General features: G+C 72.2%; 48 protein-coding genes and 4 tRNA genes (1 of these 52 only partly in view). 27 read left to right on the forward strand and 25 right to left on the reverse strand.

The window, feature by feature from the left end; all coding sequences use genetic code 11:
* Window positions 1-124: 124 nt before the first annotated feature.
* The 9 genes from ACZ51D_RS08000 to rpmH form a co-directional block, all read right to left on the reverse strand.
* Window positions 125-742, reverse strand: coding sequence for a GNAT family N-acetyltransferase (locus tag ACZ51D_RS08000; protein ID WP_360502510.1), 618 nt, complete (start codon window positions 740-742; stop codon window positions 125-127).
* Window positions 743-875: 133 nt separating this feature from the next.
* Complete coding sequence (locus ACZ51D_RS08005) at window positions 876-1,955, reverse strand: ParB/RepB/Spo0J family partition protein (RefSeq protein WP_465615437.1); 1,080 nt, start codon at window positions 1,953-1,955, stop codon at window positions 876-878.
* Window positions 1,952-3,001: a ParA family protein gene (locus ACZ51D_RS08010; RefSeq protein ID WP_396289032.1), complete on the reverse strand. Its 1,050-nt coding sequence runs from the start codon at window positions 2,999-3,001 to the stop codon at window positions 1,952-1,954. The genes ACZ51D_RS08005 and ACZ51D_RS08010 overlap by 4 nt, the downstream gene beginning before the upstream one ends.
* Window positions 3,002-3,221: 220 nt before the next feature.
* Window positions 3,222-4,061, reverse strand: a complete 840-nt coding sequence (gene rsmG, locus ACZ51D_RS08015; RefSeq protein ID WP_360502518.1) for a 16S rRNA (guanine(527)-N(7))-methyltransferase RsmG — start codon at window positions 4,059-4,061, stop codon at window positions 3,222-3,224.
* Between the two features lie 176 nt (window positions 4,062-4,237).
* Window positions 4,238-4,768 carry a Jag family protein gene (locus ACZ51D_RS08020; RefSeq protein ID WP_465661592.1) on the reverse strand — a complete coding sequence of 177 codons (531 nt, stop codon included), beginning with the start codon at window positions 4,766-4,768 and terminating at the stop codon, window positions 4,238-4,240.
* 82 nt (window positions 4,769-4,850) lie between these two features.
* A complete protein-coding gene (gene yidC, locus ACZ51D_RS08025; RefSeq protein ID WP_360502524.1) occupies window positions 4,851-6,002 on the reverse strand; it encodes a membrane protein insertase YidC in 1,152 nt (383 codons plus the stop codon).
* The gene (yidD, locus tag ACZ51D_RS08030; RefSeq protein WP_465615442.1) at window positions 5,999-6,370 is read right to left on the reverse strand and encodes a membrane protein insertion efficiency factor YidD; all 372 of its coding nucleotides are present in this window, start codon (window positions 6,368-6,370) and stop codon (window positions 5,999-6,001) included. Before yidD ends, yidC begins: the two co-directional genes overlap by 4 nt.
* Entirely contained in the window at window positions 6,367-6,795 is a 429-nt protein-coding gene (gene rnpA / locus ACZ51D_RS08035) for a ribonuclease P protein component (protein WP_465661594.1), read from the reverse strand. The genes yidD and rnpA overlap by 4 nt, the downstream gene beginning before the upstream one ends.
* Window positions 6,796-6,813: 18 nt before the next feature.
* The gene (gene rpmH / locus ACZ51D_RS08040; RefSeq protein ID WP_030392420.1) at window positions 6,814-6,951 is read right to left on the reverse strand and encodes a 50S ribosomal protein L34; all 138 of its coding nucleotides are present in this window, start codon (window positions 6,949-6,951) and stop codon (window positions 6,814-6,816) included.
* A 354-nt stretch (window positions 6,952-7,305) separates the two neighbouring features.
* Here rpmH and dnaA point away from each other — a divergent pair, with 354 nt between their 5' ends.
* From dnaA to ACZ51D_RS08105, 13 genes are all read left to right on the forward strand, one after another.
* Entirely contained in the window at window positions 7,306-9,153 is a 1,848-nt protein-coding gene (gene dnaA, locus ACZ51D_RS08045) for a chromosomal replication initiator protein DnaA (RefSeq protein WP_465615445.1), read from the forward strand.
* A gap of 967 nt (window positions 9,154-10,120) precedes the next feature.
* A complete protein-coding gene (dnaN, locus tag ACZ51D_RS08050; protein ID WP_360502531.1) occupies window positions 10,121-11,251 on the forward strand; it encodes a DNA polymerase III subunit beta in 1,131 nt (376 codons plus the stop codon).
* Between the two features lie 188 nt (window positions 11,252-11,439).
* On the forward strand, window positions 11,440-12,315 hold the full coding sequence (gene gnd / locus ACZ51D_RS08055; protein ID WP_465661596.1) for a phosphogluconate dehydrogenase (NAD(+)-dependent, decarboxylating): 876 nt from the start codon (window positions 11,440-11,442) through the stop codon (window positions 12,313-12,315).
* 76 nt (window positions 12,316-12,391) lie between these two features.
* Complete coding sequence (gene recF / locus ACZ51D_RS08060) at window positions 12,392-13,525, forward strand: DNA replication/repair protein RecF (protein WP_360502537.1); 1,134 nt, start codon at window positions 12,392-12,394, stop codon at window positions 13,523-13,525.
* Between the two features lie 121 nt (window positions 13,526-13,646).
* Window positions 13,647-14,195, forward strand: a complete 549-nt coding sequence (locus ACZ51D_RS08065) for a DciA family protein (RefSeq protein WP_360502540.1) — start codon at window positions 13,647-13,649, stop codon at window positions 14,193-14,195.
* Window positions 14,196-14,463: 268 nt separating this feature from the next.
* Window positions 14,464-16,479: a DNA topoisomerase (ATP-hydrolyzing) subunit B gene (gene gyrB / locus ACZ51D_RS08070; protein WP_465615449.1), complete on the forward strand. Its 2,016-nt coding sequence runs from the start codon at window positions 14,464-14,466 to the stop codon at window positions 16,477-16,479.
* Between the two features lie 113 nt (window positions 16,480-16,592).
* The gene (gene gyrA / locus ACZ51D_RS08075) at window positions 16,593-19,157 is read left to right on the forward strand and encodes a DNA gyrase subunit A (protein ID WP_465615858.1); all 2,565 of its coding nucleotides are present in this window, start codon (window positions 16,593-16,595) and stop codon (window positions 19,155-19,157) included.
* 151 nt (window positions 19,158-19,308) lie between these two features.
* On the forward strand, window positions 19,309-20,031 hold the full coding sequence (locus ACZ51D_RS08080; RefSeq protein ID WP_465661598.1) for a DUF3566 domain-containing protein: 723 nt from the start codon (window positions 19,309-19,311) through the stop codon (window positions 20,029-20,031).
* Between the two features lie 259 nt (window positions 20,032-20,290).
* A complete protein-coding gene (locus tag ACZ51D_RS08085) occupies window positions 20,291-21,685 on the forward strand; it encodes a class I SAM-dependent methyltransferase (RefSeq protein ID WP_465615451.1) in 1,395 nt (464 codons plus the stop codon).
* A 16-nt stretch (window positions 21,686-21,701) separates the two neighbouring features.
* Window positions 21,702-21,778: transfer RNA gene (locus ACZ51D_RS08090), tRNA-Ile, on the forward strand.
* Between the two features lie 85 nt (window positions 21,779-21,863).
* Window positions 21,864-21,937 (forward strand) — tRNA-Ile (locus ACZ51D_RS08095).
* Window positions 21,938-22,285: 348 nt separating this feature from the next.
* Window positions 22,286-22,414 carry a DLW-39 family protein gene (locus ACZ51D_RS08100; protein WP_014137031.1) on the forward strand — a complete coding sequence of 43 codons (129 nt, stop codon included), beginning with the start codon at window positions 22,286-22,288 and terminating at the stop codon, window positions 22,412-22,414.
* A 169-nt stretch (window positions 22,415-22,583) separates the two neighbouring features.
* Window positions 22,584-22,656, forward strand: a tRNA-Ala gene (locus ACZ51D_RS08105).
* A 90-nt stretch (window positions 22,657-22,746) separates the two neighbouring features.
* On the opposite strand, the gene ACZ51D_RS08110 is transcribed toward ACZ51D_RS08105, so the two are convergent.
* Complete coding sequence (locus tag ACZ51D_RS08110; protein ID WP_465615453.1) at window positions 22,747-23,460, reverse strand: DUF5324 family protein; 714 nt, start codon at window positions 23,458-23,460, stop codon at window positions 22,747-22,749.
* Window positions 23,461-23,687: 227 nt separating this feature from the next.
* On the opposite strand from ACZ51D_RS08110, the gene ACZ51D_RS08115 reads away from it, so the two are divergent.
* Window positions 23,688-24,581 carry a rhomboid family intramembrane serine protease gene (locus tag ACZ51D_RS08115; RefSeq protein ID WP_360498165.1) on the forward strand — a complete coding sequence of 298 codons (894 nt, stop codon included), beginning with the start codon at window positions 23,688-23,690 and terminating at the stop codon, window positions 24,579-24,581.
* A 335-nt stretch (window positions 24,582-24,916) separates the two neighbouring features.
* On the opposite strand, the gene crgA is transcribed toward ACZ51D_RS08115, so the two are convergent.
* Entirely contained in the window at window positions 24,917-25,165 is a 249-nt protein-coding gene (gene crgA, locus ACZ51D_RS08120) for a cell division protein CrgA (RefSeq protein WP_360498163.1), read from the reverse strand.
* Between the two features lie 173 nt (window positions 25,166-25,338).
* On the opposite strand from crgA, the gene ACZ51D_RS08125 reads away from it, so the two are divergent.
* From ACZ51D_RS08125 to ACZ51D_RS08145, 5 genes are all read left to right on the forward strand, one after another.
* Complete coding sequence (locus ACZ51D_RS08125; protein WP_465615860.1) at window positions 25,339-26,094, forward strand: DUF881 domain-containing protein; 756 nt, start codon at window positions 25,339-25,341, stop codon at window positions 26,092-26,094.
* 68 nt (window positions 26,095-26,162) lie between these two features.
* Window positions 26,163-26,342, forward strand: a complete 180-nt coding sequence (locus ACZ51D_RS08130; RefSeq protein ID WP_360498161.1) for a hypothetical protein — start codon at window positions 26,163-26,165, stop codon at window positions 26,340-26,342.
* Between the two features lie 68 nt (window positions 26,343-26,410).
* Window positions 26,411-27,073: an aminodeoxychorismate/anthranilate synthase component II gene (locus ACZ51D_RS08135; RefSeq protein ID WP_360498159.1), complete on the forward strand. Its 663-nt coding sequence runs from the start codon at window positions 26,411-26,413 to the stop codon at window positions 27,071-27,073.
* 5 nt (window positions 27,074-27,078) lie between these two features.
* Window positions 27,079-28,185 (forward strand): class E sortase, encoded by a 1,107-nt coding sequence (locus ACZ51D_RS08140; protein WP_396289017.1) that lies wholly within the window; start codon window positions 27,079-27,081, stop codon window positions 28,183-28,185.
* A 37-nt stretch (window positions 28,186-28,222) separates the two neighbouring features.
* Window positions 28,223-29,047, forward strand: a complete 825-nt coding sequence (locus ACZ51D_RS08145) for a class E sortase (RefSeq protein WP_465661600.1) — start codon at window positions 28,223-28,225, stop codon at window positions 29,045-29,047.
* A 157-nt stretch (window positions 29,048-29,204) separates the two neighbouring features.
* On the opposite strand, the gene pknB is transcribed toward ACZ51D_RS08145, so the two are convergent.
* From pknB to ACZ51D_RS08175, 6 genes are all read right to left on the reverse strand, one after another.
* Complete coding sequence (pknB, locus tag ACZ51D_RS08150) at window positions 29,205-31,307, reverse strand: Stk1 family PASTA domain-containing Ser/Thr kinase (RefSeq protein WP_465615459.1); 2,103 nt, start codon at window positions 31,305-31,307, stop codon at window positions 29,205-29,207.
* Between the two features lie 260 nt (window positions 31,308-31,567).
* Window positions 31,568-33,025: a peptidoglycan D,D-transpeptidase FtsI family protein gene (locus tag ACZ51D_RS08155; RefSeq protein WP_360498153.1), complete on the reverse strand. Its 1,458-nt coding sequence runs from the start codon at window positions 33,023-33,025 to the stop codon at window positions 31,568-31,570.
* Window positions 33,022-34,398, reverse strand: a complete 1,377-nt coding sequence (locus ACZ51D_RS08160; protein ID WP_360498185.1) for an FtsW/RodA/SpoVE family cell cycle protein — start codon at window positions 34,396-34,398, stop codon at window positions 33,022-33,024. The genes ACZ51D_RS08155 and ACZ51D_RS08160 overlap by 4 nt, the downstream gene beginning before the upstream one ends.
* A 160-nt stretch (window positions 34,399-34,558) precedes the next feature.
* A complete protein-coding gene (locus ACZ51D_RS08165) occupies window positions 34,559-36,205 on the reverse strand; it encodes a PP2C family protein-serine/threonine phosphatase (protein ID WP_360498151.1) in 1,647 nt (548 codons plus the stop codon).
* A 53-nt stretch (window positions 36,206-36,258) separates the two neighbouring features.
* Window positions 36,259-36,816: an FHA domain-containing protein FhaB/FipA gene (locus ACZ51D_RS08170; protein WP_360498149.1), complete on the reverse strand. Its 558-nt coding sequence runs from the start codon at window positions 36,814-36,816 to the stop codon at window positions 36,259-36,261.
* Between the two features lie 46 nt (window positions 36,817-36,862).
* A complete protein-coding gene (locus ACZ51D_RS08175; RefSeq protein WP_360498147.1) occupies window positions 36,863-37,723 on the reverse strand; it encodes a DUF3662 and FHA domain-containing protein in 861 nt (286 codons plus the stop codon).
* Window positions 37,724-38,142: 419 nt separating this feature from the next.
* Between ACZ51D_RS08175 and ACZ51D_RS08180 the strand changes: the two genes are divergently transcribed.
* Window positions 38,143-38,226, forward strand: a tRNA-Leu gene (locus tag ACZ51D_RS08180).
* An 80-nt stretch (window positions 38,227-38,306) separates the two neighbouring features.
* Here the strand turns inward: ACZ51D_RS08180 and ACZ51D_RS08185 are convergent.
* Together ACZ51D_RS08185 and ACZ51D_RS08190 are read right to left on the reverse strand one after the other, a co-directional pair.
* Window positions 38,307-39,452 (reverse strand): sensor histidine kinase, encoded by a 1,146-nt coding sequence (locus ACZ51D_RS08185; RefSeq protein ID WP_465661603.1) that lies wholly within the window; start codon window positions 39,450-39,452, stop codon window positions 38,307-38,309.
* Window positions 39,449-40,102: a response regulator gene (locus ACZ51D_RS08190; RefSeq protein WP_465661761.1), complete on the reverse strand. Its 654-nt coding sequence runs from the start codon at window positions 40,100-40,102 to the stop codon at window positions 39,449-39,451. The genes ACZ51D_RS08185 and ACZ51D_RS08190 overlap by 4 nt, the downstream gene beginning before the upstream one ends.
* A gap of 400 nt (window positions 40,103-40,502) precedes the next feature.
* Here ACZ51D_RS08190 and ACZ51D_RS08195 point away from each other — a divergent pair, with 400 nt between their 5' ends.
* Both ACZ51D_RS08195 and ACZ51D_RS08200 read left to right on the forward strand, forming a co-directional pair.
* Window positions 40,503-42,272 carry a phosphatidylglycerol lysyltransferase domain-containing protein gene (locus ACZ51D_RS08195; protein WP_360498181.1) on the forward strand — a complete coding sequence of 590 codons (1,770 nt, stop codon included), beginning with the start codon at window positions 40,503-40,505 and terminating at the stop codon, window positions 42,270-42,272.
* Window positions 42,273-42,528: 256 nt separating this feature from the next.
* Window positions 42,529-43,242, forward strand: coding sequence for a hypothetical protein (locus tag ACZ51D_RS08200; protein WP_360498143.1), 714 nt, complete (start codon window positions 42,529-42,531; stop codon window positions 43,240-43,242).
* 32 nt (window positions 43,243-43,274) lie between these two features.
* On the opposite strand, the gene ACZ51D_RS08205 is transcribed toward ACZ51D_RS08200, so the two are convergent.
* Entirely contained in the window at window positions 43,275-46,082 is a 2,808-nt protein-coding gene (locus tag ACZ51D_RS08205) for an ATP-binding SpoIIE family protein phosphatase (RefSeq protein ID WP_465661605.1), read from the reverse strand.
* A 248-nt stretch (window positions 46,083-46,330) separates the two neighbouring features.
* Here ACZ51D_RS08205 and ACZ51D_RS08210 point away from each other — a divergent pair, with 248 nt between their 5' ends.
* The 5 genes from ACZ51D_RS08210 to ACZ51D_RS08230 all read left to right on the forward strand — a co-directional run bounded on the left by ACZ51D_RS08210 (window position 46,331) and on the right by ACZ51D_RS08230 (window position 52,602).
* Window positions 46,331-47,593, forward strand: a complete 1,263-nt coding sequence (locus tag ACZ51D_RS08210) for a rhodanese-like domain-containing protein (RefSeq protein WP_465661607.1) — start codon at window positions 46,331-46,333, stop codon at window positions 47,591-47,593.
* 130 nt (window positions 47,594-47,723) lie between these two features.
* Window positions 47,724-48,386 (forward strand): DUF5819 family protein, encoded by a 663-nt coding sequence (locus tag ACZ51D_RS08215; protein WP_465661609.1) that lies wholly within the window; start codon window positions 47,724-47,726, stop codon window positions 48,384-48,386.
* Entirely contained in the window at window positions 48,383-49,690 is a 1,308-nt protein-coding gene (locus ACZ51D_RS08220) for an HTTM domain-containing protein (protein ID WP_465661611.1), read from the forward strand. The genes ACZ51D_RS08215 and ACZ51D_RS08220 overlap by 4 nt, the downstream gene beginning before the upstream one ends.
* Before the next feature lie 9 nt (window positions 49,691-49,699).
* A complete protein-coding gene (locus tag ACZ51D_RS08225) occupies window positions 49,700-51,814 on the forward strand; it encodes an FUSC family protein (RefSeq protein WP_465615475.1) in 2,115 nt (704 codons plus the stop codon).
* Between the two features lie 35 nt (window positions 51,815-51,849).
* Window positions 51,850-52,602 carry a TrmH family RNA methyltransferase gene (locus ACZ51D_RS08230; RefSeq protein WP_360498131.1) on the forward strand — a complete coding sequence of 251 codons (753 nt, stop codon included), beginning with the start codon at window positions 51,850-51,852 and terminating at the stop codon, window positions 52,600-52,602.
* 97 nt (window positions 52,603-52,699) lie between these two features.
* Here ACZ51D_RS08230 and ACZ51D_RS08235 read toward each other — a convergent pair whose 3' ends face one another.
* From ACZ51D_RS08235 to ACZ51D_RS08255, 5 genes are all read right to left on the reverse strand, one after another.
* Window positions 52,700-54,052: a peptidoglycan-binding protein gene (locus ACZ51D_RS08235; RefSeq protein ID WP_465615478.1), complete on the reverse strand. Its 1,353-nt coding sequence runs from the start codon at window positions 54,050-54,052 to the stop codon at window positions 52,700-52,702.
* A gap of 223 nt (window positions 54,053-54,275) precedes the next feature.
* On the reverse strand, window positions 54,276-55,187 hold the full coding sequence (locus ACZ51D_RS08240; protein WP_465615480.1) for a pyridoxamine 5'-phosphate oxidase family protein: 912 nt from the start codon (window positions 55,185-55,187) through the stop codon (window positions 54,276-54,278).
* Between the two features lie 48 nt (window positions 55,188-55,235).
* Window positions 55,236-55,706 carry a VOC family protein gene (locus tag ACZ51D_RS08245; protein ID WP_360498126.1) on the reverse strand — a complete coding sequence of 157 codons (471 nt, stop codon included), beginning with the start codon at window positions 55,704-55,706 and terminating at the stop codon, window positions 55,236-55,238.
* Between the two features lie 253 nt (window positions 55,707-55,959).
* Complete coding sequence (locus ACZ51D_RS08250; RefSeq protein WP_360498124.1) at window positions 55,960-57,012, reverse strand: XRE family transcriptional regulator; 1,053 nt, start codon at window positions 57,010-57,012, stop codon at window positions 55,960-55,962.
* A 338-nt stretch (window positions 57,013-57,350) separates the two neighbouring features.
* Window positions 57,351-57,671: the 3' end of a S53 family peptidase gene (locus ACZ51D_RS08255; protein WP_465615482.1), read on the reverse strand. It continues 1,839 nt past the right edge of the window; 321 of the gene's 2,160 nt are visible here — the last part of the coding sequence; its start codon lies beyond the right edge, outside the window — the gene reads right to left on this strand; it ends in the stop codon at window positions 57,351-57,353.

Here is a 57,671-nt window from a genome sequence, read left to right on the forward strand (position 1 = left end):
GCGGGGCGGCGCTAGCGGGCCGTGTTCATCTGGGGGGTGGCACGGCCGCCCCCCGGGGGGGGGGGCCCCCCCCCGGGCCCCCCCGCCGCCGTTCTCGTTCCTCCGCCTCCCGCACCGCCCGCGCTCAGAACGGTCGCAGCGCCGGCTCCTTGCGCCCGCCGCCGAGCAGCCGCTCCAGCGCCCCCTCCACGTCCCCCCGCCAGGAGAGCGTGGTCCGCGCCTCCAGCCGCAGCCGCGGGTAGCGGACGTGCGGCCGGACGGTCTTGAAGCCGACCGCGAGCAGGTGGTCGGCCGGCAGCACACAGCTGGTCGGCAGCCGTCCGGCCGAGCCGAAGGCCTCGATCGCCCGCACCCCGCGCCCGATCAGGTCCTTGGCCACCGTCTGCACCAGCACCCGGCCGAGCCCCTGGCGCTGGTAGCCCGGCAGCACCCGGCTGACCATCAGCTGAACGGCGTCCGGCGAGACCGGGCTGGTCGGGAAGGACTGCGAGCGGGGGACGTAAGCGGGCGGCGCGTAGAGCACGAACCCCGCGGGCTGGTCGTCCACATAGACGATCCGACCGCAGGAGCCCCACTCCAGCAGCACCGTGGAGATCCACCCCTCCTTCTCCAGCTCCGGCTTCCCGGACTCCACCGCCTCCTTCGCACTGACCGGGTCCAGCTCCCAGAACACACAGGAACGGCAGCCGTTCGGCAGGTCCCCGAGGTTGTCCAGCGTCAGCGGAGCCATCCGGCGTCCCATTGCCCGTACCTCCTCCTCCACCTCACCGTCGAGCATTCCCCCACGAACACCGATGGGTGCATGTTTCACGTGAAACAGCGCTCACGTGAAGCATGCACCCATCGGGTCGGTGCCCTCGGCCCCGAAGTCCGGCTCAACCCTGCGACAGCCGCAGACCGTCCTCGCCGGGGGCCATGCTGTCCAGGATCCGGTTGAGGTCCTCCACCGAACCGAACTCCAGCACCACCTTGCCCTTGCCCAGCTTGCCGCCACGCTGCGAGACCTCGACCTTGACCCGGGTGTCGAAACGGTCCGACAGCCGGCTCGCGAGGTCGTTGAAGGCCGGGGAGAGCAGCTTGCCCGCCTTGGGGGCCTGGCGCCTCGGCTTGTCCGCCTCGGTCTCCGCCGCCGAATTGATCATCATGACGATCTCCTCGACGTTGCGCACGCTCAGGCCCTCGGCGTTGATCCGGGCCGCCACCTGCTCCTGGCGCTCCGGGGCGGACAGGCCCAGCAGCGCCCTCGCGTGCCCGGCCATCACGGTGCCGGCCGCCACCCTGGTCTGGACGGTCGGCGGCAGCTTCAGCAGCCGCAGCGTGTTGGAGACGTGCGAGCGCGAGCGACCGACCCGGTCGGCCAGCTGGTCGTGGGTGCAGGAGAAGTCCCGCAGCAGCTGGTCGTAGGCGGCGGCCTCCTCCAGCGGGTTCAGCTCGGCGCGCTGCAGGTTCTCCAGGAGGGCGTCCAGCAGCAGCTTGTCGTCCTCGGTGGCCCGGACGATCGCCGGGATCCGCTCCAGCCCGGCCTCCCGGGAGGCACGCCAGCGGCGCTCGCCCATGATCAGCTCGAAGCTGTCGACACCGACCTGGCGCACCACGATCGGCTGGAGCAGACCGACCTCCTTGATGGAGGTCGCCAGCTCGGCCAGCTTGTCCTCGTCGAAGACCTCACGCGGCTGGCGCGGGTTGGGGGTGATCGCGTCCAGCGGCAGCTCGGCGAAGTAGGCACCCGCCGGCTGGGCCTGCTCGGCCTGCTTCTCCGCGGCCGCCCGGGCCGCCACCGTGCCGCGGCCACTCGGCAGCGGCGGCACCGAGGCCGGCGCCGTCCCGCCGTTCGCCCCCACCGGGGCCGGTGCGGGCGCGGCTGTCGCAGACTTCGCCGCCGCCTCGCCGTCCACCGGCGCGGCGGGGCGGATCAGCGCCTCCAGCCCTCGACCCAGACCCCTGCGACCACTCACTGATGACCCTCCGTCGTGCCGTGCTGTGCCACCGGGGCGCCGTGCCCCTGCTGGCCGTCCCGCCGCTGACTCACCAGCGAGCCGCCCTCGCCCACCGCACGCAGCGCGAGCTCGCGGGCGGCCTCCAGGTAGGAGAGCGCCCCGGTCGAGCCCGGGTCGTAGGTGAGCACCGTCTGCCCGTAACTGGGCGCCTCCGAGATGCGCACCGAGCGCGGGATCGCCGTGCTCAGCACCTCTTGCGGGAAGTGGGTCCGGACCTCCTCGGCGACCTGGGCCGCCAGCCTGGTCCGGGCGTCGTACATGGTGAGCAGGATCGTCGACACGTGCAGCGCGGGGTTGAGGTGCGCGCGCACCAGCTCGACGTTGCGCAGCAGCTGGCCGAGGCCCTCCAGCGCGTAGTACTCGCACTGGATCGGGATCAGCACCTCCTGGCCGGCGACCAGGGCGTTGACCGTCAGCAGGCCCAGTGAGGGCGGGCAGTCGATCAGGATGTAGTCGAGCGGCTGCTCGTAGGCCGCGATGGCACGCTGGAGCCGGCTCTCCCGGGCCACCAGGGAGACCAGCTCGATCTCTGCGCCGGCCAGGTCGATGGTGGCGGGGACGCAGAACAGTCCCTCGACGTCGTGCACCGGCTGCACCACGTCGGCCAGCGGCTTGCCCTCCACCAGGACGTCGTAGATGGACGGCACCTCGGCGTGGTGGTCGATGCCCAGCGCCGTGGAGGCGTTGCCCTGCGGGTCGAGGTCGACGACCAGGACGCGCAGCCCGTGCATGGCCAGCGAGGCGGCCATGTTCACGGTGGTGGTGGTCTTGCCCACCCCGCCCTTCTGGTTGGCGACCACGATCACCCGGGTCGCGGCGGGCCGGGGCAGCCCCTCACCCGCTCGGCCGATCGCCTGAACCGCAGCCTGGGCAGCCCGTGCGATGGGCGTGTCATCGATCTGGTCGATGGTCTCCGAGTCCTGCATGGGGGTCAGTGTTTCACGTGAAACCGGAGCGGCAACAGTCGCCGCCCGGAAGAGGCCGAGCCCGCGGCGGAGCCGCAGATCAAGACTGTCCGAGAGCAAGGAGCGACGTTTCACGTGAAACACCATGCCCGCTATGCCGGAAATCTGACGTTGCGACACTCCGGTCTCCCCGGGGCGCCTCCCGGCCGGAGGCCTGGGGAGACCGGGTCCGTCGGTCACCCGAACGACGACGGGCGGACGCTCCTCCCGTTCAGGAGGCCCGTCCGCCCGTCTCCGTTCGTGTCCGGTGTCGCCCGGATCAGCGGGTGCGGCGCCGCCCGCCCCGGGCGCCCCGCTCGCCGTTGCGGGCGGTCGCGTTGCGGCCCGCCCGGGCCGCCTTGGCCCGCCGGGTCGCGGCCTTCACACCGCCGGGGCTCTCCCCCGCCTTGACCTGGACCACCCGGGTCGAAGTCTCCAGAGTGCCTTCGCCGACCGAGATCACGCTCCACTCGACCGCGCCCAGCTTGGCCAGCCCGGCGCGCGAGTCGGCCAGCTCCTGCTCCGCGCTGTCCCCCTTGAGCGCCAGCATCTGACCGTGCGGGCGCAGCAGCGGCATGCCCCAGCCGGCCAGCCGCTCCAGCGGCGCCACCGCCCGGGCGGTCACCACGTCCACCGCGAGCTTGCCGACCATCTCCTCGGCGCGACCACGCAGCACCGTGACGTTGTCCAGCCCGAGCTCCCGGACGACCTCCTCCAGGAAGGTGGTCCGGCGCAGCAGCGGCTCCAGCAGCGTCACCGAGACGTCCGGACGGGCCAGCGCCACCGGGATGCCGGGCAGCCCGGCGCCGGAGCCGACGTCGCACAGGGTGATGCCGCCGGGAAGCAGCTCGGCCAGCACCGCGCAGTTGAGCACGTGGCGGTCCCAGAGCCGGGGCACCTCGCGCGGCCCGATCAGCCCGCGCTGGACACCCGCGGTGGCCAGCAGCTCCGTGTAGCGGACCGCGGCGTCGAAGCGATCGCCGAAGACCTCCTGGGCGGCGGCCGGCGCCTCACCCGGCCCGGCCACCTCGCTCGGCTCAGCCACCTCGGCGGCCCGCCCCTCGGCGGCCGGGTCCACGTCCGCCCCCGGCCGGCCGGCAGCCGCGTTCTCCGTGTCCATCTCGACCTCTCCGATCCCCGGATCCACCGACCCGCTCAACGCACTGTTTCACGTGAAACGTCTCCCGCGGGTCGCTCCCCGCGGAAGGGACGACGACCCCGCCCGCACGAGGCGGACGGGGTCGCGTCCGGTGAAGCTCTCCGGCCGCCTCGGCGGCCGGTCATCGACAGCCGGCCTCAGGCCGGCAGCACGACCACGCACCGCTGGGGCTCTTCGCCCTCGGACTCGCTGCGCAGACCGGCCGCGGCGACCGCGTCGTGGACGACCTTGCGCTCGAACGGCGTCATCGGACGCAGCTTGACCTGTTCGCCGCTGCTCTTCGCCTGCTCGGCGGCCTCGGCGCCGAGCGTGGCCAGCTCGGTGCGCTTGCGGGCCCGGAAGCCGGCAATGTCCAGCATGAGGCGGCTGCGCTCGCCGGTCTCCCGGTGGACAGCCAACCGGGTCAGCTCCTGCAGCGCCTCCAGCACCTCGCCGTCCTGGCCGACCAGGCGCTGCAGCGCGCGGTCGTTGCCGTCGCCGACGATGGAGACCAGGGCGCGGTCGCCCTCGACGTCCATGTCGATGTCACCGTCGAGGTCGGCGATGTCGAGCAGACCCTCCAGGTAGTCCGCCGCGATGTCCCCCTCCTGCTCCAGGCGGGTGATGACGCTCTCGTCGGCGCTGGCGACGGCCTCGGCCTCGACGGCGGAGGTGGTGCCTTCCGTCACTGATGGACTCCTTCGGAGATGGGCCCGTCTGGCGGGCCGGGAACGAAGCTCTTCGCGGCTGTCCTGACCGGCCCGGGGCCGGTCAGGACTTCCTCTTCGGCCGCTGGCCGCCGCCACGCTTCGGCTGCTGCCGGGTGCCCTGCTTGGTACCGGTCGGCTTGGCCGCGCCCTGCTTGGCGGCCTCGGGCTTGGCCTCCGGCTCGACCGGGACGGCGTCGACGGGCTCCTCGGCCTCGGTGTCCTTGCTCAGCTCGGCCGTCGGGTGTCCGCCCTGCTGGCGCTGCGACTTGGACTGCCGGCGGGGCTGCTGGCGACGTGCCTGCACCGACTCCTCGACCACCGCGGAGGCGGTCGCCGCGGCGGTGATGGCCTCCTTGGACGGGGGCAGCATGCCCCAGAGCGCGCCCTTGATCTCCGTGCCGTCCGGACGCAGTCGGCCCGCCTTCTTCAGCCGCGCCTGGCGCTCCTGGAAGGCCTTGCTGCCCGGGGTCGGGTTGTTGTGGATGACGATCAGCTGCTGGCCCATCGACCACACGTTGGTGGTCAGCCAGTAGACCAGGACACCCACCGGGAAGTTGATGCCCATCACGGCGAACATGACCGGGAAGACGTACATCAGCATCTTCTGCTGCTGCATGAACGGCGTCTTCACCGTGAGGTCGACGTTCTTGGTCATCAGCTGGCGCTGGGTGACGAACTGCGACAGCGACATCATGATGATCATCACCGCGGTGACGATCTTGACACTGGTCTCGCTGCTGCTGACGAAGGTCGCGGAGAGCGGGGCACCGAAGATGTGTGCCTTGCCGGCGCTCACCAGCAGGTCGCCGTGGATGACGCCGATGTCGTGGCCCTTGGCGACCTTGGCGAGCACGCCGTAGAGGGCGGTGAAGAACGGCGCCTGCACGAGGATGGGAAGGCAGCTGGAGAACGGGTTGGTACCCGCCTCCTTGTACAGCTTCATCATCTCTTCGGACTGGCGCTGCCGGTCGTTCTTGTAGCGCTCCTGGATGGCCTTCATCTTCGGCTGGATCGCCTGCATGGCCCGGGTCGCCTTGATCTGCTTCACGAAGAGCGGGATCAGGCAGATCCGGATGACGACCACCATCGAGGCGATGGCCAGACCCCAGGCCCAGCCACCGTCCGGGTCAAAGACGTTGCTGTACAGCGAGTGGAACTGGACGATGATCCAGGACACCGCTGTGTACAGGGGATTCAGGAAGGAGAAGGTCACCGGTCAGGCTCCTTGGACAGGTGGATTGGCCGCACGGGACCAATGGTCGCCGGGCCCTCGGGGTCCGGACCGGCGGGGGTGGCGGTCACCGGATCTCCGGTGGCGGACCGGCTCTTCAGCCAGTCTCGCAACCGCCGGTGCCACACCGGATGCTTACGCGGCGGGACGTGATCGACCCCGCCGGGCGTCCACGGATTGCAGCGCAGGATGCGCCAGGCGGTCAGTCCGCCGCCCTTGACCGCCCCGTGCACCTTCACGGCCTCGAAGCCGTAGTGCGAGCAGGAGGGGTAGTAGCGGCACACCGGACCGAGCAGTGGGCTGATCGTCCACTGGTAGACCCTGATCAGACCCATCAGCAGGTACTTCATCGCCCTGCTCCCGTCGGCACCGTGGCAGCGGGCTCGGCCTTCAGCAACCGCTTCAGCGCCGCGTCCAGGTCACGCTCGAGATCCTGGTACGAGGCGGACGCGGCCTGGGGCAGCGCACGCACCACTATCAGGCTACCGGCGGGCAGCCTGGACAGACGATCACGAACGAGATGGCGCAACCTGCGCTTCACCAGGTTGCGGACGACCGCCGGGCCAACGGCCTTGCTCACGACGAAACCCGCACGCGCCGAAGGAGTCCCCTCGGCGACGTGCGGGCGGGAGTCGCTGGTCCGGTCGGTCTGCCCCTGGGGGTCACCATCTCTGCTGAGATGGACGACCAGAAGGGGCCGACCTGCCCGGCGACCGCGTTTCACCGCGGTCGCGAAGTCCTGGCGCCGCCGCAGCCGATTCTCGGAGGGCAGCACAACAGACTCTGGCGCGGATCAGGCGGACAGGCTGGTGCGGCCCTTGCCACGGCGGGCGGCCAGGATGGCACGGCCGGCGCGGGTACGCATACGCAGCCGGAAGCCGTGGGTCTTCGCGCGGCGACGGTTGTTCGGCTGGAAGGTGCGCTTGCTCACTCGGGGGCTCCTGAGGTGAATCGTAGGATGACGGGAAGTCGCTTGGCCGTCACCGTGCGTCCGCGTGATCTCCCCTGATATCGGAAATCCGGCCCATCGCCCCAGTTCGGCTGGGGTTTGAGGCAATCCACGGCGCCCGTGCTGCGCGCCTTATGGAGCGGGTGGACCCGCGGACATGCGGCAGCGGCCATCGACAACTCGACCTGGTTACGGTACGCGGGACGAGGGCCGAGGGTCAAACCAGCCGTCTGCGACCCGCTTTACCCACAGCCTGTGGACAACGACTTGATCCGGCCCTGTTCGCTGACTACCGTTGCAGAACTTGTCTGGTTTGTTCTTGGAAAGCGTGCACCAGTGGCTGATGTCAACAGCGACCTCGTCCCGGTCTGGGCCAGGGTCGTCGAGCGGCTGGTCAACGACCCCGATGTCGGGGAGATGGACAAGCAGTGGGTGCAGCGCACCCAGCCGATGTGGATGATGCACGACACCGCCCTGCTGGCGACCCCGAACGAGCGGGCCAAGCAGGTGCTCGAGGGCCGGCTGCTGCCGCAGCTGACCGAGGCCCTCAGCCGCGAGCTCAGCCGACCGGTCCGGATCGCCGTGATGGTCGACGCCAACGCCGTACCGACCACCCCCGCCCCCCAGGCCCCTGAGCCGTACCCGGGCCCGGCCGAGGACACCGGCGGCTACGGCGGCCAGGACTACCAGCAGCAGTACGAGCAGGACCAGCCCTACGAGCAGCGCCAGCCGTACGAGCAGGACCAGCCCTACGGGCAGGACTACGAGCGGCCCCGCTACGACACCGGCGGCTACGAGCAGCGCCCGGCACCGTACGGCGGCCCGTCCGGCGGCCCGCAGGGATGGCCTGGCTACCAGGAGCAGGGGCCCGGCCACTACGAGTCCGACGAGCCCGCGGCCCGTCCGGCGCCGCGCCCCCTCCCGGGCCCGCCCGCGACCACCCAGGGCGACCTCTTCGGCGGCGCCTACGGCCCCGGCCCGAACGAGCAGCCCCGCGGCGGCGCCGGCCGCCGGTCCGCGGGCTCCCGGCCCTCCGGCGGCCGCCCGGCGGAGAAGGCCGGCCCGGAGCGGTCCGGCGACCGTCCCGGCGTCCCCGGCGTGCCCGCCCCGCCCGGCGCTCCCCCGGCCGGCGGCTCCCGCAAGGACGAGCCGGCCGCCCGGCTGAACCCCAAGTACCTGTTCGACACCTTCGTCATCGGCGCCAGCAACCGCTTCGCGCACGCGGCGGCGGTGGCGGTCGCCGAGGCTCCGGCCAAGGCCTACAACCCGCTCTTCATCTACGGCGAGTCCGGGCTGGGCAAGACCCACCTGCTGCACGCCATCGGGCACTACTCGCGCAGCCTCTTCCCGGGCACCCGGGTGCGCTACGTGTCCTCGGAGGAGTTCACCAACGAGTTCATCAACTCGATCCGGGACGGCAAGGCGGACACCTTCCGCCGCCGCTACCGGGACATGGACATCCTGCTCGTGGACGACGTTCAGTTCCTCGCGAGCAAGGAGTCCACGCAGGAGGAGTTCTTCCACACCTTCAACACCCTCCACAACGCGAACAAGCAGATCGTCCTCTCGTCGGACCGGCCGCCCAAGCTGCTGACCACGCTGGAGGACCGGCTGCGCAACCGCTTCGAGTGGGGTCTGATCACCGACGTCACCCCGCCGGAGCTGGAGACCCGGATCGCGATCCTGCGCAAGAAGGCGATCCAGGAGCAACTCAACGCTCCCGCCGACGTGTTGGAGTTCATCGCGTCCCGGATCACCCGCAACATCCGGGAGCTGGAGGGCGCCCTGATCCGGGTCACCGCCTTCGCCAACCTCAACCGGGCCCCGGTGGACCTGGAGTTGGCCGGGATCGTCCTCAAGGACCTGATCCCGGGCGGGGACGAGGACGCCGGCCCGGAGATCACCGCGCAGGTCATCATGCAGCAGACCGCCGCGTACTTCGGCCTGGGCGTGGACGACCTCTGCGGATCCTCGCGCAGCCGCGTGCTGGTGACGGCCCGCCAGATCGCCATGTACCTGTGCCGGGAGCTCACCGACCTGTCGCTGCCGAAGATCGGCGCGCAGTTCGGCGGCCGCGACCACACCACGGTGATGCACGCGGACCGCAAGATCCGCTCGCTGATGGCCGAGCGCCGCTCGATCTACAACCAGGTCACCGAACTCACCAACCGCATCAAGAGCTAGCCGCCGCGGCACACCGTCGCGACACCCGCCGCGACACCTCCGCACAGCGCTGCCCGGAGGGCGTCAGGAGCGATCCTGACGCCCTTTCGGCATATCCACGGGTGTGTATCCGGCGCCGGCTGGGCAGGGATGTGGTCGACGGATGATGTGCCAGTCCACAGCCCGCGCCGAACAACTGACCGGTGATTCGAAAACCCGGGGCGCGCAAGGCCGTTGTCCACAGGACGGACGCCTTCCCCGTAGTCCACAGGCCGGGGCGTCCGGAGTTATCCAGAATTCGTCCACAGGCCGGTCGCCGCTACGCTCTTCCGCGCAGGTCAGGTGCCTGTGGACTTGTGCACAACGGTTATCCACAGGGTGTGGACAATTGACGGCCTGCCAGTGGGCCATCCGGGTTGTCCACCGGTTGTCCCCAGGCTGGAGGCGGTTATCCCCAGGTTGTCCACAGCATCGTCCACAGTTCGACAACCGTGTGCCGGTGTTCATACCCTGGTGTGAAAGGCGTCACGAAAAGTTGACCGGCGCCCGTGGATAACCGGGCCCGGATCTGGGGATAGCCCTGGGGATAACCTGTGGATACCCAGCGTGCCCTGTGGGTAACGCTCGGCTGTCCACAGCGCGGCCTGCCCGTCCACAGCCGCCGTCCACACCCACTGTGGACAAAATTCGGGCCCTGACCTGCGGAAACGAGGTTATCCACGGTTTCCACAGGCCCTACTACTACCACTACACAGTTAGACCATGAACCTGCTTTCAAAGTGGGTGGGCCCCAAATCTGTGGACAACCGCTCCCCGACATCTGTTCGGGTTGCTTCCGCCCGTCTGCCCCGTCTGTCGGCGGAGTACGTCAGACTGTCCTTGCGACTGGAAGCGGAGTGAGCAGAGCTCGGCGGACAGCCCAACCGACGATCAAGATCAGACGAACCAGAGTGCGAGCGGGAGCGCTCGATCCAGGAGGCGGTTACCGGTGAAGTTCCGGGTGGAGCGTGACGTCCTCGCGGAGGCGGTGGCCTGGGCTGCCCGCAGCCTCCCGGCACGGCCGCCGGTGCCGGTGCTGGCCGGCCTGCTGCTGACGGCACAGGAGGGCAGCCTGGCCCTGTCCGGCTTCGACTACGAGGTCTCGGCCCGGGTCGAGCTCGAGGCGGACGTCGAGGAGGCCGGCACCGTCCTGGTCTCCGGTCGACTGCTGAACGACATCTCCCGCAACCTTCCCAACAGGCCTGTGGAGATCTCCACCGACGGCCAGCGGGTCAGCGTGGTCTGCGGCAGCTCCCGCTTCACCCTCCCCACCCTCCCGGTGGACGAGTACCCGGCCCTGCCCCAGATGCCGACCGCCACCGGCACCGTCTCCGGGGACGTCTTCGCCTCCGCGGTCAGCCAGGCCGCCGTCGCCGCCGGCCGGGACGACACCCTGCCGGTGCTCACCGGCGTCCGGGTCGAGATCGAGGGCGACCGGATCACCCTGGCCGCCACCGACCGCTACCGCTTCGCCGTCCGCGACCTGCTGTGGAAGCCCGAGCAGTCGGACATCTCCGCGGTCGCCCTGGTCCCCGCCAAGACCCTGCAGGACATCGCCAAGTCCCTGGGCAGCGGCGACACCGTCTCCATCGCGCTCTCCTCGGGCGGCGCGGGCGAGGGCCTGATCGGCTTCGAGGGCGCCGGCCGCCGGACCACCACCCGGCTGCTGGAGGGTGAGTTCCCCAAGTTCCGCAGCCTCTTCCCGACCGAGTTCAACGCGATCGCCGCGATCCAGACCCAGCCCTTCCTGGAGGCGCTCAAGCGCGTCTCGCTGGTCGCCGAGCGCAACACCCCGGTCCGCCTCAACTTCGAGGAGGGCGTGCTGACCCTGGAGGCCGGTTCGGGCGACGACGCCCAGGCCACCGAGCGCATCGAGGCCTCCCTGGAGGGCGACGCCATCTCGATCGCCTTCAACCCGGGCTACCTGGAGGAGGGCCTCAAGGCCATCGACTCCGCCTACGCCCAGCTCAGCTTCACCACCCCGACCAAGCCCGCACTGCTCAGCGGCAAGGTCTCGGTGGACGCCGAGGAGGACAAGGCCTACCAGTACCTGATCATGCCGGTCCGCCTCTCCGGCTGATGCCGAGGATCGGCTGATCCCGTTCCGCGTGACCGTCCACAGGCTGTGCACACCCGCTGTGCACAGCCTGTGGACGTCTCCCCCGGTCGGCCCGACCGCAGGCGGGCCACGGCGGTTCAGCGCGTAGGCTCAAGGAGCGCGGCAACGGCGCCGCCGGCAGGCACGTCACCACAGGTAAGGACTTGGTCATGGAGCTCGGCCTCATCGGTCTCGGCAAGATGGGCGGCAACATGCGCGAGCGGATCCGCCGCGCCGGCCACACCGTCATCGGCTACGACCGCAACCCGGACATCTCCGACGTCGAGAGCCTGCAGGAGCTCGTCAGCAAGCTGCAGGGCCCGCGCGTGGTCTGGGTGATGGTCCCGGCCGGCGCCGCCACCCAGGCGACCGTCGACGAGCTCGCCGAGCTGCTCTCCCCCGGCGACGTGGTGGTCGACGGCGGCAACTCCCGCTGGACGGAAGACATCAAGCACGCCGAGTCGCTGGCCGCCAAGGGCATCGGCTTCGTCGACTGCGGCGTCTCCGGCGGCGTCTGGGGCCTGGAGAACGGCTACGCGCTGATGTACGGCGGCGACGCCGAGCACGTCGCCAAGGCCAAGCCGGTCTTCGACGCGCTCAAGCCCGAGGGCGACTTCGGCTCGGTGCACGCGGGCGCGGTGGGCGCCGGCCACTTCGCCAAGATGGTCCACAACGGCATCGAGTACGCGATGATGCAGGCCTTCGCCGAGGGCTGGGAGCTGCTGGAGGCCGCCCCCGAGGTCACCGACGTGCGCGAGGTCTTCCGCAGCTGGCAGGAGGGCACCGTCATCCGCTCCTGGCTGCTGGACCTGGCCGTCCGCGCCCTGGACGACGACGAGCACCTGGCCAAGCTCAAGGGCTGGGCCGCCGACTCCGGCGAGGGCCGCTGGACCGTCGAGGCCGCGATCGACCACGCCGTGCCGCTGCCGGCGATCACCGCCTCGCTGTTCGCCCGCTTCGCCTCCCGCCAGGACGACTCGCCGCAGATGAAGATGATCGCCGCGCTGCGCAACCAGTTCGGCGGCCACGCGGTCGAGTCGAAGTAGTCCCTATCGGGGCGCAGGCCCCACCCGGGGCGCAGGCCCCGGCTCCATCCACAGAAGGCGGGCGCAGTCCACAGCCATGCACGTCGCGCATCTGTCGCTCGCCGACTTCCGGTCGTACGCCCGGGTCGAGGTGCCCCTCGACCCGGGCGTGACGGCGTTCGTGGGGCCCAACGGCCAGGGCAAGACCAACCTGGTCGAGGCGATCGGCTACGTCGCCACCCTGGGCAGCCACCGGGTCGCCACCGACGCCCCGCTGATCCGGCTGGGCGCCGAGCGGGCGGTGATCCGCACCTCGGTGGTGGACCGCGGCCGATCCACCCTGGTCGAGCTGGAGCTGACTCCGGGCAAGGCCAACCGGGCCCGGATCAACCGCTCCGACAACGTCCGCCCGCGCGACGTGCTGGGCCTGCTGCGCACCGTGCTGTTCGCCCCCGAGGACCTCAGCCTGGTCAAGGGCGACCCGGGCGAGCGCCGGCGCTTCCTGGACGAGCTGCTGACCGCCCGCGCGCCCCGGCTGGCCGGCGTGCGGCAGGACTACGAGCGGGTGCTCAAGCAGCGCAACGCCCTGCTGAAGACCGCCGCGATGGCCCGCCGGGCCGGTGGCGGCAAGGGCGCGGACCTGTCCACCCTGGAGGTCTGGGACGGTCACCTGGCGCGCGCCGGCGCCGAGTTGACGGCCTTCCGGATCCAGCTGGTGGCCGCCCTGCAGCCGCTGGTGACGGCCGCGTACGGGCAGCTGGCCCCCGGCGGCGGCGAGACCACCCTGGAGTACCGCAGCTCCTTCGAGGGCGAGCTGCCGACCAGCCGCGAGCAGGCCGAGGAGCAGCTGCTGGGGGCGCTGCAGGCGGCCCGCAAGCAGGAGGTCGATCGCGGCCTCACGCTGGTCGGCCCGCACCGGGACGAGCTGGTGCTCAAGCTCGGCCCGCTGCCCGCCAAGGGCTACGCCAGCCACGGCGAGTCCTGGTCGTACGCGCTCGCGCTGCGGCTGGCCTCGTACGAGCTGTTGCGCGCCGACGGCGGTGAGCCGGTGCTGATCCTGGACGACGTGTTCGCCGAGCTGGACGCGGCCCGCCGGGACCGGCTGGCCGAACTGGTGGCCGACGGCGAGCAGGTGCTGGTGACCGCGGCGGTCGCCGAGGACGTGCCGAAGGCGCTGGCCGGTGCCCGGTTCACGGTCTCCGACGGCGCCGTGCGCCGCATCGACGCCTGACCGCGCACCCGTTCCACGACCCCCGCCGCGATCCGCGGCCGCCGAGCGCTCCCGTAGGCTGGAGGGCTCGGCGGGCGTGCGACCGCGACCGTTGTCCACAGGCTGGGGAAAGGAGATCGCCGTGAGCGAGCCGGCGGAGAACTCCCCCCAGCCCGGCACCCCCGGTACCCCCGAGCCGACCGGTGCCGATCTCGCCCGCTCCGCGCTGCGGGCGGCCCGCGCCCAGGCCCGCCAGCGCGGCGAGCAGGTCCGGGAGAAGCGCGAGGCCAAGCGGCACGGCCTGCGCAGCGGGGCCCGTTCGGACGGACGCGACCCGGTCCCACTGGGCGCGGCGCTGAACCGGTTGCTGACCGAGCGCGGCTGGGAGTCCTCGGCCGCCGTCGGCGGGGTGATGGGCCGCTGGCCGCAGATCGTCGGCCCGGACATCGCCGCGCACTGCCACCCCTCCTCCTACGACGAGGCCGCCGCGGTGCTCACCGTGCAGTGCGACTCCACCGCGTGGGCCACTCAACTGCGGTGGCTGGCGCGGCAGTTGGTGGCCCGTCTGAATCACGAGCTGGGCCACGGCACGGTCAAGACCATCAAGGTGCTGGGCCCGGCGGCGCCCGCCCGCGGCTACGGCCGGCTGCGTGCGCCGGGGAGCAAGGGGCCGGGCGACACCTGGGGGTGACCGGAACGCCGGTCCGTCGGCGGCGGCGCGGATCGGACGGCGATCTTCCGGAACCCCTGACAGCCCTCCCAGGAGCTCTGGGGCCCCCGGGCGAGTATCGGGACATGTGCAGAGGGGATTCAGGGCGGCGTATCTGCCTTCAAGGGCTGCCAAACGCCCATCTCTGTCAGTCGTACCGGTAGACTGAAAGCCAAACACTGTTGCTAGTGGCAACCGAGTCGAAACGCCGTGGTCGCACGCTCGCCCGCACGGGGCGGGGATGCGGCCCGTGCTGTGCCAGAGAGGGCGCTTCGTGGCCGATTCCGGCAACCCCAGCCAGACCCCAGACCAGTCCGACCAGGCTTCCTACACCGGTAGCAACATCCAGGTGCTGGAAGGCCTCGACGCCGTCCGCAAGCGCCCCGGCATGTACATCGGTTCCACCGGCGAGCGCGGCCTGCACCACCTGGTGCAGGAGGTCGTGGACAACTCCGTCGACGAGGCGATGGCGGGGTACGCCGACACCATCGACGTCACGATCATGGCCGACGGCGCGGTCCGGGTGGTCGACAACGGCCGAGGCATTCCGGTCGACATCGTCCCCGGGCAGGAGAAGCCGGCCGTCGAGGTCGTGCTCACCGTGCTGCACGCGGGCGGCAAGTTCGGCGGCGGCGGCTACGCGGTCTCCGGCGGTCTGCACGGCGTCGGCGTCTCCGTGGTGAACGCGCTCTCCACCCGCCTCGCGGTCGAGATCCTCCGGGACGGCCACCGCTGGACCCAGGACTACAAGATGGGCGCGCCGGTCGCCCCCCTGGTCAAGGGCGAGGCCACCGAGCGCACCGGGACCATCGTCACGTTCTGGGCCGACCCGGACATCTTCGAGACCACGGTCTACTCCTTCGAGACGCTCTCCCGGCGCTTCCAGGAGATGGCGTTCCTCAACAAGGGCCTGACCATCTCGCTGACCGACGAGCGCCCGGAGCACGCGGACGAGGACGGCAACCCGCTCTCCGTCACCTACAAGTACGACGGCGGCATCGCGGACTTCGTCACCCACCTCAACTCCCGCAAGGGCGAGGTGATCCACCCCTCGGTGATCGACTTCGAGGCGGAGGACAAGGACAAGACGATCTCCGTCGAGGTCGCCATGCAGTGGAACTCCTCGTACACCGAGGGGGTCTACAGCTTCGCCAACACCATCCACACGCACGGCGGCGGTACCCACGAGGAGGGCTTCCGCGCCGCGCTGACCGGCCTGGTGAACCGCTACGCGCGGGACAAGAAGCTGCTCCGCGACAAGGACGACAACCTCTCCGGCGAGGACATCCGCGAGGGTCTGACCGCGATCATCTCGGTCAAGCTCGGCGAGCCGCAGTTCGAGGGCCAGACCAAGGACAAGCTCGGCAACACCGAGGCGAAGACCTTCGTCCAGCGGGTCGTCCACGAGCAGCTGAACGACTGGCTGGACCGCAACCCCAACGAGGCCGCGGACATCATCCGCAAGTCCATCCAGGCCGCCACCGCGCGCGTCGCCGCCCGCAAGGCGCGCGACCTGACCCGGCGCAAGGGCCTGCTGGAGAGCGCCTCGCTGCCGGGCAAGCTGAGCGACTGCCAGTCCAAGGACCCGTCCGAGTGCGAGATCTTCATCGTCGAGGGTGACTCCGCAGGCGGCTCGGCCAAGCAGGGCCGCGACCCGCGCATCCAGGCGATCCTCCCGATCCGCGGCAAGATCCTGAACGTCGAGAAGGCCCGGATCGACAAGGTGCTGCAGAACACCGAGGTCCAGGCGCTGATCTCGGCCTTCGGCTGCGGCATCCAGGAGGACTACGACGAGTCCAAGCTCCGCTATCACAAGATCGTCCTGATGGCGGACGCCGACGTCGACGGGCAGCACATCCGCACCCTGCTGCTGACCCTGCTGTTCCGCTTCATGCGGCCGCTGGTCGAGTCCGGGTACGTGTACCTGGCGATGCCGCCGCTGTACAAGATCAAGTGGGGCAAGGACGACTTCGACTACGTCTACTCCGACCGCGAGCGCGACGCCACCATCGCGGCAGGCGTCGCGGCCGGGCGCCGGCTGCCCAAGGACGACGCGATCCAGCGCTTCAAGGGTCTCGGCGAGATGAACGCCGAGGAGCTCCGGATCACCACCATGGACCAGGCCCACCGCCTGCTGCAGCAGATCACCCTGGAGGACGCGGCCCGTGCCGACGACCTCTTCTCCGTCCTGATGGGCGAGGACGTCGAGGCCCGCCGCTCCTTCATCCAGCGCAACGCCAAGGACGTCCGCTTCCTGGACGTGTGACGGGGCCCGCCCCTGCCAGCACGGTCCAGTCACGCGTGAAAGGAAACTGACCACCAGTGGTCGACGACAACCGTCCCGACGGCGAGCAGCCGGACGCCAGCACCGCCACCACCCTGTCTGACAGCGAGGCGGGCTTCGTGTCCCGGGTCGAGCCGATCGAGCTCGAGACCGAGATGCAGCGCTCGTACCTCGACTACGCGATGAGCGTCATCGTGAGCCGCGCGCTGCCCGAGGTCCGCGACGGCCTCAAGCCGGTGCACCGGCGCGTGCTCTACGCGATGTACGACGGCGGGTACCGCCCCGAGAAGGGCTACTACAAGTGCGCCCGCGTCGTCGGCGACGTGATGGGCAACTACCACCCGCACGGCGACACCTCGATCTACGACACCGTGGTCCGCCTGGCCCAGCCGTGGTCGCTGCGGATGCCGCTGGTGGACGGCAACGGCAACTTCGGCTCCCCGGGCAACGACCCGGCCGCGGCCATGCGCTACACCGAGTGCAAGCTGATGCCGCTGGCCATGGAGATGATGCGCGACATCGACGAGGAGACCGTCGACTTCGCCGCCAACTACGACGGCCGCTCGCAGGAGCCCACCGTCCTGCCCGCGCGCATCCCCAACCTGCTGGTCAACGGTGCCACCGGCATTGCGGTCGGCATGGCCACCAACATCCCGCCGCACAACCTGCGCGAGGTCGCCTCCGGTGCCCTCTGGGCGCTGGAGCACCCGGACTCCTCCAACGAGGAGCTGCTGGACGCCCTGATCGAGCGGATCAAGGGCCCGGACTTCCCGACCGGCGCCCTGATCGTCGGCCGCCGCGGCATCGAGGAGGCGTACCGCACCGGGCGCGGCTCGATCACCATGCGCGCGGTGGTCGAGGTCGAGGAGATCCAGGGCCGCCAGTGCCTGGTGATCACCGAGCTGCCGTACCAGGTCAACCCGGACAACCTCGCGTTGAAGATCGCCGACCTGGTCAAGGACGGCAAGGTCGCCGGCATCGCCGACGTCCGCGACGAGTCCTCCTCGCGCACCGGCCAGCGCCTGGTGATCGTGCTCAAGCGCGACGCCGTCGCCAAGGTCGTGCTGAACAACCTCTACAAGCACACCGACCTGCAGACCAACTTCGGCGCCAACATGCTGGCCCTGGTCGACGGCGTGCCGCGCACGCTCTCGCTCGACGCCTTCATCCGGCACTGGGTCAACCACCAGGTCGACGTCATCGTCCGACGCACCACCTTCCGCCTGCGCAAGGCCGAGGAGCGCGCCCACATCCTGCGCGCGCTGCTGCGCGCCCTGGACATGATCGACGAGGTCATCGCGCTGATCCGGGCCTCGGCGAGCGCCGACGCCGCCCGCACCGGCCTGATGGGCCTGCTCGACATCGACGAGCTCCAGGCCAACGCCATCCTGGAGATGCAGCTGCGCCGCCTGGCCGCCCTCGAGCGCCAGCGGATCATGGACGAGCACGACGAGCTGCAGCGCAAGATCGACGAGTACAACGCGATCCTGGCCTCGCCGACCCGCCAGCGGGAGATCATCTCCGAGGAGCTCACCGCGATCGTCGAGAAGTACGGCGACGAGCGGCGCTCCACCCTCATCCCCTCCGACGGCGACCTCTCCATCGAGGACCTCATCGCCGAGGAGGACATCGTCGTCACGATCACCCGTGGCGGCTACGTCAAGCGGACCCGCTCCGACCTCTACCGCTCGCAGAAGCGCGGCGGCAAGGGCGTGCGCGGTGCCCAGCTGAAGCAGGACGACATCGTCGACCACTTCTTCGTGACGACGACCCACAACTGGATCCTGTTCTTCACCAACAAGGGCCGGGTCTACCGCGCCAAGGGCTACGAGCTGCCGGACGCCGGGCGCGACGCCCGCGGCCAGCACGTGGCCAACCTGCTGGCCTTCCAGCCGGAGGAGCACATCGCCCAGGTGATGGCCGTCCGGACCTACGAGGACAAGCCGTACCTGGTCCTCGCGACCCGGGCCGGTCTGGTGAAGAAGTCCGCGCTGAAGGACTACGACTCCCCGCGCTCCGGCGGCCTGATCGCGATCAACCTGCGCCAGGACGAGGAGGGCCGGGACGACGAGCTGATCGGCGCCGAGCTGGTCTCCGCCGAGGACGACCTGCTGCTGGTCTCCAAGAAGGCCCAGTCGATCCGCTTCACCGCGACCGACGACGCCCTGCGCTCCACCGGCCGCGCCACCTCCGGCGTCAAGGGCATGGCCTTCCGCGAGGACGACGAGCTGCTCTCGATGAACGTCGTCCGCCCGGGAACCTACGTCTTCACCGCCACCGACGGCGGGTACGCCAAGCGCACCGGTGTGGACGAGTACCGTGTCCAGGGACGCGGCGGCTACGGCACCAAGGCGGCGAAGATCGTCGAGGGCCGGGGCTCGCTCGTCGGCGCGCTCGTGGTCGACGAAACCGACGAGATCATGGCGATCACCCTCTCGGGTGGGGTGATCCGCACGAGGGTTTCCGAGGTTCGTGAAACCGGACGTGACACGATGGGCGTCCAACTGATCAACCTCGGAAAGCGCGACGCTGTCGTGGGCATGGCCCGCAACGCCGAAGCCGAGGACGAGGAGCCGGCGGAGGACGAGATCGCCGGCACCGAGTCCACCGAGCCGGCCGAGGGTGCGGAGACGGCGGTCGACGGAGACGTCGAGGCCTGAACCGAACCGCAGACCGGTGTCGCCGCGTCCCCCACAGTGGGCGTGGCGACACCGGACGCCGACCAGTTCCGGGCAATCCCGCCGGGCGCTGGATGACGAGTGACGAAGCAGGGCGGCGCCGCCGCCCTGGTGGGAAGTGCGGGAGGACCAGGTGAGTGGAGCCACGGGTGCTGCGGGAGGGACCTCCGGCGGCCGTCCGGGCGCGCAGGGCGGGGGTTCGTACGGCGTCCCGCAGCCGCCGACCGAGCACTCGACCGCGTCCACCTCGCTGATGCCGCAGGCCGGCGGCGCGGGTCAGGGCGGCGCGGCCTACGGTGGCCAGACGCCCCCGCCGCCGGGGGGCTCCCCGGCGGCCGGCTCGGGGGGCTTCTCCCAGCCGACCACGTACGCCAAGGGGCAGCCGACCCCGCCCCGGGGCACCCCCGTTCCCGGAGCGGCGCGCCGCCCCGCCGGAGCGCCCGCGGCCCCGCCCGCGGCGGCGGCCGCCGCCGCGGGCCTCGGCCGGACCCGCAAGGCCCGGCTGCGGGTGACCAAGGTCGACCCGTGGTCGGTGATGAAGGTCAGCTTCCTGCTGTCGCTGGCCGTCGGCATCATCATCATCGTGGCCTCGGCGGTGCTGTGGATGACGCTGGACTCGCTCGGCGTCTTCGACTCGCTGACCAAGACCCTCAAGGACGTCACGGGCTCGGACAGCAACGGCGGCCTCAACCTGATGGACTACGTCGGCTTCGGCAAGGTGATGACCTTCACCACGCTGATCGCCGTGGTCGACGTCGTCCTGCTGACCGCCCTGTCCACCCTCTCCGCGTTCATCTACAACGCGGCGGCCGGCTTCACCGGCGGCATCGAGCTGACCCTGGCCGAGGAGGACTGATCCCGGCCGGATCCTGACTCACACTCAGTTTCCCGTCCACGGACGGAATGTACGGGCCCCACCGACTGTTGCAGCCGGTGGGGCCCGTCGGCATTCGGGTGACAGCCGGCACCCCGCGGCGTGCCGCCCGGAATCCGGTCGGCCGCGGTGGGATTTGCTGGGTGGCGCCCGTTCCGCGCCTGGGAGTGCCGCAGGCCGCCCCCGGTCCGTACGGCCGGGTCAGGAGAGGTTCAGCAGGACGACTGGACGGAGGCGCGCGGTGGCGAAGCTCGCAGGTCAACTGGTCGAGGCCCTGGACGGGCTGTTGGGGGTCCCGGCACCGCTGCGGGTGCAGGCCTGGGACGGCAGCGTCGCCGGGCCGCCGGGGGCCCCCACCGTGGTCCTGCGCAACCGCCGGGCACTGCGCCGGCTGCTCTGGCAGCCGGGCGAGCTGGGCCTGGCCCGGGCCTACGTCTCGGGGGACCTGGAGATCGCCCCCGGCACCGACCTCTACGAGGTGCTCTCGGTGGTCGGTCGGTTCGCCGAGCGGCCGGAGATCCGCACGCTCCACCTCGGGCCGCGCGACGTCGTCGGCGCCAAGGGCCGACAGGTCCTCGCGGCCCTCCTGCGGGCCGGGGCGCTCGGCCCCGAGCCGGCCCCGCCCCAGGAGGAGGTCAGGAAGGCCGAGGGGCGGCTGCACAGCCGCCACCGGGACCGTGCGGCCATCAGCCACCACTACGACGTCGGGAACGACTTCTACGGCCTCGTGCTGGGCCCCTCGATGGTCTACTCGTGCGCCTACTGGACGCCGGAGGCGAAGAGCCTGGAGGCCGCCCAGGAGGCCAAGCTCGACCTGATCTGCCGCAAGCTCGGCCTGCGGCCCGGGATGCGGCTGCTCGACGTCGGCTGCGGCTGGGGATCGCTGCTGCTGCACGCGGCGGAGCACTACGGCGTCACCGCGGTCGGCGTCTCCATCTCCAGGGAACAGGTCGCGCTGGCCCGTGCGCGGGTCGAGGAGGCCGGCCTGGCCGACCGGGTCGAGGTCCGCCTCCAGGACTACCGGGAGATCACCGACGGGCCGTTCGACGCGATCTCCAGTGTCGGGATGGCCGAGCACGTCGGCGCCGAGCAGTACCGGGTCTACGCCGAGGGCCTGTACCGGCTGCTGGCGCCCGGCGGCCGGCTGCTCAACCACCAGATCGCCCGCCGCCCCGACCACCCCGGTGAGCCGTACCGCGCCAGCCCCTTCATCGACCGCTACGTCTTCCCCGACGGTGAGCTCTCCCCCGTCGGTTCCACCGTGGCCCGGCTCGAGGAGGCCGGCTTCGAGGTCCGGGACGTCGAGTCGCTGCGCGAGCACTACGGGCTGACCCTGCGCGAATGGGTGGCCAACCTCGAGGCGCACTGGACGGAGGCGGTCCGGCTGGTCGGCCGCGGCCGGGCCCGGGTCTGGCGGCTGTACATGACGGCCTGCGCGCTCGCCTTCGAGCAGAACCGGATCGGGATCAACCAGGTCCTCGCCGTCCGCAGCACCGAGGAGGGCGCGGCGGGCCTCCCGTCGACCCGCGAGCAGTGGCTGCTGCGACCCGCCGCCCTCCCGCCGCGGCCGACCGCCGGGATCCACGCCGCAGGCCGGGCCGACCCGGATTTGGGGGATCGGCCGTCGGTCCGCTAATCTTTCAGTGCGGCAAGGGCCTATAGCTCAGACGGTTAGAGCGCTTCCCTGATAAGGAAGAGGCCACAGGTTCAAGTCCTGTTAGGCCCACCACCGCGAAGGCCCCGGAGTGATCCACTCCGGGGCCTTCGACGTTTTCGCGGATCGGGCGGATTCCGGTACGCTCTCTGTTCGGCGAGGGCCTATAGCTCAGACGGTTAGAGCGCTTCCCTGATAAGGAAGAGGCCACAGGTTCAAGTCCTGTTAGGCCCACCTCCCCGAAGGGCCCGGAGTGATCCACTCCGGGCCCTTCGGCGTTCCCGCCCGCTCGTGCCCCTCGGGAGGCCCGGCGGACCGGGCCTGACCGGGGATTCCCGGGCCGGCCGCACGCCGGCGCGGCGCCCGGCAGAAGGTGCTGCGTCAATCCTCGGACCGGACCGCCGGGTTGGCCGCACCGGTGGCTGGTCACGATTGGGATACCGGTGTGTATCATCGGCCGCAAGGGCAGTCTGGCACCCGGCCGCCCGTTTGCGCTCGAAACACATCTGGACTCGTCGGACCGGTCAATCCGGCCGGATCCGGCTCTTGAGTCCGTCAACGCAAGAAGGACGAGGTCCCGCGGTGAAGAAGCTTCTCCTGGTCGCCCTGGTCGCCCTCGGCGGCTTCTTTGTCTACCGTCAGGTCCAGGCGGACCGCGCCGAGCAGGACCTGTGGACCGAGGCCACCGACCCGGTCCCGGCCGGTCGCTGAGCCCCGGGCGATCTGACGATCGACGGTCTTCGGAGGCGCCGACCCGCGCCTCCCGGGCCGGCCGGCCCGGTCTACCGACCGGACCGGCCGGTCCCCTTCAGGGGACGGCGCTGGGAAACGCGCCGGAACCCGGTACGCTAGTGCCCGTTGGCACCGGCGGTGCCGTCGAGGGGCATTAGCTCAGTTGGTAGAGCGCTGCCTTTGCAAGGCAGATGTCAGGAGTTCGAGTCTCCTATGCTCCACAGTTCACAGCAGTCGCCGATCGGCCGCTGACCAGGATCCTGGTCAGCGGCCGATCGGCGTTTCCGGGCCTCGCCGCGTCTTCCGCACGGTCAGTCCGTCGTGGGGCCCTCGTCGTCGACGGGTTTGCCGGGCTCGACGGCTTCGGCCTCGGGACCGGAGCCGTTCACCGGGGCGGTGGCGGCGTGCGCGCCGGCCGGCCGGGACTCCTGCGCCGCCGGGGGCTCGACCAGCCACTCCGGGTTGCTGTGCCGGCGCCACCACTGCCAGGCCACCAGGCCGCTGCCGATCGCCACAAGGCCGGCCACGGCGAGGCCGGTGGCCCAGCCGTTGCACCGTTCCTTCCGGGCGTTCCGGGCGGCCAGCTCGCTGATCTCGGCCGAGCTGACGTGGCCGTGCAGGGCGGTCAGCGCGGCGGCTCCCCGGGTCTGGGCCTCCTGGGCGACCGGGACGACCGCGGCGCGGGCGTCGTCGACCGCCTGGGCCACCCTGGGGACGACCGTGGTGCGCGCCTGGTCCGCGGCCCGGGCGGCGGAGATGCGGGCCGCCAGGGCGGCCTCCTGGGCCCGGTGGAGGGCCTTCAGGGCTTGCTGCTGGGCCTCCGGCGGCAGGCTGGCGAAGGCATGGCCGAACTGTGGGGCGAGGTGCTTGTCGTACTGGACGCGGAGATTGTGGCCGGCCTGGGTGGCCATCGGTCCGAGGGCGTCCAGGGCGGGGCCGAGGCGTTGCTTGGCGCCCTCCGCGACCTGTGCGGCGGTGTCCCGGGTCCTGGTGGCCGTCTCACGGGCTGAGTCCGAAAAGCTCACGAGTCTCTCCTCCTGGGTGGCGTCCTTTATGCACATATCCACCTGAATGCTGATCATGCATCCTGATTTGTCCGATGGCACGTCGGGTGGGCCGTACGCGGTCCCCCGGGAGCTGTGGCTCGGTGGGGCGTTCGGGTGGGGCGGGATGCGGCGGAGCGGGCCGTGGGGCGGGGGTGCGGCAGTAGGCTGACTTTTTTGGAGGTCGTGAACCGGAAGGGGACCCGCTGATGCGCCCGGACGAGCCGCGGTCGTCGGCCGATCGGTCCCCGGAGGCCGGGTTGCCCGGCTGCCACCGACACCCCCAGGTGCCCACCGGGGTCTCCTGCACCCGCTGCGAGCGGCCGATCTGCCCGCAGTGCATGGTGACCGCCGCGGTGGGCTTCCAGTGCCCCGAGTGCGTCGGCACGGGGCACGCGGGGACCCGGCGGGCGACCACCCGGTTCGGCGGGGCGCCGACCGTCGACGGCGGGCTGGTCACCAGGCTGCTGATCGGGACCAACGTGGTGGTCTGGCTGCTGGCCGCCTACGTGCTCACGCCACGGCTGGGCCAGACCTGGTCGCTGTTCAGCGCCGGACGGGACGTCCTCGGCGGTCCGGCCGGCCTCGCCGACGGCCCGGACCAGTGGTACCGGCTGCTGACCGCCACCTTCCTGCACCTGGAGTGGTGGCACATCGGGCTGAACATGCTGGTGCTGCTCCGGCTCGGTCCGCCGCTCGAGGAGGCGCTCGGCCGGCTCCGCTTCCTGGCCCTCTACCTGCTCTCCGGTCTGGGCGGCAGCACCTTCGGCTTCCTGGTGGCCGGCGACTTGATGAACTCGGTGGGGGCGTCCGGGGCGATCTTCGGGCTGATCGGCGCCACGATCGTGATGCAGCTGCGGAACAAGGGCCCGCTGGCCATGGTGATGGCGTTCCTGGTCTTCAACCTGGTCGTCACCTTCTCGCGTCCCGGCATCGACTGGCGGGCGCACCTGGGCGGCCTGGCGGTGGGCGCGCTGACCGCGGCCGGCCTGATGTACGCCCCGCGCGAGCGCCGCGGCCTGGTCCAGGGGCTGACGGTGGCCGGGGCGCTGGCCCTGGAGGCGGGGATGCTGCTGATCGGGATGTCGCTCTACGGCGCCTGAGGACTCGGGCGTTTGTCCACAGCGGGTGCGGGGTTGTGCACAGGCTGTGCGTCGCCCCCGGTGCGGACGGCTGTTCTACGCGTGTCCTGCTGTGCGATTTCCCCGGTTCCCGGGATGGTGCGCACGGCTGTGGGCGGTTCCCCCGGGAAAGTTATCCACAGGCTGGGGAGACTTTTCCCCAGTGTGGATAACCATGTGGATAAGCCTGACAGTCCGATGGTGGGGATAACCGACCGGATGCCCGCCCGCGTCCGGGCACGCCTGACCGCCGCCCCGGGACGAGCGATCCGGAGCGGCGGGAATCGGCCCTTCCGGGCCTCAGGACGAGCGGGTCGTCACTTCCACTGGGTGGAGACGCCGAACCCCGCGGCGATGAAGCCGAAGCCGACCAGGATGTTCCAGTTCCGCCAGCTCTCGACCGGGTAGGTGCCGCTGGTCACGTAATAGGTGACGATCCACACCAGGCCGATCAGGAACAGTGCCAGCATCAGCGGCGCGACCCAACCGCGGCCCGAGCTGATCTTCACCGCGGCCGCGGTCGGCGGGGTGTAGTCGGACTTCTTGCGGAGTCGAGACTTCGGCACGAGGGGTTCTCCTGTCGATGCGCTGGAAGACCGCGCAGGGGTGCAGCGGGTGAGTCGGTCGGCGGTCGGCCGTGGGAACGCACTGAGGGACGCTCCGCACGTGCCACCGGCGTCCGTTAGCGTAGTGGCTCGGCGGGTCCTGAGGAGATAAGGGTACGGTGACTAATTTGTCGATTCCCCCTGAGCCGGTCCGTACCCGCCGCTCCGATATCCGAATTGTCGGACGTGCCCTGACCTGCGCGGTCTTCGCGCTCGCCGGACTGCTCTTCTACATCAGCGCGCAGACCGCCCGCGGCACCGACCTGCGGACCGACAACTCGCTGCTGAGCCTCGGCGACGTGATCCGCCAGCGCAGCGCGCAGAACCAGCAGGCGCAGTCCCAGCTCGCCGACCTCCAGGCCCGTGCCCAGGACCTCACCGAGCAGCAGGGCCACAGCCCCGCCGACGCGGCGCAGCTGGACGGCCTGCGGCTCGGCGCCGCCCTGGAGCCGCTGCAGGGCGGCGGACTGAGCGTCACCCTCAACGACGCCCCGCCGAACGCCACCGCGCGCATCCCCGGCGTTCCCGAGCCCGGCGTCAACGACCTGGTCATCCACCAGCAGGACATCCAGGCCGTGGTCAACGCGCTGTGGCGGGGCGGCGCGGAGGGCGTGCAGGTGATGGACCAGCGGCTGATCTCCACCAGCGCCGTCCGCTGCGTCGGCAACACCCTGCTGCTGCAGGGCCGGGTCTACTCCCCGCCGTACGTGGTCAAGGCGGTGGGGAAGACCGAGGCGCTGCGCTCGGCCGTCGACGCGGACCCGACGATCCGCAACTACCTGAAGTACGTCCAGGCGTACGGGCTGGGCTGGAAGGTCCAGGAGAGCGGCGACCTGACGCTGCCGGGCTACTCCGGCACCACCGAGCTGCGGTCGGCGGGCGGGCAGTAGCGGACCGGCCTCGCGGCCGTGGAAGCCGGGTCTACTCTTGACCCAGCCTGCTACGACGAGGGAGCACCATGTACGGCTTCATCTGGCGTCACCTCCCGGGGAACACCCTGATCAAGGCCGTCCTTTCGGTGCTCCTCATCCTGGGGATCGTCTACCTGCTCTTCACCTACGTCTTCCCGTGGGCGGAACCGTTGCTCCCCTTCGGTGACGTCACAGTGGACGGCGGCGACGGCGCCGCGGCCGGTTGAACCGGCGGCCCCGGCACCTCCATCCAGCACCGCCATCCGGCACCGCATCCCACGGAGACCACGCGCGCATGACCACCCAGTCGAACCCGCCCCGCATCCTGGTGGTGGACAACTACGACAGCTTCGTCTTCAACCTGGTCCAGTACCTGTACCAGCTCGGTGCCACCTGCGAGGTGGTGCGCAACGACGAGGTGACCGTCGAGCACGCCGTCCGCCGCGCCGGGGCGGAGGGCTTCGACGGGGTGCTGCTCTCCCCCGGGCCCGGCGCGCCGGAGGAGGCCGGGGTCTGCATCGAGATGGTGCACCACTGCGCGCGGATCGGGCTGCCGGTGTTCGGCGTCTGCCTGGGCCTGCAGTCGCTCGCGGTCGCGTACGGTGCGGTGGTCGGCCGGGCGCCTGAGCTGCTGCACGGCAAGACCTCGCTGGTCGAGCACGAGGACGGCGGGGTGTTCGAGGGCCTGCCCTCGCCGCTGACCGCGACCCGCTACCACTCGCTCGCGGTCGAACCGTCCACCGTTCCGGCGGAGTTGGTGGTCACCGCGCGGACCGAGAGCGGTGTGATCATGGGCCTGAGGCACCGTGAACTGCCGGTCGAGGGCGTGCAGTTCCACCCGGAGTCGGTGCTCACCGAGGGCGGGCACCGGATGCTCGCCAACTGGCTCGCCGAGTGCGGCTTCCCGCAGGCCGTGGACCGGTCGGCCGGGCTCGCCCCGGTGATCGGCCGGGGCTGAGCGGCGTGACCACGCTGCGTCCGGAGGGGCGTTACCAGCCGGAGGCGGACCCGTACGGCGGCGCGCGGCAGTTCGACGGCGCCCAGCCGTATGCGGGCCCGCAGTACGGCGACGGCACCGGCACCGCCCCGTACCAGCAGGCGTTCCCGGCCCAGACCGCGCCCGAGGACGCCTGGGGCGTCTACGAGCAGGCCGAGGAGCCCCTCGCGGGCGGGCCCGAGTACCCCTGGCTGCCCGACCAGACCCTCCAGCTGCGACTGCCCGCCGGGGTCGGCGCGTCGGCCGCCGAGCCGGCCCCGCCCACCGGCGGCCGGGCCGAGCGTCGACGGGCCGCCCAGGGCCGTCCGGCGATCCGGTCGGGCAACGGGCGGCGCCGGGCGGGCGGCCGGGCCGCCGGACGGGTGCGCCCCAAGGAGTCCGCGGTCGTCGTGGCCGCCCGAGCCGTCGGCGAGCTGTGCATAACGCTCGGCGTGGTGATGCTGCTCTTCGTCGCCTACCAGCTCTGGTGGACCAACGTGCAGGCCGACGCGGCCGCCAGCGGGGCCCGCAACCAGCTGGAGCAGCAGTTCGACGCGGCCCAGGCACCCGCGCAGCCGGGGCAGCCGGCTCCGGACCCGAACAAGCCCGAGGTGTTCGAGCCCGGCAAGGGCTTCGCCATCATCTACCTGCCCAAGCTGGGGCTGAAGTTCCCGATCGCCGAGGGCACCTCCAAGTCGGCGGTGCTCGACAAGGGCCTGGTCGGCCACTACCCCGGCACCGGGATGCCCGGCGACCAGGCGGGCAACTTCGCGCTGGCCGCCCACCGCAACACCCACGGCGAGCCGTTCCGGTACATCAACCAGCTCTCCAAGGGCGACAAGGTCGTGGTGGAGACCGCCGCCGGGTACTACACCTACGAGATCACCGGGGGCATCCCGGAGACCTCCCCCAGCAACGTGAGCGTGATCAAGCCGGTGCCGAACGGCGCCGGGTACGCCGGCCCCGGCCGCTACATCACGCTGACCACCTGCACCCCGGAGTTCACCTCCAAGTTCCGTCTCATCGTCTTTGGGAAGATGATCGAGGAACGGCCGCGCAGCCAAGGCAAGCCGGCGGCGATCACGGGCGGGTAGCCGCCCGGACGCCCGGCCCGGAGGGGGAGCACCGCACATGCAGGACGACGAGGCCGCGCAGTCGGCCGAACCGGGGCAGGACGCCTTCCCCCCGCCCGGGCAGCAGCCCGGGCAGCGGGCCGGGCGCGGGAGGCGCCGGGCGCTGGCCGCGCTCGGGGTGTTCGGCGAGCTGCTGATCACCCTGGGCCTGGTGCTCGGCCTGTTCGTGGCCTACTCGCTGTGGTGGACCAACGTGCAGGCCGACCGCTCGGCGTCGGAGGCCGCCGACCGGCTGCGCGGCGCCTGGGCCGCGGGCCCGACCGCCGCCCCCTCGGCCGCGCCCGGGACCACCCCCGCCCCCGGCGCCCCGCCCGGGCCGGCGCAGTTCGCGGCCGGGGACGACGTGGGCTTCCTGCACGTCCCGGCGATGGGCAGGGACTTCCAGGTGCTGATCCGGATGGGCACCTCCACCGAGGTCCTGGACGAGGGTGTGGCGGGCGTCTACGAGCAGCCGTACAAGGCCGCGCTGCCCTGGGACCAGGCGGGCAACTTCGCGCTGGCCGCCCACCGGGACGGCCACGGCGCCAAGTTCCACGACCTGGACGCCGTCCACAAGGGCGACGCGGTCGTCGTCGAGACCAAGGACAAGTGGTACGTCTACAAGGTCGACAGCACCCTGCCGGAGACGTCCAAGTTCGACACCGGCATCGTGGCGCCCGTCCCGGCCCGCTCCGGGTACGCCGTCCCCGGCCGCTACATCACCCTGACCACCTGCACGCCGGTCTACACCTCGCGCTACCGGATGGCGGTCTGGGGGAGCCTGGTGCGGGTGGACGACATGGACGCCAAGCGCACTCCGCCGCCGGAGCTGCGCCACTCCTGAGGCCTCGTGAGGTCTGGTGGGGCCTCGTGGGGCGTCATGGGGGTCGAGAACGCCCGAGGGCCCGCCGCATCCGCTGCGGCGGGCCCTCGGGCGTCGCTGTCCGGCCCTACCGGGCTCCGGGTCCCCGGTTCAGTTGAACCAGGGGAATATCGGAGGCCTAGTGGTCCCCTTTGGCGGGTGGGGTGGTGGGGTCGCCCCCTTTCGGGGGGTCGGCCGGCTTGGTGAGCAGCTGGACCTGGGTGTTCGGGTCCAGCGGGGTGCCGGCCCCCGGGGTGCTCATCTGGACGATCGCGTTCGGGTCCTGAGGGCCGATCACGCTGTAGCCGAGGCCGGCCTTCGACAGCGCCGCGATGGCGTCCGACAGCTTGAGGTTCTGCACCGGCGGGACCTGGGCCTTGTCCGGGGCCTTGTAGATCGTCAGCGCGATCTTCGTGTTGGCCGCGGCCTTGGAGTTGGCCTGGAGGGACTGCGCGGCGACGGTGTTGATCTTGGACGGGTCGGGGGCCGCCGCCGTCTTCGAGGAGTCGACCTGGAAGCCGAGGCCCGTCAGCGTGCTCTCCGCGGCCTCCTTCTGGGCGCCGACCACGTTCGGGACGTTGATCTTGGTCTTGCCCTGCGAGACCGTCAGCTTGATCGGGGCGGTCGGGTCCGCGGTCTGGTTGGCCGCCGGGTCCTGGCCGGTGACGGTGTCCTGCGGGGCGGTGTCGTCGTCCTTGTACTCGGGGGTGCCGACGTTGGTGAAGCCGGCCGCGGCCAGGGCCTGCAGCGCCTGGTCCTTGGGCTTGCCGACCACGTTCGGGACCTGCGCCTTGGCCGGGCCGGTGGAGACCTGCACCGTGATGGTCGCGGTCTCGGCGATCTGGCTGCCGGCCGTCGGGTTCTGGGTGCAGACCTGGTCCTTCTTGACGGCGGCGTCAGGACAGGCGATCTTCTCGCCCTCGGTCACCACGAGCTTGGCACCGGCCGCCGCGGCGGCGGTCTTGGCCTCGGCCAGGCTCCTGCCGACCAGGTTCGGGGCGGTGACCTTCGCGGCGTCCTTGCCCTTGTCGTTGCCGAACATCGCCTGGGCCACGAAGAAGGTGCCGACCAGGACCAGTACGGCGGCCACCGCCAGCACGATCCAGGAGGTGTTGCTCTTCTTCGGCCGGTCCTCGCCGCGCCGGCCGCCGCCCTGGCCGTAGCCGTCGTCGCCGCCCGCGCCGCCGCCGTGGGTCTGGCCGTAGCCGTCGTCCTGGTAGCCGCCCTGCCCGTAGCCGGGCTGCCCGCCGGCCTGCGGCAGGACGGTGGTCGGGCCGCCGCCGGGCTGCTGCGGCAGCATGTTGGTCTGGCCGTACGGGTCGTGCTGCTGCGGGTAGCCGTTCTGGTCGTAGCCGTAGCCGGCGCCCATGCCGTACGCGGCCTGCTGGGCGGCCGCCACCGGCAGGCCGTCGAGGAAGCGCTCGATGTCGTCGCGCATCTCGTCGGCGCTCTGGTAGCGGTAGTCGCGGTCCTTGGCGAGCGCCTTCAGCACGATCGCGTCGATCTCGGGGCGCACCTCGGGGTCGAAGACCGACGGCGGCTGCGGCTCCTCCCGGACGTGCTGGTAGGCCACCGCGACCGGCGAGTCGCCGACGAACGGCGGCCGGACGGTCAGCAGCTCGTAGAGCAGGCAGCCGGTGGAGTAGAGGTCGGAGCGGGCGTCGACCTGCTCGCCCTTGGCCTGCTCGGGGGAGAGGTACTGGGCGGTGCCGATGACGGCAGAGGTCTGCGTCATGGTCATCCCGGCGTCGCCCATCGCGCGGGCGATGCCGAAGTCCATCACCTTGACGTTGCCCTGCCGGGTCAGCATCACGTTGGCGGGCTTGATGTCGCGGTGCACGATGCCGGCCCGGTGCGAGTACTCCAGGGCCTGGAGGATGCCGATGGTCATCTCCAGCGCCCGCTCGGGCAGCAGCCGGCGGCCGGAGTGCAGCAGCTCGCGCAGCGTGGACCCCTCGACGTACTCCATCACGATGTACGGGATGGAGATGCCGTCGATGTAGTCCTCGCCCGTGTCGTACACGGCGACGATCGCGGGGTGGTTCAAGGACGCCGCCGACTGTGCCTCGCGGCGGAAGCGGGCCTGGAACGACGGATCCCGGGCCATGTCGGCCCGGAGCGTCTTCACTGCGACGGAACGGCCGAGCCGGGTGTCATGGGCGAGGTAAACCTCGGCCATGCCGCCGCGTCCGAGGACGCCGCCGAGCTCGTACCTGCCGCCTAGGCGACGAGGCTCTTCCATAGTTCCGACCCTCTCCCTCACCCGCCGGTGAGGTTGTGACGTAGGTGTCCCCGCACGCTCTGGGTGACGCCGCGCGGTCCGCTACCGGTTCTCCGGCCGGGCCGTTCGGTGCCTCGCGGGCGGCAACGGGCACACCCGCTGCTGGCGGATACGCTACCGGTCGCACCCCATCGGACCGGAGTCAGCCGTCGGCCGATATCAGACCGGTATCCGGACGGGGGTGCCGATCGTGACATTCCCCTCACCCGCGACCCGGCTCGTTACTTGCCGAGTGCGGCCTGCATCACCGCCTTGGCGATCGGGGCCGCGAGCCGCCCGCCGCTGATGCCGTCGCGGTTCTGGGAGCCGTCCTCGACGACCACCGCGACCGCGACCGACCGGCCGTCCGAGGCCTTGGCCCACGAGGTGAACCAGGCGAAGGGCAGTCCGGCGTTGTCCTCGCCGTGCTGCGCGGTGCCGGTCTTGCCGCCGACCTGCAGACCGGGGATCTTGGCGTTGGTGCCGGTGCCGCTCTCGACCACCGAGACCATCAGGTCCTGCATCTTCTGCGCGGTGGCCGGGCTCATCGCCTGGGAGAACTGCTTCTCGGTGTGCTTGGAGATGGTGGTCAGCGAGGCCGAGCGCTCCTGGTCGACCAGGTACGGCTGCATCAGGCTGCCGTTGTTGGCGATCGCGGCGGAGACCATGGCCATCTGCAGCGGGGTGGCGCGGGTGTCGTGCTGGCCGATCGAGTCCTGGGCGGTGCCGTCCAGGCTGGCGCTGTCCGGGAAGATGCTCTTCTCCGAGCGGACCGGGGTGTCGACGGTGCTGTTGAAGCCGAACTTCTCGGCCTGCGCCCGCATCTTCTCCTTGCCCAGGTCGGCGCCCATCTTGGCGAACACCGTGTTGCAGGACTGGTCCATCCCGGACTTGACGGTGGCGTTCTCGCAGCGCTCGTTGGGGCTCTCGTTCTTCAGCTGCGTGGTGGTGTTGGGCAGCGTGTACGGCTCCGGGGTCGACGTGGTGTCGTCGACGTTCTGGTAGAGGCCGTTCTCGAACGCCGCGGTCGCGGTGACCAGCTTGAAGGTCGAGCCGGGCGGATAGGTCTCCTTCAGCGCCCGGTTGAGCATCGGCTTGTTCGGGTCCGCGTTGAGGTCCGTCCAGGCCTTGGAGTCGGCCGAGTCGCTGCCGGAGAAGGTCCCCGGGTCGTAGGACGGGGTGGAGACCAGCGCCAGGATCGCGCCGGTCTTCGGGTCGATCGCGACCGCCGCGCCCTTCTTGTTGCCCAGGCCGTCGTAGGCGGCCTTCTGGACCTTGGCGTCGATGGTGGTGAGGACGTCGCCGCCGCGCTTCTGCTCACCGGTCAGCATGTCCAGGGTGTTGCGGAAGAACAGCCGGTCGTCGGTCCCGGAGAGGATGCCCTCCTCCAGGTTCTCCAGCTGGCTGGAGCCGAAGACCTGGGAGGAGTAGCCGGTCACCGGGGCGTACATCGGGGCGTCGACCCAGGAGCGCTTGTACTTGTAGCGCAGGCCGTTGACGAAGTCGGACTTCGTGACCGGCTGGCCGCTGACGATGATGTTGCCGCGCGGGTGGGCGTAGCGGTCGTACACCTGGCGCTTGTTGTTCTTGTCGTTCGCCCAGGACTCGGCCTGGACGCCCTGGACCCAGTTGGTGCGCACCATCAGGGCCAGGATCAGTACGAGGCAGAAGATCGAGACCCGGCGGATCGGCTTGTTCATCGGGCGGGTCCTCCCTGGCCCTCGGTGGCCGGGGCCGGTTCGGCCCCGGGTCGGCGGGCGCTGTCGCTGATCTTCAGCAGGATCGCGACCAGCGCCCAGTTGGCGACCACGGACGAACCGCCCTGAGCGAGGAACGGCATGGTCATACCGGTGAGCGGGATCAGCCCGGTGACACCGCCGGCCACCACGAACACCTGGATCGCCATCGCCGAGGCGAGGCCGACGGCGAACAGCTTGCCGAAGGGGTCGCGGGCGGCGATCGCGGTGCGCAGGCCGCGCTGGACCAGCAGGGCGTACAGCAGGAAGATCGCCATCAGGCCGGTGAGCCCGAGCTCCTCGCCGAAGGAACCCAGGATGAAGTCGCTCTTGGCGGCGAAGGCGATCAGCCAGGAGCGGCCCTGGCCCAGGCCCGAGCCGGTGACCCCGCCGGAGCCGAGCGCCATCAGCGACTGGCCGATCTGCTCGGTGGCGCCCTTCGGCGGGTGCGGGCCGAAGGCGGCCATCGGGTCGAGCCAGGCGTTGATGCGGACCTTCACGTGGTCGGCGGTCGAGGCGACCGCCACCGCGCCGCCGACCGACATCAGCAGGCCGAACAGGATCCAGCTGGTCCGCTCGGTGGCGACGTAGAGCATCACCACGAACAGGCCGAAGAACAGGAAGGACGTGCCCAGGTCGTTCTCGAAGATCAGGATCAGCAGGCTGAGCAGCCAGATCACGACGATCGGGCCGAGGTCGCGGCCGCGCGGCAGGTAGAGGCCCATGAAGCGGCGGCTGGCCAGCGCCAGGGCGTCCCGCTTGACCATCAGGTAGCCGGCGAAGAACACCGTCAGGATGATCTTGGCGAACTCGCCGGGCTGGATGGAGAAGCTGCCCATCCGGATCCAGATCTTGGCGCCGAAGTCCTCGTCCCGGGACGGGAAGAAGGCCGGCGCGGCGAGCAGGACCAGGGCCACCACCATCGAGATGTAGGTGTAGCGCTGGAGCACCCGGTGGTCCTTCAGCAGGACCATCACCGCGATGAAGCCGGCGATCCCGAGACCCGACCACATCAGCTGGTTCTCGGCCGCCGGGTAGTTGCCCCTGAGCAGCTTCCCGGCCTTGTCCAGCCGCCAGATCATCACCACCCCGAGGCCGTTCAGCAGGGTGGCGATCGGCAGCATCAGCGGGTCCGCGTACGGCGCGAAGCGGCGCACCAGCAGGTGCGCGACCAGCGCCAGGGCGCCCATGCCGAGCCCGTAGCCGAGCATGCCCGCGGGCAGCTTGGAGTCCATCGCCAGGCCGACGTTGGCGTACGCGAGGACCGGCAGCAGTACCGCGAAGAGCAGCAGGGCCAGCTCGGTGTTGCGCCGGTTCGGCGCCTCCTGCGGGGAGATGGTGGTGTTGCCCCGTCGACGGGGGACGGCCCGCTCGGCCGACGCCCGGCGCCGACCGGACCGCTCGCTGTCTTCGCTCAGGTTGTAGCTGCTCACGTGGTGACCGCTCCCTGACGGCCGGCAAGCCCGCTCGGGGCGGTCCTATGTCGGATCACGGACGTCACTGCTTCGGGCAAGAGTTGGCCCGGCTGAGTTCGTCTTCGGTCAGCGGGTTCTGGTCGCCCTGCGCGCCGGCCGCCGGAGGAGTGGCGTTCGGTGCGGGCGCGGTCGCGCCCGGCGTGGGCGTGCTCGGGGGGGTCGTGCCCGGGGCCGTCGGGGTCGGCGTGGTCGAGGGCGCGGCGGTCGGGGCCGCCGCGGCCGGGCCGCGGTTCTTCTCGCCCGGGGTCGGCGTGGTCGCCAGGAACGCGGCATGGGTGGCCTGCGTCGCCTGGGTGCCCTGCGCCGGTGCCGCCGCCTTGGCGGCCCGCTGGCAGAGCTGGACCCAGCCGTCGAGCTCCTGGACGGTCGTCTGCGCGTCGTTCAGGCTGCTGACCGAGATGGTCTTGTTCACGTGGGCGCGCTGGTCCTGCGGCAGCCACTTGAGCTGGATGCCGCTGTACGAGTCGTGCACCGAGGACAGGCTCAGGCCGGCCAGGCTCTGGTTGATGCCCTGGTAGACCGCGACGTGGTCGCCGTCCTCGCCGATGTAGTACTGGTCCTGGGTCCACTGGTAGCCGAAGTAGCCGGCGCCGCCGAGCAGGCCGAGCGTGACCAGGGCGGCCACCGAGGCGGTCAGGCCCTTGCGCTTGCGCTTCGGGGGCTTCTCCTCGTCGAAGTCCTCGGTGCCGTACACCGAGGGCTCGGCGGAGCCGTACGCGCCCTGGTAGCCCTCGGCGGGGCCGAAGCCGGCCGACGGGTCGTGGCCGGCCTCGTAGCCCTCGGCCGGGCCGAAGGCGCCCTGCGGGCCGCGGCCGAGGCCCGCCGCGCGGCCGGCCGGGGTGTCCGCGATCGAGCGGTCGGCGGCGGCCGAGGACGGCGGGGCGTCGGCGACCGCGCCGACCACCACCGGGACGTCGTTGAACTGGCCGCTCATGGTGTCCGTGGCGCCGACGTCGATGACGTCCGCCACGATGCAGGTGATGTTGTCCGGACCGCCGCCGCGCAGCGCGAGCTGGATCAGCTCCTGCACGGTCTGCTCGGGCGAGTAGAAGCTGCCGAGGGTGTCCTGGAGGGTCTGGTGGCTGACCGGGCCGGAGAGGCCGTCGGAGCAGATCAGGTAGCGGTCGCCGGCCCGGACCTCGCGGATCGACAGGTCGGGCTCGACCTGGCCGCGGCCGTCCAGCGCCCGCATCAGCAGCGAGCGCTGCGGGTGGGTCTCGGCCTCCTCGGGCGTGATCCGGCCCTCGTCGACCAGGCGCTGCACCCAGGTGTGGTCCTGGGTGATCTGCACCAGCGAACCGTCGCGCAGCAGGTAGGCGCGGGAGTCGCCGACGTGCACCATGCCCATCCGCTGGCCCGTCCAGAGCATGGCGGTCAGCGTGCAGCCCATGCCCTCGAGCTGCGGGTCCTCCTCGACCATCTGCCGGAGCCGGTCGTTGGCGCCCTGGACGGCGTCGCCCAGCAGGGTCAGCAGGTCGGCGCCCGGCACGTCCTCGTCCAGCCGGACGATCGAGCCGAGCACCTCGGAGGAAGCGACCTCACCGGCCGCGGCGCCGCCCATGCCGTCGGCCACGGCCAGCAGCCGCGGCCCGGCGTAGCCGGAGTCCTCGTTCCCCTCCCGGATCAGTCCCTTGTGGGAGCCGGCGGCGAAGCGCAGCACCAGGGTCATGCGACCTGTGCCCCCCTCTGGGTCATGGACGGGATGCTGTCCCTCATGCGCTACTACTTCCGCAGTTCGATGACGGTCCTGCCGATACGGATCGGCGTGCCCGGCTGGAGCGGGGTGGGCGCGGTCAGGCGCTGCCGGTCCAGATAGGTGCCGTTGGTGGAGCCTAGATCCTCGACCGTCCACTGCCCAGTCTGATCCGGATAGATCCTGGCATGCCGGGAGGACGCGAAGTCGTCGTCCAGCACGATGGTGGAGTCGTGTGCGCGGCCGAGCGTGATGGTCTGGCCCTGCAGCGCCACGGTGGTGCCGGCCAGCGAGCCCTGCACCACGACGAGCTGGCTCGGGGCGCCGCGACGGCGTCCGCCGCCGGGCTGGGCCACGGTCGCCGCCGACGCGGCAGCGGCGGCAGCGGCCGGCGCAGGCGTGGGGCGACCCGCGGCCTGGGCGGGTGCACCGCCGCCTGCCGTGGCGGACGCGCCGCGACGGGAGGAGCGCGGGTTCACCTTGGTGCCGAAGAGGTCGCTGCGGATCACCTGGATAGCGACGATGACGAACAGCCACAGAACGGCCAGGAATCCCAGCCGCATGACCGTGAGGGTCAGTTCTGACATGACCGTCCCGCCAGTCGGTGAGCGAGGCGCGCGAACAATTCGGACACTACCCTTCGACCTGCCGGTAGACGATGGTGGTGGAGCCCACGACGATTCGCGAGCCGTCGCGGAGCGTAGCGCGCTGGGTGTGCTGTCCGTCCACCACGATGCCGTTGGTGGACCCCAGGTCGACCACCATCGAAGGGCTGCCGGGCCGGATCTCGGCGTGCTTGCGGGAGACCCCGGGGTCGTCGACCCGCACGTCCGCCTCGGTGGAGCGGCCGAGCACGCAGGCCGAGCCGGTGATCTGGTGGCGGGCGCCGTTCACCTCGACCCAGCGGCGGACCGAGGTGCCGCCGTGGCCGGCGCCGGGGAGGTTGCGGACGTTGCCGCCGGCGGGCGCGGGCGGGCCCGGGGGCATCGCGGGGGGCGTGGCCGGCGGCGGGGGCGCGCTGTACTGGCCGGCGCCGGGCTGCTGCCACGGTGCGCCCGGGGCCGGGGCGGCCGGCGGGCGGTCGTAGCCGGGCTGCGGCGGGGAGTACTGCTGGGGCTCCTCGGCGGCGAGGGTCCGGCTGCGCACCCGGTACAGGCCGGTGTCGAGGTCGTCGGCCTTCTCCAGGTTCACCTGGAGCGGGCCGAGGAAGGTGTACCGCTGGGCCTCCGCGTACTCGCGGACCATGCCGGCCAGCTCGGTGCCGAGCTGCCCGGAGTAGGGGCTGAGGCGCTCGTGGTCGTGCGGGCTCAGCTCGACGATGAAGTCGTTCGGCACGACGGTGCGATCGCGGTTCCAGATGCTCGCGTTGTTGTCGCACTCGCGCTGCAGCGCACCGGCGATCTCCACGGGCTGGACCTCGGACTTGAACACCTTGGCGAAGGTGCCGTTGACGAGACCCTCAAGTCGCTGCTCGAACTTCTTCAGCACTCCCATGGGGCACCCCCTTCCAGGGTTCGTTCGCCTGCCTGCCGACCGGATCCCGCCCGCGAACCGGCCGTGCCTACTTGCGGTACTTCCGTACTGATCGTATCCACGCCGGGCCCTTCCGTACGGTTCCCGGACCGTGTGGTGCCCGGGGGTGGGCTCGGACACACAGGGTGACGCATTCCGGGTACGGCACGCCAGGTGTGCCCGTCGGAGCGGCCGCCCCTCCCTCGCGCACGCGTTCGGCGTACGTCCGTTCGGATGCGGTCGGTCTCGTCGGTGAACCGATTCGGAGCAGCCCCGCAGGTCGTGCTAATGTTTTCCACGTCGGAAGGGCCGCCCGGAAGGGAGGCCGGTCCAAGGAAGCGCGAAGGCCTCATGGTACCGAGCGGTTCGGAAGATCGGTCGGCAACGAGGACAACACCCATGCGCGGGTGGCGGAATAGGCAGACGCGCTGGATTCAGGTTCCAGTGCCCGAAAGGGCGTGGGGGTTCAACTCCCCCCTCGCGCACAGCGAAGCCCCGCAGATCTACGGATCTGCGGGGCTTTTTTGTCGTCCCACCGGTCCTTGCCGGAGTGGGGCGCGGTGGCTCAGGAACGGGTGGCGGGCAGCTCGGCGCGGACCTCGAAACCGCCGTCCCGGGTGGGGCCGGCGGTGAGGGTGCCGCCCAGCAGCTGGGCGCGCTCGCGCAGACCGACCAGGCCGTGGCCGCCGCCCGGGAGGGGCTCGGCCGGGTGGACCGGCGGGGCGTCGTTGCGCACCTCGACCCGCAGCAGGCGGCCCTTCGCCCGGACCTTCACGTGCACCCGCGCCTCCGGGGCGTACTTGGTGATGTTGGTCAGCGCCTCCTGCACGGTGCGGTAGGCGGCCCGCTGCACCGCCTCCGGCCACGGGCCGCCGGGGTTCAGCTCGGCGTCGGCGGCCAGGCCGCTCTCCTCGATCAGCCGGGGCAGGTCGGCCAGCCGGGGCTGCGGGGCGAGCGGGGCGTCCGGCAGCCGGCCGCTCGTGCCGCGCAGCACCCCGACCATCTGGCGCAGCTCGTCCAGGGTCCGAACGGACAGTTCGCGGATGGTGCGGGCGGTGGTCACGGCGGCCGGGTCGGTGGAGCTGACCTGGAGCGCGCCGGCCTGGATGCTGATCAGGCTGACCTGGTGCGAGACCACGTCGTGCATCTCCCGGGCGAGCCGGCCGCGCTCGGTGATCAGCACCCGCTCGGCCAGCAGCCGGCTCTCCCGCTCCTGGCCGCGGGTCAGCTCGTCCAGGCGGGCGGCCAGCTCCCGCCGGGTGCGGGAGAGCAGGCCGGTGGCGGCCGGGCCGGCGGCCAGCATCACGGCCTGGATGGCGTCGAGGGCGGTGGCCCGGCTCAGGTTGAAGACGTTGTCGGGCAGCGGCCAGTGGAAGAACTCGACCAGGGTGAAGAGGACACCGCAGGGGATCACGAACCGCGGGCGGGGACGTTCGGCGGCCACTGTGTAGACGGCGGTGATCGGGGCCAGCCAGATCTCGTCCACCCAGCTGCCGGGCATGGTGAGCAGCAGCACCACGACCGGGAAGTGGCGGCGCCAGAACAGCGCGACGGCGGCCAGCGTGGAGAGGGTCACCTGCCACCAGGTGGCGTCCCGGGCCACCAGGGCGGCGTCCAGCAGGGAGTAGAGGACGGGCAGCAGCAGCATCAGCCAGGGGGCGGTGCACCAGGCCGGCAGCCGTCCGGACGGCAGCTGGTCGGCGGTCGTCATGCTCCGTCGCCGGGCTTGGGCCGGACCAGGCCGGCCCGGTGGGCGAGGACCGCGGCCTGCACCCGGTTGGCGGCGCCGAGTTTGCCGAGGATCGCGCTGATGTGGTCCTTGACGGTGCCGGTGCCGAGGAAGAGGCGGTCGGCGATCTCGGCGTTGGACAGGCCCTCGCCGAGCAGCGCGAGCACGTCGAGCTCCCGGCTGGTGAGGGTGCGGGCCAGTGAGGTGGCCTCGGCGTCCGGGGCGCCGCCGTCCACGTAGCCGCCGATCACGGTGCGGGTGACGGTCGGGGAGAGGATGTTGCCGCCGGCCGCGAGCACCCGGACGGCGTGCACCAGCTGCTCGGGGGCGGTGTCCTTGAGCAGGAAGCCCACGGCGCCGGCCCGCAGCGCGGTGCCGATGTACTCGTCGGTGTCGAAGGTGGTGAGCATCGCCACGGCGGGCGGGTCGGGCAGGGCGCGCAGCCGGCGCAGCACCGAGATGCCGTCCAGGTCGGGCATCCGGATGTCGAGCAGCACCACGTGCGGGCGCAGGCGCTGGACGTGCTCCTCGGCCTGGCCGCCGGAGCAGTCGCCGACCACCTCCAGGTCGGGGGCGGAACCGACGATCAGACCGAGGCCGGAGCGGACCAGGATCTCGTCGTCGACGATCAGCACGCGGGTGGTGGTGATTGGTGCCTCCTCGGTTCGGGCGGCCGGGTGGGGGCGGTCCGCGTGGGTCGTTTCCGAGGGTAGGGGTAGCCGGGGCGGGGCGCCGAACGCCCGGGGGGTGGCGACCCCCGCCGTTCGGCGGGGGTGGGAATCCGCTACCCGGTTCACGTAATTCTCAGGCTTGGTGGGGAACCATGGAGTTGGCTGAGCCTTTCCGGCCCACTCCCTCACCTGGGCGGACGGTCGGACGGGTGTCGCCGGTCAGTCCGTCGGGCCCGTGCGGGCGCCCGCCGCCGGGCCGTACGCGGATGCGCCCCACCATCTGATCGTTTGGAATTGAGCTGTGTCGTCCACTGTGAAGTCGGAGCCGTCCGCCACGTCACCCGGGCCCCGGCCCGTCGGCGTGCTCGACCGCTGGCGCCCGCGGGCCGCCGTGGCCTCCGTCTGGTACCTGCGGCTGATCGCCCTGCTGAACGTCGCGACGGTGCTGCTGGTGCCCTTCCGCAACCAGGTCAGCGAGCACAACGAGGGTGAGTACTTCACCCCGTACCTGATGACCTCGGGCCTGGCCAGCGCGGTGCTGTCGATCTTCCTCGCCGTCGCGATGCGGCGGCGCAAGCGGGCCGCGTGGATCTTCAACGCGGCGCTCGGCGGCCTGTTCGCACTGCTCTACCTGGCGCTCATGGTGCTGCCGGACGAGCGGTTCCACGAGCACCCGCTCAACTACTTCTCCACCATCCTGACCTGCCTGTTCGTGCTGGCGCTGCTGATCGGGCGCAAGGAGTTCACGTCCAAGGGCGACAGCTCCAACCCGAAGACCGCGGCGGCCACCTTCGTCGGCGGGCTGGTGTTCGGCGGCGGGGTCGGCGCGCTGCTGGTCTGGCTGACCAACGAGCTGACCGGCGCGGGCTTCTGGGACCTCTTCCGGTACTCGGTCGGCCGGATGATCACCATCACCCCGTCCGAGCACCTGCGCTCGGTCATCGCCGCGCCGACCTGGGTGAACGCCGCGATCAACGCGATGGGCGGGGCGCTCTTCCTGCTGGTGCTGTACGTGGCCTTCCGCAGCCCGCGGGGCACCGAGCTGCTCAACCCGGAGGACGAGGCGAAGCTGCGCGGACTCCTGGAGAAGCAGGGCGAGCGGGACTCGCTCGGCTACTTCGCGCTGCGCCGGGACAAGGCGGTGATCTTCTCCCCCAGCGGCAAGGCGGCGGTCACCTACCGGGTGATCGGCGGCGTCTCGCTCGCCTCGGGCGACCCGATCGGCGACCCGGAGGCCTGGCCGGGCGCGATCGACGCCTGGCTGTCCGAAGCCCGCGAGCACGCCTGGGCGCCGGCCGTGATGGGCGCCTCCGAGGAGGCCGGAGTGATCTACGCCCGGCACGGGCTGGACGCGCTGGAGCTGGGCGACGAGGCGATCGTCGAGCTGGACGAGTTCTCGCTGGACGGCCGCGCGATGCGGGTGGTCCGGCAGGCGTACAACCGGGTCAAGCGGGCCGGGTACACGGTGCGGATCCGCCGCCACGAGGACATCTCGGAGACCGAGATGGCCGAGCTGGTGGCCAAGGCCGACGAGTGGCGCGACGGGGCGACCGAGCGCGGCTTCTCGATGGCGCTCGGCCGGCTCGGCGACCCCGGCGACGGCCGCTGCGTGATGCTGGAGTGCAGTGACGGCGAGGGCGAGCTGAAGGCGCTGCTGAGCTTCGTCCCGTGGGGCCCGGACGGGCTCTCGCTGGACCTGATGCGCCGGGCCCGCGACACCGAGAACGGCCTGATGGAGTTCATGGTGATCGAGCTGCTGCAGCGCGCCGAGGAGGTCGGGCTGAAGCGGGTGTCGTTGAACTTCGCGATGTTCCGGTCCGTTTTCGAGCGCGGTTCGCGCCTGGGCGCCGGACCGGTGCTGCGGCTGTGGCGCTCCACCCTGGGTTTCTTCTCGCGCTGGTGGCAGATCGAGTCGCTGTACCGGGCGAATGCCAAGTACCGGCCGATCTGGGAGCCGCGTTACCTGCTGTTCGAGAAGAGCAGCGAGATTCCGCGGATCGGCATCGCGAGCGCGCGCGCCGAGGGTTTCATCGTCGCGCCGAGCCTGCCCGCCCTGTTCCGACGCCGGCACGCCGGGGCACCCGTGGTGGCGCCCCGGGTCCCGGTGGCGGCCCGGGACGGGAAGGGGTAGCCCTCCGTCGGGGGGCGGAGGGGGCCGGTAGCCGGATGGGGGTCCGGAGGGGGGATCGCTCTCCCCCCTGAGGATGACCCTTATCCCCATCCCTGCCGATGTGCCCATTGTTAACAGGCTTCTAATGTTGGAGTAGTAGAAGGTTCGGGGATTCGGAGAAACGGTTGTGATTTACAGGACCCACGCGGGGGGCGTGCGAAAGGGGCCGCTGGCGCTAGCCAGAACGGCCGCTGTCGCCGAGTGGGGAACGTTGTTCGTGACGGTTCGGAACACGGTGGCGCGAAAGAAGTTCGCCGCTGTTCCGCTGGCCACGCTGGCGACGTTTCTGATCCTGCTGTTCAGCATCGTCCAGCACCTGCCGGGCGGTGAGCACTTCGTCAGCCACATCGGGGTGGTGCGGGCGGCGTTGCCGCTGGAGGTCTCGCTGCTGCGGACCCCGCTGTCGCTGTACGTTCCGGCGCTGGACCTGCCGGTCTGGGGGGCGCTGGCCCAGGTGTTCGTGGTCTTCGCGATCGCCGAGATCGTGCTCGGCCGGCGGATGACCCTGGTGGTCGCCTACGCCTGCACCCTGGCGGGCACGTTGTTCGCCCGGGTCGGCGTGGCGGTCGGGCCGGGCCACCTGTTCGGCTTCCCGAAGTGGGTCGCCTACGTGCGGGACACCGGGCCGTCGGCCGCGGTGGTGGCGCTGGCGATCTGCATCGCCTTCCGGTGCCGGGCCTGGTTCACTGCCGGCCTGGTGGTGGCCGTGATGGTCGGCGAGGCGGTCATACTGCCGAACCTGGCGGGCCTGGAGCACGTGGTCGCGGTGATCACCGCGCTGCTGATCGCCGTCGCGGTCGAGGTCTTCGGGGACTTCTGGCCTCGGGTGCTGGCCGGGGTCGGCGCCGCCACCTCGGTGGCCGCGGCCGCCTCGCGGGAGGTCGCCGTGGAAGCCCGGCGGCGCCGGTCGGCCGGGGCCGTTATTCCCTGATTCGCCCGCTCGCCTCAAGGGTGGGGCGGCCGTCAGGCGTGTGGGAGGGCCAGTTCGAACCAGACCACCTTGCCCACCGCCTTGCGGGCGGTGCCCCAGCGTTCGGCGAGCTTGGTGACCAGGGTGAGGCCGCGGCCGGTCTCGCCGAGCTGTTCGGCCGGCTCCAGCGAGGGCAGGTTGTGGTTGTCGTCGCTGACCTCGACCAGCAGCTTGTCCACCCGGATCAGCTGGAGCCGGACCCGGTCCCGGGCGACCCGGACGGCGTTCGTCACCAGCTCGCTGACCAGCAGCTCGGTGGTGTCGCTGAGGGCCTCCAGGTGCCAGGCGGCCAGCTGCTCGCGGACCAGCGACCGGGCTCGGCGCACCTCACGGTGGTCCACCGTGAGGTCCCAGGTGGCGACCTCGGACGGGGCGACCCCGTCGAAGCGGGCCACCAGCAGGGCGACGTCGTCCTTGCGGTCGTCGGTGTGCAGTCGGCGCAGCACCTCGTCGCAGGCCTGCTCGGGGCTCTGCTGCGGGTCGATCAGGTTGCCGCAGAGCGCGGCGAGGCCCGCCCCTATGTCCCCGCCCCGGACCTCGACCAGGCCGTCGGTGCACAGCACCAGCATCGAGCCGTCCGAGACGTCGATGGTCTTGGCGACGAACGGCACCCCGCCGACGCCGATCGGCGCGCCCGCCGGGATCTCCAACAGTTCGCCGGTGCCGTCCGGGTGCACCAGGACGGGCGGGACGTGGCCGGCGCTGGCCAGCTCGCAGGTCCGGTTGATCGGGTCGTAGACCGCGTACAGACAGGTCGCGAGGTGGTCGTCGCCGAGCTTGTGGGCCAGGTTGTCCAGGTGGCGCAGCAGCTGGCCGGGCGGCAGGTCCAGGGCGGCGAGGGTCTGCATGGCGGTGCGGAAGCGGCCCATCGCGGCGGCCGAGTGAATGCCGTGGCCCATCACGTCGCCGACCACCAGGGCGACCCGGCTGCCGGGCAGCTGGATCGCGTCGAACCAGTCCCCGCCGACCTCGGCCTTGGGGTCGCCCGGCAGGTAGCGGTGGGCGATCTGCACGCCGGGGATCTGCGGCGGGCGGGTCGGGATCATCGAGCGCTGCAGGGTGGTGGCGACCCTCGCCTCGGCGCGGTGTAGCCGGGCGTTGTCCAGCGACAGCGCGGCGCGGACGGCCAGCTCCTTGAGGGTCGCGGCGTCGCTCTCGTCGAAGGGGGCGCGGTCGGGCAGCCGGAGCAGCTTGAGGATGCCCAGCACGGTGCCCCGGGCGGAGAGCGGGACGACCAGCATCGAACGGCCGGAGACCACCGGGGCCAGCCGGGCGCCGCCGAGCGCGATCGCGTAGTCGACCGCGACGTCCGCGCTGATCACCGGGACCAGCACCGGCTGGTTCAGCTGCAGGGCCATCCCGGGCGGGGTACGGCGGGGCATGCTGACCAGCGAGCCCTCGGTGAGCACGTGGTCCCAGGCGCCGCCGGTCTCGTTGAAGACCAGGGCGACCCGGCGCAGCATGGTGGCGTCGTCCGGGCGGCCGACCGGCAGCTCGGAGTCCGAGATCAGCCCGTCCACCAGGTCCACGCAGGCGAAGTCGGCGACCCGGGGGACCAGCACGTGGCACAGCTCGTGGGCGGTGAAGCCGAGGTCCAGGGTGGTGCCGACCTTGCCGCCGACCTCGTTCAGCAGGGCCAGCTGCTCGCCGGCCTGCCCGTTGGTGAGGAAGGGGCTGAGCCGGCCGGGCGGCGGGGCCTCGGGGCTCGCGGGGGCGGGGAGCGGGACGGGCACGGCGGCGGGCGGGGCCTGGTCGGCGCGGAGCGGCGGGTGGCCCTTGGCGGACGACTCGACGGCGGCTCGGTCGATGGCGGCTCCTCCTCCGGTGGGTGGGGGTACCTCCCGGCCGGAGGCTGGGGGAGGGACGGACGGGCCGCCGCCCGCCGGGGCGCCGCTGACGGCGGCGACGGGCTGGGGGACGGGGAGCTCGGTGGCCTCGCGCTGCGCTGCCTCGCGCGGGGCGGGCAGCGGGGCGGGCGAACGGCGGCCGGGCGCGGTCTGCTCGGGCTGCGGCGGCGGGCCGACCCGGGAGACGCGCTGCTGCGGCGTCGGGTAGCGGCGGCCGAGACCGGCGGCCGCGTGCGCCGTCCCGGTCTGCGCGTCGGCGGGCAGCACCGGCAGCACGGTGACCGCGTCCAGCCGCAGGGCGGGCAGTCCACCGAGTCCGATCGCGGTCGCCATCGCCGTGCGGTGGCCGGCGGGCAGCAGCCGGGCCAGCGGTTCGGGCACCCGGTCGGCGGGTGGGGTGAGTGCTGCGGTCAGCCCGTGGAAGCCGCCCCGGGCGGCGGGCGTGGCGGCGAACGGCAGCAGCCGCTCGCCGAGCGCGAGCCGGGGGCCGGTGGTGCGCAGCGGGCGGGCGTCGGCGGCCAGCGCGAGCAGCCCGCCGGACGGGCCGGGCAGCGGGTAGGCCCACCAGAGCACGTCGCGCTGGTGCTCCTCGCGGTCGGTGACGGTCAGCCGGCCGGCCCAGGGACGGCCGGCCGCGGTCAGCTCGGCGAGGGTGTCGAACGCGTCGCAGGCGCGGCGGACGGCGCACCGGCCGAGCACCCGCGACTCCACGGCGGGCAGCAGGCCGGAGGCGGGGCGGTCGTGGGCGACTTCGGCGCGGTGTCCGAACAGCTCCTCGGCGGCCCGGCCCCACTGCGCGATCCGGCCGGACCGGTCGACCAGCACGAGGGCGAGCCGGACCAGGGCGGCCACGCCCGTCGGGTGGTCGCCCGGTTCGGTCCCGTCGGCCGCCGGACGCGGTGTGGAGTTGGACTCGGCCACCATGGATTCGCTCTGCTCCCGCCTGGCCGCCACGCCTGGAGGCGGCCGTCTCTCCGGAGGAAGGCTCGCTGTGCGGATACCAGCGAAGCACGGACCGGGCCGGGCTTGATACCGAAACGGGGAGATTCATCAGTATCGGTTGCGTGTCGTGCGGCGCGCGCCGGTCCGTACCTCCGGTTCACCCGGACGGGGCTTTCGCGCGCGGCGGTAGGGTGGCAGGCCGGACCGCCCGTGCGGCGGACCCGCAGGACGCAGCCGGCCGGACGAGACAGAGGCGAGAAGTGAGCGCGCAGAGCCCCGCCCGCTGGACGGACCCGGAGCAGCAGGAGCTGGAGGAGCGGGTCGCCGCCGCCGAGCTCGCCTGGCTCAGCATGGACGTGGACGTCCAGACGCTGCGGGTCGAGATCGACAACTTCGCCCTGATCCACCACCAGCTGCTCGGCCCGCTCTACGCCCGGCTGGACGAGCTGGACGCGCTGGTCGCCGAGGCCATCGCGGCCCGCACCGGGCTGCCCGAGGACCAGCGCCGGGCCGCCGAGGCACGGCAGCAGGTCGAGGAACTGCCGGACCTGGACGCGCTGTTCGACTCCGTGCAGGAGCAGCGGGAGCAGTCCGGCCAGGGGGAGGAGGCGGCCCCGCCGCCGCCCGCCGCGCCGAGCCGGGTGCGGCCCGGCAAGGACGCCCAGCGGATCTACCGCGAGCTGGTCCGCCGCGCCCACCCCGACCTCACCACCGACCCGGCCGAGCAGCAGCGCCGGGCCGCCTTCCTGGCCCGGGTCAACGAGGCCTACGCGTTCGGGGACGCCGCCGCGCTGGAGGGCCTGGCCGCCGAGTGGTCCACCGCGCCGGAGGCCGCGCCCGCCCTCGACTCCGCCGACCGGTCGGACTGGCTGCGCCGCCGGCTGGACTGGCTGACCGCCAAGATCGCCGAGACCGCCACCGAGCAGGTCCGGCTGGAGCAGACCCCGATGGGCGAGCTGCTCGCCCTCGCCCCGCAGGACCCGGACCGGCTGCTCGAGCAGCTCGCCGAGGAACTGCTGGCCAAGGCCGCCGACCGGCAGGCCGAGCTGGAGCGGCTGCTCGGCGGCCACGGCCCGGCGGCGGAGGACCACGGCCCGGCGGAGAGCCACGGCCCGGCGCCGGTGGGCGACAATGGCACGGACCCGACCGACCCCCAGCCTTCGGCCGGGAGGTACCCCCCTCAGGAGAGCCACACGATGTTCGCGCAGATCCCCACCGCCGAAGCCGCCGCCGTGCCCGCCGACGCCGTCCTGCTGGACGTCCGCGAGCAGGACGAGTGGGACGCCGGCCACGTGGACGGCGCACTGCACATCCCGCTGGGCCAGGTGATCGGCCGGCTCGACGAGCTGCCCGACGGGAAGCTGTACGTGCTCTGCCGGGTCGGCGGCCGCTCCGCGCAGGTCGTCCAGTACCTGGTGCAGCAGGGCCGTGACGCGGTGAACGTGGACGGCGGGATGTACGCCTGGGAGGGCGCCGGCCGTCCGATGGTGAGCAGCACCGGCCAGGACGCCTTCGTCCTCTGAGGCGCCGGAGCTTCCGAGGAGGCCTCCCGTCCTCCCGTCCTCCCGGGCCGGTCGCCCGGTAGGGCAGGATGGGCGCGCGAGTGCGCCGGTACCGGGCCGGGCGCCGCCCGCCGACCGGGCTGGGGAGGCCATGACGGAGACGACGGACCGGCCGGCCCGGGGGCGGGCCTGGTCGAGGCCCGCGCAGCTCGTCCTCGGCCTCGCCGGGGTGGCACTGATCGGCGGCACCGGGCTGTTCCTCGCCGCGGTGTTCCTGCACGTCGCGCCTGCCAACTCGCTGTCCCGGCAGTACCGGAACGCGATCGACGGCGTGGTGTACCCGGAGTTCGAGCAGAACTGGAAGCTCTTCGCGCCCAACCCCCTGCAGCAGAACGTCAGCCTGGACGCCCAGGTACGGACCGTCGCGGCCGGCGGGACGACCACCACCCGCGACTGGACCGGGCTGACCGCGCGGGACATCGCCGCGATACGGGGCAACCCGGCGCCCAGCCACGTCGACCAGAACCTGCTGCGCCGGGCCTGGGACTTCTACGACAGCTCGCACAACCCGCAGGACGAGGCGCCGACCAACGCGCGCGGCAAGCTCGCCGAGCAGTACCTGAAGCGGATCGCGCTGCAGCGGATCGGCCGGGAGGCGGACGGCGAGCGGATCCTGGAGATCCGGTTCCGGGTGACCACCGCCACCGTCCCGCCGCCGGCCTGGAACGGTGAGGCCGCGCCGCCGGCGCCCAAGGTGCGGGAGCTGCCGTGGTGGCCGGTGGCGGACGAGGACTACCGGGGGCTGCTCGGATGAACGAGGTGTCGGCGCGGGATCCCCGGCCGGACGCGGCGGTGCGGTCGGACGGGGAGGCGCCGTCGGACGGAGTCGTACCGGCGGACGGTATCCCCCGACAGGCCGGTGCCGGGCAGCCGCACGCGCCGGCGCCGCGCGGGCCGGGGGCGGCCGAGCTGCTCGGACGGGCCGTCGAGGCCTTCACCGGACGGGTGCTCGGACGGCACCAGGCCGCGGTGGTGCGGATCGGGTTCGGACTGGTCTGGCTCGCCTACCTGCTGCGCGAGTGGCCCAACCGGCGGGTGCTGTACGGCGACCGCTCCCCCTGGTCGATGGAGCTGGCCGAGCGGTTGCTGGGCGACGACGGGGCGTTCACCGTGCTGCCCTGGTTCGGCGGCCGGCCCTGGTTCGAACTGGTCTACCACCTGGCGGTGCTGGCGGCCCTCGCCGTGCTGCTGGGCTGGCGCACCAGGGCGAGCACCGTGCTGTTCCTGGTCACCGTGCTGTCGCTGCAGAACCGCGACGTCTTCCTCGGCGACGGCGGCGACAACGTCGTCCACCTGATGGCGGTCTACCTGGTCTTCACCCGCTGCGCCGAGGTCTGGTCGCTGGACGCCCGGCGGGCGCGGACCGGGCGGTCCGGCGGGTGGTCCGGGTGGACCGGCGTGGCGCTCTGGGCCGTCCTCGGGGCGGCCCTGGCGGCCTGTCAGTTCGGCGGCTTCTCCGGCGAGAGCCTGACCTGGACCAGCCGGACCTTCCCCCACCTCGGCTGGTCGCCGCTGTTCTGGGGACTCTGGGCGGTTGCCGGGACCTGGTGGACGCTCGGGCGGCTGCGGCCGGACGGCGAGCCGCGGGCCCTGCTCGACGCGCTGGCCACCATGGTGCACAACTGCGCGATGCTGGTGATCGCCGTCGAGGTGGTGCTGATCTACGCCACGGCCGGCTGGTACAAGGTGCAGGGCACGCGCTGGCAGGACGGCACCGCGCTCTACTACCCGCTGCACCTGGACTACTTCGCCCCCTGGCCCGGGCTGTCCGCGCTGGTCGGCTCGGCGCTGCTGCCGGTCTTCCTGATCTCGTACGGCACCGTGATCGTGCAGGTCGCCTTCCCGTTCACGCTGCTCAACCGGCGGGTCAAGAACGTGCTGCTGGCCGTCATGATGCTGGAGCACGCGGGGATCGCGGTGGTGCTCGGGCTGCCGGTGTTCTCGCTCGCGATGATCGCGGCGGACGCGGTGTTCCTGCCGACCGGCGCACTGCTGTGGACGGCGGCGCGAGTGAGCCGGATCCGGACCCGTCGGATCCGGCGGGAGCCCGCACCCTAGGATGTCGGTATGTCCTGGTTCGCTGCGCTTCGTGACACCGCGCGGACCGGACTCACCCTGGACCGGGCGCTCACCGACCCCAAGCGGGCCGTGCGCGGGGCGGTCGCCGTGGCGCTGGTGCTCTTCCCGACGCTCGCACTCGGCGGAGTCGCCCTCGCCACCTCGGCCGCGATGGGCGCGTTCATCGCCGGCTCGGCCACCTTCCAGCGCAGCTTCCGCCCCCGGGCCAGCCTCGCCGTCGCTGCCGGAGCCGGACTCGGGATCAGCACCTTCCTCGGCTACCTGGCCGCCGGGGTCCCCGGCCTGTTCCCCGTCCTGCTCGCGGTGTGGGCCTTCGGCGCCGGGCTCGCCTGGGCGATCGGACCCACCGCCGGGGTGGTCGCGACCAACACCGTCTCGGTGATGCTGATCGTCGTGCAGCTGCCCGTCAGCGCCACCGCCGCGCTCGGCCACGGGCTGGTCGCCGCCCTCGGCGGAGTCGCCCAGGCCGCCGTCATCACCCTCTGGCCGATCGGCAGTTGGACCGCCCAACGCGACGCCCTCGCCGACACCTACGCCGAACTCGCCGACTACGCCCGCCGATTGCGGCAGGACCCCACCGCGCACGTGGACCCGGAGCCGTTCATGACCGCCCGGCACGCGGCCGCCCTCACCCCCTGGCAGGACCGCCACCGGCCGCCCGAACTGCGGGGCCTGCGCGGCATCGCCGAACGGATCCGGCCCACCCTCGCCGCGCTCGCCGACCCCAAGGTCGGCGCCCCCGAGGAAGGACCGGAACGCGACCGGGCCCGGGAGGTGCTGGCCGCCTCCGCCGACGCCATGGACTCCCTCGCCCGGGCGATCCGCACCGGCGACCCGGTCCGGCTCCCCCGGTCCGCGCCCTCGCTCACCCTGGTCCGGCCCGACGACGACGGACCCCGGCTGCAGGGCGCCGCCCGGCGCTCCGCCCGACGGCTCGGCGGGCTGCTGCGCAAGGCCGCGGACACCCTCGACCGCAGCGACGAGGACACCATCACCACGCCCGTGGTCGGGGCCGGCGGGGCGCTGCACAAGCCGTCGATCGTCCGGATGCTGCCGGTCGCGCTGCGGGCCGTCCGCCGCCAGCTGCAGCCCCGCTCGGCGATCTTCCAGCACGCCGTCCGGCTCACCGGGGTGGTCACCGTCGCCTACCTGCTGGCCCGGCTCGCCGGGTTCCACCACGGGTACTGGGCGCCGATGACCGCCGCGATGGTGATGCGGCCGGACTTCGCGCAGACCTACAGCCGGGGCGTCGCCCGGCTCGCCGGGACGGTCGTCGGGGTCGCCGTCTCCACCCTGGTGGTGCAGCTCGCCCACCCCGGCGAATGGGTGCTGGCCGCGCTCGCCGTGCTCTGCATCGGCGGGGCCTACCTCGCCTTCCGGACCGGGTACGCGCTGACCACGGTCGGCATCTCGACCTACGTGGTGTTCCTGCTCGGACTGCAGGCGGGCGACCCGCTGGTGACCGCCGTCGAACGGGTCGGGCTCACCCTGCTCGGCGGGTCCCTCGCACTCCTCACGTACGCGCTGTTCCCGACCTGGCAGACCGCCCGCCTCGGGGAACGGCTCGCCGAATGGCTGGCCGGGGCCGGGCGCTACGCGGGGGCGGTGATCGCCTGCTACGAGAAGCCGGCCGCGCCGCGCGGACGGGCCGTACGGAGCGCGCTGCTGGACTCGCGGGAAGCCCGGTCCGAACTGGTCCAGGCGATGCAGCGGGCCGACGCCGAACCGGGGCGCCACGAGTCCGGGCTGACCGGGGTGAGCCGGCGCCAGATCGACCGGGCCCGGGCGGCGGTCGGCCACCTCGGGCGGGCGGCGGTGCTGCTGGAGGCCCACCTGCCGGCGGCGGACGCCGAACCGGTCGCGGGGACGGGGGACTACGCGGAGGAGCTGCGGCTGGCCACGGCGCTCGCGGCGGGGGCGCTGCTCACGGGGCGACCGGTGGAGTTCGGGGCGATGCGGGACGCCCAGGCGCGGTTGGAGGAACGGCTGGCGGAGGCGCCGGCGGGGGTGCAGCGGGACGTGGTGCGGGCGGGGACACGGCTGGTGGGGCAGGCGCTGCGGGATCTGGAACGGGCCCTGCGGGGGAGCGCGGAGGCTCGTTAGACGGGGGCTCTCGGGAGGGTGGGAGAGTGGGCGGTATGGGTGACGACGAGCTGGTGCGGGCGTGGCGGGTGGCCGAGCGGGAGCCGGGGGCGGTGCTGCTGGACGGGTTCCACGCCTTGAAGCACGCGCTGCGCTTCGGCGGTGACGTCCGGCGGGTGGTGACCGCCGACCGGGTCGCGTTGCTGGCGCTGGCCGCCGAGCTGGCCGGGGACGTGGTTCCGGCGCTGGACGGGCTCGCGGTGGAGCTGCCGGAGGCGGTGCTGCGGACGCTGGCGCCCCGGCCGCACCCGACCGGGGTGATCGCGCTGGCCGTGCGGCCCTCCCCCGAGGCCAACCTGGCGGCCCTGGCCGAGCGGCCGCGCCGGGCGCCGGTGGTGCTGCTGGAGAACCCGCGCAACCTGGGCAACGTCGGGGCGGTGATCCGGCTGGCGGCCGGGTTCGGCGCCACCGGGGTGGTGACCACCGGTGACCTGGACCCGTGGCACCCGACGGTGCTGCGCGGCAGCGCGGGCCTGCACTTCGCCACCGCCGTCGAGCGGCTGACCCTGCCGCAGCTGCCCGCCGGGCCGCTGTACGTCCTGGACCCGGAGGGCGCGGACATCCGGGACCTGCCGTTCCCGGACGACGCGCTGCTCGCCTTCGGCACCGAGCGGCACGGCGTGTCGGCGGAGCTCAAGGCGCGCGCCGACCAGCTGGTGGCGGTGCCGATGCAGCCGGGGGTGTCCAGCTTCAACCTGGCGACCAGCGTCGCGATGGGCCTGTTCCACTGGATGTCCGGGAAGCGCTGAGGCGCGGCGCCGGGGTCGGGCACCGTGCGTCGGCGGGACGGTCAGGGACGCTCAGGGGTGCTCAGGGGTGCTCAGGGCGATCAGGGCGATCGGGGCGTCAGGAGAAGAGCCGGCGCCAGGTGTCCGGGCCCGGGTAGCCGTCGGCCTCGGCGCCGCGCCGGCCCTGGGCGAGCTGGAAGGCCTGGACGGCCCGCCGGTCGCTCTCGCTCCAGTGCGGGCCCGGGCCGACGGCGTACGACCCGCCGAAGCCCTTGAGGACCAGCTGCTCGCCGAGATTCTTGACGTACGCGTTGTCGGTGTCGGGGCCGAACGTGTCGGTGCCGGGGAAGGCGGGTGCCCCGGTGACGGGTGGTGGCGGGGACAGCGGGGTGCCGCCGTCGATGTTGCGGCCCTTGCCGTTGACCAGGTAGTCCCAGGTGCCCTTGCCGGGGATGCCGTCGGCCTCGCTGCCGCGCCAGCCCTGGGCGAGCTGGAAGGCCTGGGTGGCCTTGCGGTCGGCCTCGCCCCAGCGCGGTCCGGGGCCCTCGGTGTAGAAGCGGGCGCCGCCGCGCTGCACCAGCAGCCGGCCGAGCTTGGTGACGTACGCGTTGTCGGCGCCGGGGCCGAACTTGTCGGCGCCGGGGAAGGCGGTCGCGGAGCTGCCGTCGTTGCCGGCGCCGTCGGTGCTGCCGCCGGACGGGCCGGTGTAGCGGTACGGGACATAGGAGCCGGAGTTGTTCCAGTACGCGTACGGGGTGGAGCGCTTCCTGGTGCCGGGGGAGGTCTGCTCGTAGGCGACGTACTTGGTGCGGGAGGAGTCCGTCCATCCGCCGAAGATCGTCACGTGTGAGCCGGCCTGCGGGTTGGCCGGGTTGTTGTAGATCAGGACGTCGCCGGGCTGGAGGTCGTTCTTGCCGATCCGTTCGGCGACGTCCGGCAGGGTCCAGGTGGTCTGGCTGCTGCCGAGGCCCCAGGCCATCGAGACGAAGCCGGAGCAGTCCTGGCGGTAGCCGTCCGACCAGTAGCGGCTCATGCTGTACGGCACGCGCTGGTCGACCCAGCTCTGCGCGCGCCGGATGACCTGGGCCCGGCTGAGCGGCTGGGCGGCGCCGGGGGTGGCGTAGGCGCGGTCGTCGGTGTCGGCGGCCTGGCCGTAGGGGCCGGTGACCTCACCCTGGGGGGTCTGCGGGGGCTGGGCGGTGCTGCTGCCGCCCGGGGTGGGGCCGGGGGCGGGGGCCGCCGCGGCCGAGCCGGCGGCGGCCGTTCCGCCGCCGATCGCGGTGCCGACGGCGGCCATCAGCACGGCGGCCCGGCGGCGGATGCTGCGGGCCGCGGCGTGTCCGCCCTCGTGGACCGGCGCCGCGTGCAGCCGGGCGCGGCGGCGGGCACGGCAGCCCCCGCATATGCAGTCCTCCTCCGGTTCGACCTCGTCGAACTCGATGAGCGGGGACAGGGGGTCGGTAACGGTCATGCTCCGCCTCTTTCCTGCGGTCCTTCCCGGTCACGGCCTGACGGACTGATGGCGTGACAGGACTGGCCTTCCCGGGCCGGCTCCGCGTGTTATCGGGACCAAAGTCCCAAAACGGACGGAGTGCGGCGCGGCGGATTGAGCTGCGCGGGTGACAGCCGTTCGGCTCCCGGGCGTGGCGCGGAAGGGCGGCAGCCGGTAGTGCCGGTGCGAACCTGAGGCGGGATCAGCGCGGGATGGCGGGCGAGTACTCGGGGTCGGTCCAGGTCAGCGGGGTGGCGTCGGCGAGTTCGACCACGCCGGTGACGGCCAGCTCGACCATCCGCTCGGCGCCGGGGGCGGCCTGCCGGGCCTCCTGCGACCAGTCGGTGCGGGCCTCACCGGTGACCAGCAGTGCCCCGCCGGTCTCCCAGTCGGGCAGCAGCAGGCCGGCCCGCGGGTCCAGCTCCAGGTTACCGAGGGTCATGAACATGCTGTTGCCGGGGTACTCCGGCCAGCGCAGCCGGTCCGGGGCCACCGCCTCCAGGAAGCCGGGGAAGCCGCCGCGGTGGGAGGCGTCGACGCTGCCGTCCGGCCCGGTGGTGGCGATGAAGAAGGTGTCCGAGGTGGCCGCGAGGAGGCGCTGTGCGGTGGTCAGCCGCGGGCCCGCGGCGACCGTCCGGGGCGGGCCCGCGGCCGGGCGGTCCAGCGGGGTGCGGCGCTGGATGTACTTCGGGCAGTTGGAGACCACCTCGTCGGCGCCGACCAGCAGCCCGCCCCGGCCGTCCGGGACGGAGCCGCCGTTGAGCCGCATCCGGCGCCGGCCGGCCGGGTCCAGGGCGATGGTGCCGACCCTGGCCGGGCGGTCCAGGGCCTCGGCCAGCGGGTCGGCCTCGGCCGGACGGGCGGCGACCGACATCGTCCGCTCGTCCGCCGCCCGCAGGAAGCCGGCCGGGCCGGCCAGCTGGGTGGCCCAGATTCGGCCCTCCGGGTCGGCGGCGCCGACGACCAGCATCCGCCGCTCGGTCAGGAAGCGGGCGGCGACCGCCGGGATGGTGCTGCGGATCGACCGGCCGGCGTGGTCGGCCCGCTCGGTCCGGCCGGCCCGGGCCTGGGCGGCCCGCTCGCCGGCGTGGTACGGCGTGCTGATGGTGGTCATGGTCGGCTCCTCCCGGGGGCTGGTCGGACTCGGTCGGACAGTGGTGGTCTAGAAGAAGCCGCAGGTCGGGGCGCCGGTGGTGGGTGCGGCGGCCTCGGTCTCGTCCACGCCGGTGCGGGTGTAGACCTCCAGCCGGATGCCGTCCGGGTCGGTGAAGAAGATGCCGCCGGAGGCCGAGCCCTCGTTGTGCGGGACGACGCCGTCGTAGGCGAACTCGGCGCCGAGTTCGCGCAGCAGCCGTTCGGTGGCGCGGACCTCGTCGAGGCTCTCGACCTCGAAGGAGAGGTGGTGCAGGCCGGGGTTCGCGGTGGCGAAGGTGCCGGCGCTCTGCTGCCAGAGGGTCACCACCAGGCGGCCGTCACGGCCGAGCAGGGCGAAGCGGCGCTCGGGGTCGGTGCCCTCGTGGGTGACCTGGAGGCCGAGGACCGCGCGGTAGAAGTCGATCGAGCGGGCCAGGTCGGTGACGTTCAGGCCCACGTGGCCGGTCTGCAGGGTGCGGAGCAGGGTGGTGCTGGACATGCCTGGTCACTCCCGGAGGCTGGGGCTTCCGGCGGGGCTCATGCCTAACCGGTATTAATGAGAGTAGGAGTTAGGTGATGATCCGTCAACCGGTGCGTGGTGTTGAAGTGGTTAGGCCTGTGGGGGCGGGAAAGCGAAAAACCCGCCGGACCTGACGGTCCGACGGGGCTCGGGAAGGCGGAAGGTGGGGGGCTTGGAGGTGGGGGGCTTGGAGGTGGGGGGCTTGGAGGTGGGGGCTTGGAGGTGGGCCGGGCTACGCCCACTCCCACCGGATGCCGATGTGGCCCGGCTGCTGGTCCGGGGCCAGGACGTGGGCGCTCGCCGAGGCGCCGATCCACAGCTGCTCGCGGCGGTGGTCGACGTCGGCGCCCGGCTCGCGGTCGTAGCGCTCGCAGTGCGCCGGGACGGCGGCCGGGTCGAAGTGCACCTGGAGCACGTACTCGCGCACCTGGGTGGCGAAGCGGCGGCTGTACTCCAGCGTCGGGCCGCCGGGTGGGATCTCCACCTCGTACTCGAAGACCGTGCTGTCGCCGAGGCCGAGCGGGCGGTCCAGCATCAGCTCGGCGACGGTCAGCCCGACCTCCGGGCGGCGGCGGACCCGGCCCAGCCGGCCGTGCCGCACCGAGGTGATCTCCGGGCAGCCGGTGGCCTCCTCGTCGGCCTTGTGCACGACCAGGCAGCGGCCGACGCCGCCGACGGTGGCGCGCACCACCTGGCGCATCCGCAGCAGGTTGGCCCGCCGCTCGGCGTCCACGTAGTACGAGTCGTGGATGCTCAGGCGCTCCAGTTCGCCGGCCGGCGGGGCGTCCAGCTCGGCGAAGATCGAGGAGATCTCCTGCTCGCCCGGCCAGACGTCCTCCAGCCCGAGGTGCAGGGTGTTGGCCGTGGCGGCCCAGCGGCCGCGCGGGCGGGGCGGGCCGAGCAGCGAGGAGAGCGCGCTGTGCGGCAGCCCGAGCAGCTCTTCCAGCAGGTGGACGGCGCGCAGCGAGCTGGCCCGCTCGGGCTGGCTGCGGCCGCGTCGCCAGTAACTCAGCGTCGTGACGCTGACTCTGACGCCGCGTTGGGCGAGGGCTGCGCGGATCCGGTCCAGGCTGAGACCGCTGGCCTCGATGGCCAGGTGCAGGGTGTCCGCGAAGCCGCCGACCGGGGCGAGCCGGCCGGGGGACGGCGTCGGCGGCACGGCCGGCGTCGGCGTGGTGGCCGGCGTCGGTGGCGCGGTCGGCGCGGGTGCGGGCGGCTCGGGGCGCTCTGCGTGCGACCCGACCAGCCGCAGCCGCGCGGCGTCCTGAGGTTGCTGTGCGGCCATACGGTGACCCTCCCCACCAGGTGAGTTCGGTGGGACCGGACCGACGCCGGGGCGCGCCGCCAGCGACTTCACCGAGCTTTGGGGAACCCTATGCACGGTCGAGAGGCTACGTCATCAGTCGTGCGTATGACAGTGGTCACGGCAGGTCAACCGGATGGTTATCGATCTTGAAACAGTCCGGAAACACGGCGCTTACCGGGGCCCGGCCCCGGGGCCGAGGCGGGGCCTGCCGGCCGGACGTGACACCGCCGGGGCGGGCCCTCTCGGCGCCGCCCCGGCGGGGGTATCGATGTGGTGCTCGGCGCGACCCGGGGTTACCGAGCGCTACCGGTGGGTGATCAGCTGATGTTCAGTGCGACGTCGTCCAGCACGAAGCTGGTCTGCTGGGAGGAGTCCTCGGTGCCGGTGAACGTGATGGTCACGGTCTGGCCGGCGAAGGAGGTCAGGTCCAGGGTGCGCTGCACGTAGCCGGCGGCGGCGTTCGCGTTGGAGTACGTCGCCAGCGTGGTGCTGTTGGCCTGGACGGTCAGCTTGTCGTACGCGGTGGAGCCGGTCTCCGCGGTGTCGATGTGCAGCCAGAAGGTCAGCTTCGCGGAGGCGCAGCCGGCCGGGATCGAGACGGTCTGCGACACGGTGTCGGTGTGGGACGAGCCGTAGCC

It is taken from the genome of Kitasatospora sp. NPDC033851 (genome assembly GCF_055576085.1).

Bases quoted from the DNA above. Each gene is read 5' to 3' on its own strand.
- ACZ51D_RS08000 (WP_360502510.1), bottom strand. From the start codon at position 742: ATGGGACGCCGGATGGCTCCGCTGACGCTGGACAACCTCGGGGACCTG.
- rsmG (WP_360502518.1), bottom strand. From the start codon at position 4,061: ATGGACACGGAGAACGCGGCTGCCGGCCGGCCGGGGGCGGACGTGGAC.
- yidD (WP_465615442.1), bottom strand. From the start codon at position 6,370: ATGAAGTACCTGCTGATGGGTCTGATCAGGGTCTACCAGTGGACGATC.
- gnd (WP_465661596.1), top strand. From the start codon at position 11,440: ATGGAGCTCGGCCTCATCGGTCTCGGCAAGATGGGCGGCAACATGCGC.
- recF (WP_360502537.1), top strand. From the start codon at position 12,392: ATGCACGTCGCGCATCTGTCGCTCGCCGACTTCCGGTCGTACGCCCGG.
- ACZ51D_RS08115 (WP_360498165.1), top strand. From the start codon at position 23,688: ATGCGCCCGGACGAGCCGCGGTCGTCGGCCGATCGGTCCCCGGAGGCC.
- ACZ51D_RS08130 (WP_360498161.1), top strand. From the start codon at position 26,163: ATGTACGGCTTCATCTGGCGTCACCTCCCGGGGAACACCCTGATCAAG.
- ACZ51D_RS08135 (WP_360498159.1), top strand. From the start codon at position 26,411: ATGACCACCCAGTCGAACCCGCCCCGCATCCTGGTGGTGGACAACTAC.
- ACZ51D_RS08145 (WP_465661600.1), top strand. From the start codon at position 28,223: ATGCAGGACGACGAGGCCGCGCAGTCGGCCGAACCGGGGCAGGACGCC.
- pknB (WP_465615459.1), bottom strand. From the start codon at position 31,307: ATGGAAGAGCCTCGTCGCCTAGGCGGCAGGTACGAGCTCGGCGGCGTC.
- ACZ51D_RS08155 (WP_360498153.1), bottom strand. From the start codon at position 33,025: ATGAACAAGCCGATCCGCCGGGTCTCGATCTTCTGCCTCGTACTGATC.
- ACZ51D_RS08165 (WP_360498151.1), bottom strand. From the start codon at position 36,205: ATGACCCTGGTGCTGCGCTTCGCCGCCGGCTCCCACAAGGGACTGATC.
- ACZ51D_RS08170 (WP_360498149.1), bottom strand. From the start codon at position 36,816: ATGTCAGAACTGACCCTCACGGTCATGCGGCTGGGATTCCTGGCCGTT.
- ACZ51D_RS08175 (WP_360498147.1), bottom strand. From the start codon at position 37,723: ATGGGAGTGCTGAAGAAGTTCGAGCAGCGACTTGAGGGTCTCGTCAAC.
- ACZ51D_RS08185 (WP_465661603.1), bottom strand. From the start codon at position 39,452: ATGACGACCGCCGACCAGCTGCCGTCCGGACGGCTGCCGGCCTGGTGC.
- ACZ51D_RS08215 (WP_465661609.1), top strand. From the start codon at position 47,724: ATGACGGAGACGACGGACCGGCCGGCCCGGGGGCGGGCCTGGTCGAGG.
- ACZ51D_RS08220 (WP_465661611.1), top strand. From the start codon at position 48,383: ATGAACGAGGTGTCGGCGCGGGATCCCCGGCCGGACGCGGCGGTGCGG.
- ACZ51D_RS08225 (WP_465615475.1), top strand. From the start codon at position 49,700: ATGTCCTGGTTCGCTGCGCTTCGTGACACCGCGCGGACCGGACTCACC.
- ACZ51D_RS08230 (WP_360498131.1), top strand. From the start codon at position 51,850: ATGGGTGACGACGAGCTGGTGCGGGCGTGGCGGGTGGCCGAGCGGGAG.
- ACZ51D_RS08235 (WP_465615478.1), bottom strand. From the start codon at position 54,052: ATGACCGTTACCGACCCCCTGTCCCCGCTCATCGAGTTCGACGAGGTC.
- ACZ51D_RS08240 (WP_465615480.1), bottom strand. From the start codon at position 55,187: ATGACCACCATCAGCACGCCGTACCACGCCGGCGAGCGGGCCGCCCAG.
- ACZ51D_RS08245 (WP_360498126.1), bottom strand. From the start codon at position 55,706: ATGTCCAGCACCACCCTGCTCCGCACCCTGCAGACCGGCCACGTGGGC.
- ACZ51D_RS08250 (WP_360498124.1), bottom strand. From the start codon at position 57,012: ATGGCCGCACAGCAACCTCAGGACGCCGCGCGGCTGCGGCTGGTCGGG.